This window comes from Streptococcus dentiloxodontae, assembly GCF_053206925.1.
In genome coordinates this window covers 57,672-99,342 of record NZ_JBRUHR010000006.1, presented here as the reverse complement: position 1 = coordinate 99,342, position 41,671 = coordinate 57,672, and the positions used below count along the sequence as shown (strand labels likewise).

General features: G+C 39.7%; 35 protein-coding genes, 1 pseudogene and 1 riboswitch (1 of these 37 running past the window's edge). All 36 genes and pseudogenes read right to left on the bottom strand.

Annotation, left to right across the window (positions count from 1 at the left end):
* Positions 1–203: 203 nt before the first annotated feature.
* A riboswitch (FMN riboswitch) is annotated at positions 204–343 on the bottom strand.
* A gap of 46 nt (positions 344–389) precedes the next feature.
* Positions 390–1,760 carry a sensor histidine kinase gene (locus ACVRZ8_RS05050; protein WP_447448225.1) on the bottom strand — a complete coding sequence of 457 codons (1,371 nt, stop codon included), beginning with the start codon at positions 1,758–1,760 and terminating at the stop codon, positions 390–392.
* Positions 1,751–2,410 (bottom strand): response regulator transcription factor, encoded by a 660-nt coding sequence (locus ACVRZ8_RS05045; protein ID WP_447448224.1) that lies wholly within the window; start codon positions 2,408–2,410, stop codon positions 1,751–1,753. Before ACVRZ8_RS05045 ends, ACVRZ8_RS05050 begins: the two co-directional genes overlap by 10 nt.
* 38 nt (positions 2,411–2,448) lie before the next feature.
* Positions 2,449–3,288, bottom strand: coding sequence for a TraX family protein (locus ACVRZ8_RS05040; protein ID WP_447448223.1), 840 nt, complete (start codon positions 3,286–3,288; stop codon positions 2,449–2,451).
* 42 nt (positions 3,289–3,330) lie between these two features.
* The gene (locus tag ACVRZ8_RS05035; protein ID WP_447448222.1) at positions 3,331–4,077 is read right to left on the bottom strand and encodes a lantibiotic immunity ABC transporter MutG family permease subunit; all 747 of its coding nucleotides are present in this window, start codon (positions 4,075–4,077) and stop codon (positions 3,331–3,333) included.
* Positions 4,077–4,826: a lantibiotic immunity ABC transporter MutE/EpiE family permease subunit gene (locus ACVRZ8_RS05030; RefSeq protein ID WP_447448221.1), complete on the bottom strand. Its 750-nt coding sequence runs from the start codon at positions 4,824–4,826 to the stop codon at positions 4,077–4,079. The genes ACVRZ8_RS05035 and ACVRZ8_RS05030 overlap by 1 nt, the downstream gene beginning before the upstream one ends.
* A 1-nt stretch (position 4,827) precedes the next feature.
* Complete coding sequence (locus ACVRZ8_RS05025; RefSeq protein WP_447448220.1) at positions 4,828–5,529, bottom strand: lantibiotic protection ABC transporter ATP-binding protein; 702 nt, start codon at positions 5,527–5,529, stop codon at positions 4,828–4,830.
* A 721-nt stretch (positions 5,530–6,250) separates the two neighbouring features.
* Positions 6,251–6,526, bottom strand: a complete 276-nt coding sequence (gene hbs / locus ACVRZ8_RS05020; RefSeq protein ID WP_447448219.1) for a non-specific DNA-binding protein Hbs — start codon at positions 6,524–6,526, stop codon at positions 6,251–6,253.
* Between the two features lie 136 nt (positions 6,527–6,662).
* Positions 6,663–7,244: a YpmS family protein gene (locus ACVRZ8_RS05015; RefSeq protein WP_447448218.1), complete on the bottom strand. Its 582-nt coding sequence runs from the start codon at positions 7,242–7,244 to the stop codon at positions 6,663–6,665.
* Positions 7,241–8,122: an SGNH/GDSL hydrolase family protein gene (locus ACVRZ8_RS05010; protein WP_447448217.1), complete on the bottom strand. Its 882-nt coding sequence runs from the start codon at positions 8,120–8,122 to the stop codon at positions 7,241–7,243. The genes ACVRZ8_RS05015 and ACVRZ8_RS05010 overlap by 4 nt, the downstream gene beginning before the upstream one ends.
* The gene (gene fakB / locus ACVRZ8_RS05005) at positions 8,115–8,951 is read right to left on the bottom strand and encodes a fatty acid kinase binding subunit FakB (RefSeq protein WP_447448216.1); all 837 of its coding nucleotides are present in this window, start codon (positions 8,949–8,951) and stop codon (positions 8,115–8,117) included. The genes ACVRZ8_RS05010 and fakB overlap by 8 nt, the downstream gene beginning before the upstream one ends.
* Positions 8,952–9,058: 107 nt before the next feature.
* Positions 9,059–10,720, bottom strand: coding sequence for a DNA repair protein RecN (recN, locus tag ACVRZ8_RS05000; RefSeq protein WP_447448215.1), 1,662 nt, complete (start codon positions 10,718–10,720; stop codon positions 9,059–9,061).
* Positions 10,721–10,732: 12 nt separating this feature from the next.
* Entirely contained in the window at positions 10,733–11,179 is a 447-nt protein-coding gene (locus ACVRZ8_RS04995; RefSeq protein ID WP_447448214.1) for an arginine repressor, read from the bottom strand.
* Positions 11,166–11,993 (bottom strand): TlyA family RNA methyltransferase, encoded by an 828-nt coding sequence (locus ACVRZ8_RS04990; RefSeq protein ID WP_447448213.1) that lies wholly within the window; start codon positions 11,991–11,993, stop codon positions 11,166–11,168. The genes ACVRZ8_RS04995 and ACVRZ8_RS04990 overlap by 14 nt, the downstream gene beginning before the upstream one ends.
* Positions 11,986–12,852, bottom strand: a complete 867-nt coding sequence (locus tag ACVRZ8_RS04985) for a polyprenyl synthetase family protein (RefSeq protein WP_447448212.1) — start codon at positions 12,850–12,852, stop codon at positions 11,986–11,988. The genes ACVRZ8_RS04990 and ACVRZ8_RS04985 overlap by 8 nt, the downstream gene beginning before the upstream one ends.
* Positions 12,852–13,070, bottom strand: coding sequence for an exodeoxyribonuclease VII small subunit (locus tag ACVRZ8_RS04980; RefSeq protein ID WP_447448211.1), 219 nt, complete (start codon positions 13,068–13,070; stop codon positions 12,852–12,854). Before ACVRZ8_RS04980 ends, ACVRZ8_RS04985 begins: the two co-directional genes overlap by 1 nt.
* Positions 13,060–14,388: an exodeoxyribonuclease VII large subunit gene (gene xseA, locus ACVRZ8_RS04975; RefSeq protein ID WP_447448210.1), complete on the bottom strand. Its 1,329-nt coding sequence runs from the start codon at positions 14,386–14,388 to the stop codon at positions 13,060–13,062. Before xseA ends, ACVRZ8_RS04980 begins: the two co-directional genes overlap by 11 nt.
* A gap of 146 nt (positions 14,389–14,534) precedes the next feature.
* A complete protein-coding gene (locus ACVRZ8_RS04970) occupies positions 14,535–15,308 on the bottom strand; it encodes a hypothetical protein (protein ID WP_447448209.1) in 774 nt (257 codons plus the stop codon).
* A 253-nt stretch (positions 15,309–15,561) separates the two neighbouring features.
* Positions 15,562–16,251, bottom strand: a complete 690-nt coding sequence (locus tag ACVRZ8_RS04965; protein ID WP_447448208.1) for a DnaD domain-containing protein — start codon at positions 16,249–16,251, stop codon at positions 15,562–15,564.
* Positions 16,252–16,260: 9 nt separating this feature from the next.
* Positions 16,261–17,205 carry a homoserine O-acetyltransferase MetA gene (metA, locus tag ACVRZ8_RS04960; RefSeq protein WP_447448207.1) on the bottom strand — a complete coding sequence of 315 codons (945 nt, stop codon included), beginning with the start codon at positions 17,203–17,205 and terminating at the stop codon, positions 16,261–16,263.
* A 147-nt stretch (positions 17,206–17,352) separates the two neighbouring features.
* Positions 17,353–17,871, bottom strand: coding sequence for an adenine phosphoribosyltransferase (locus ACVRZ8_RS04955; protein WP_447448206.1), 519 nt, complete (start codon positions 17,869–17,871; stop codon positions 17,353–17,355).
* Positions 17,872–17,964: 93 nt separating this feature from the next.
* Positions 17,965–18,483: a ClbS/DfsB family four-helix bundle protein gene (locus ACVRZ8_RS04950; RefSeq protein ID WP_447448205.1), complete on the bottom strand. Its 519-nt coding sequence runs from the start codon at positions 18,481–18,483 to the stop codon at positions 17,965–17,967.
* Entirely contained in the window at positions 18,480–19,112 is a 633-nt protein-coding gene (locus ACVRZ8_RS04945) for a GyrI-like domain-containing protein (protein ID WP_447448204.1), read from the bottom strand. Before ACVRZ8_RS04945 ends, ACVRZ8_RS04950 begins: the two co-directional genes overlap by 4 nt.
* Positions 19,109–19,519, bottom strand: a complete 411-nt coding sequence (locus tag ACVRZ8_RS04940) for a GyrI-like domain-containing protein (protein ID WP_447448203.1) — start codon at positions 19,517–19,519, stop codon at positions 19,109–19,111. The genes ACVRZ8_RS04945 and ACVRZ8_RS04940 overlap by 4 nt, the downstream gene beginning before the upstream one ends.
* A gap of 64 nt (positions 19,520–19,583) precedes the next feature.
* Positions 19,584–20,486, bottom strand: coding sequence for a helix-turn-helix transcriptional regulator (locus ACVRZ8_RS04935; protein WP_447448202.1), 903 nt, complete (start codon positions 20,484–20,486; stop codon positions 19,584–19,586).
* Positions 20,487–20,638: 152 nt separating this feature from the next.
* On the bottom strand, positions 20,639–22,843 hold the full coding sequence (gene recJ / locus ACVRZ8_RS04930; protein ID WP_447448201.1) for a single-stranded-DNA-specific exonuclease RecJ: 2,205 nt from the start codon (positions 22,841–22,843) through the stop codon (positions 20,639–20,641).
* Positions 22,844–22,855: 12 nt separating this feature from the next.
* A complete protein-coding gene (locus ACVRZ8_RS04925) occupies positions 22,856–23,623 on the bottom strand; it encodes an SDR family NAD(P)-dependent oxidoreductase (protein ID WP_447448200.1) in 768 nt (255 codons plus the stop codon).
* Positions 23,623–24,552 carry a ribonuclease Z gene (rnz, locus tag ACVRZ8_RS04920; RefSeq protein ID WP_447448199.1) on the bottom strand — a complete coding sequence of 310 codons (930 nt, stop codon included), beginning with the start codon at positions 24,550–24,552 and terminating at the stop codon, positions 23,623–23,625. Before rnz ends, ACVRZ8_RS04925 begins: the two co-directional genes overlap by 1 nt.
* Before the next feature lie 14 nt (positions 24,553–24,566).
* Positions 24,567–25,208 (bottom strand): cystathionine beta-lyase, encoded by a 642-nt coding sequence (locus ACVRZ8_RS04915; protein ID WP_447448198.1) that lies wholly within the window; start codon positions 25,206–25,208, stop codon positions 24,567–24,569.
* Positions 25,201–26,439: a GTPase HflX gene (hflX, locus tag ACVRZ8_RS04910; protein ID WP_447448197.1), complete on the bottom strand. Its 1,239-nt coding sequence runs from the start codon at positions 26,437–26,439 to the stop codon at positions 25,201–25,203. The genes ACVRZ8_RS04915 and hflX overlap by 8 nt, the downstream gene beginning before the upstream one ends.
* Before the next feature lie 111 nt (positions 26,440–26,550).
* The gene (locus ACVRZ8_RS04905; protein WP_447448196.1) at positions 26,551–27,783 is read right to left on the bottom strand and encodes an FtsW/RodA/SpoVE family cell cycle protein; all 1,233 of its coding nucleotides are present in this window, start codon (positions 27,781–27,783) and stop codon (positions 26,551–26,553) included.
* A gap of 145 nt (positions 27,784–27,928) precedes the next feature.
* Entirely contained in the window at positions 27,929–30,211 is a 2,283-nt protein-coding gene (locus tag ACVRZ8_RS04900; RefSeq protein ID WP_447448195.1) for a GbpC/Spa domain-containing protein, read from the bottom strand.
* Positions 30,212–30,316: 105 nt separating this feature from the next.
* The gene (locus tag ACVRZ8_RS04895) at positions 30,317–34,831 is read right to left on the bottom strand and encodes a glycoside hydrolase family 70 protein (protein WP_447448194.1); all 4,515 of its coding nucleotides are present in this window, start codon (positions 34,829–34,831) and stop codon (positions 30,317–30,319) included.
* A gap of 288 nt (positions 34,832–35,119) precedes the next feature.
* Positions 35,120–39,583, bottom strand: coding sequence for a glycoside hydrolase family 70 protein (locus ACVRZ8_RS04890; protein ID WP_447448193.1), 4,464 nt, complete (start codon positions 39,581–39,583; stop codon positions 35,120–35,122).
* 340 nt (positions 39,584–39,923) lie between these two features.
* A pseudogene (locus ACVRZ8_RS04885) lies at positions 39,924–40,626 on the bottom strand (PHP domain-containing protein).
* On the bottom strand, positions 40,619–41,257 hold the full coding sequence (locus ACVRZ8_RS04880; RefSeq protein ID WP_447448192.1) for a TIGR01906 family membrane protein: 639 nt from the start codon (positions 41,255–41,257) through the stop codon (positions 40,619–40,621). The pseudogene ACVRZ8_RS04885 and the gene ACVRZ8_RS04880 overlap by 8 nt, the downstream one beginning before the upstream one ends.
* A protein-coding gene (locus ACVRZ8_RS04875; protein WP_447448191.1) for a TIGR01457 family HAD-type hydrolase crosses the window boundary here: on the bottom strand, positions 41,247–41,671 show its 3' portion. The gene runs 349 nt beyond the window's last position; 425 of the gene's 774 nt are visible here — the last part of the coding sequence; its start codon lies beyond the right edge, outside the window; the stop codon is at positions 41,247–41,249. The genes ACVRZ8_RS04880 and ACVRZ8_RS04875 overlap by 11 nt, the downstream gene beginning before the upstream one ends.

Sequence of the window (41,671 nt, the reverse complement as noted above, 5' to 3'; positions counted from 1 at the left end):
CATAGGAATCTTTCTAATGATGGTTTTGTCGCTTTTCATTATAAGTCATATGGGACTTTTTGTGTATACACTCAAAAAGCCCTATAATATCTGAATGAGATTTACCCACTACAGATATTATAGAGCCGAAATTGGGTACACTTAAAAACAAAAATGATAGTTTACAATATACCAAAAAACAAGAACTGCTTTTTAGCACTCTGATTTTTCTTCTCCCATCCAGACTATACTGTCGGTCCCAGAATCTCACTGGGTCAGCCACTTATGCAGCTCACGGACTTCATGATTTCAATGAAAACATATCACCGTCGGTCGGGAATTTCACCCTGCCCCGAAGAATTCTATTTAATTGACTAAAGCATAGCACGTCACCATTATTTTGTCAAATTTTATACCAACTTTATCTTAACAATAACCTGTCCGCCATTAGCTGTATTTGATAGCTCTAAGCTGCCACCGTGAAGTCGAATGATATTATCTGCAATAGTTAGACCAAGACCGCTATGCTGACGATCATGACGGCTTCTATCATCTCGGAAAAATTGCAGCTTCGCTTTTTCTAAGGCCTCTTTTGAAAAGCCCTGACCGCTATCCAGACAAGTAAACTGAAACAGGGCATCTTGCAGATGACAAACTAATTGCAGCTGACTGCCTTTGGGACTATGCTCCATTGCATTGGAAATGATGTTCATCAACGCACGCTCTAACAATCCCTTATCCCAATAAGCAGTGAGTTGATTATCAGACAAATCATTGAAAATCTGAACCTTGATGTTTTTGGTTGCAGCAAGGGCTCGGCTATTCTGGGATAATTCCTCCAGAAAAGCTGCGACCTTTATATTTTCAGGATGGAAGTCTTGTAATTGGCTGTTTTTAGCTAGATAGGACAATTGCTGAAGATAAGTTTCCACCTGTCCAATATTTTTCAAACTGTAACCAACAAAGGCCTTCTGACTCTCTGATAGCTCTGTTTGCTTGAGCAATTCCGTATTCCCTTTAATGACTGTCAATGGCGTTTTGATGTCATGTGTTAGGGCAGCTATTTGGTCCTGCTTCTCCTGCTCTAATTGCCAGCTGCGGAGTAAGGACTCTTTCAAAGCTATGCGCATGCTATCAAGACTTGACAATACTTGATCAAATTCCTTAATGTCAGATGACTGCAGCGTAAAATCCAAATCCTGCTTAGCTATTTTCTGCGTAGTGACAATGATTGGAGATAGCTGGCGCCGCAGTCTGCGGGCAAAGTAAAGGGTGAGCATTATGAAAACCAGCAAATTAAGCACAGCAAATACCAAAATAGCCAAAAACTGGGCGCTAGGCAGGTAGTGATTCATCCAAGCTAAGCGATATCGGCTGACCAGCTGATAATTCACCACTAAGAGACCATCCTGACGTTTAAAGGTCATAAAATAGCCGTAAATACTAGGGTCAGCTTCTTGACCTTTAGCCACGCTCAGAGCTGCCGTTTGCAGTTTTGAAGACATATTGGTCTGCTGAACTTGACCAGACTTATCAAGCAAGATATATTTGCTTTCTTTGGGCAATTGCTGCGCTTTAAAGGTCGCTGATTGCTCTAATTGTTTTTTCTGTTGTAATAGGTTTTGCTCGGTCTGGTTAGCTGGAATAACTAAGCCATTGTTATAGAGCATACCAAATGCCAAAAGTACTAAGGTTACCACAAGCGAGCAAGCTAAAATAATAGATAAAAAGTAGGTAGCAAAAACAAGTTTCAGAGAACGTGCGCGTCTTCTTACTGCCATTTATAACCAATCCCCCAAACTGTTTCAATCGGTGCTTGACCCACCATCTTAAACTTAGCCCGAATATTTTTAATATGTTCTGCTATGGCCGCAGGCGTTCCGCGTTCTTCATAGCTATAAAGGTAATCGTAGAGTTGTTCCTTGGAAAAAACCTGACCGCGACGTTTGGCCAACAGTTCACAGATCTCATACTCAGACTTAGTTAAATCAAGCTTTTTTCCATTAACAGCAACCTCTTTAGCAGAAAGATCAAAACGGATATTCTCCAAGACCAGACTGGCATGGTGCTCACGTCTTTCCCGGCGCAGATGGGCATTGACCCGCGCCAGCAGCTCCTGGATACCAAAAGGCTTAGTGATATAATCATCAGCGCCTGTTGCCAATCCTGTCACCAAATCCGCCTCCTGTGATTTAGCTGTCAGAAAAAGAATGGGGCAGTCCACTAAATTCCGAATTTCTTGACAAAAAGTGAGCCCGTCCACATCAGGCATCATAATGTCCAGTAAAATCAAATCATAGCCTGCTAACTTTGAACGGTCAACCTGTTCAGAACTCGTGAAACCTTCCACCAGATAACCTTGTAGCTGCAAAGCATTTCTTACCAAAGTTACAATATCTGCTTCATCATCAATTACCAAAATACGTGTCATACTTCTACCCTTTCTATTACTTGCATATTTCTATCATATCATTTATAAAGGAGCAATGACAAACCATAAAGCAAGTAAATATGCAGCGGATAAAAAATATAAAAGAGATGTTTACTGCCCTTACCGCGCTGACCATTGTACATGAGCATAAGCGGTGCTGCAAAAATTTCCATCCACTCAAAATAGAGAAATAAGAGACCATGAATGGTCAAGGAAGCCCCTGCCAACAAAACACGGCCTAAATCAACTAGCAGAGAAGCAAGGACAAAGGCCAGAACTTCTTTTTTGAGAGTCTTCCGGCAGAGATACATGGCAATGCCCACAATCAAGGTTGCCGTTCCGCCATCCGCAATAGAAAAATGCAGCGGCAAAACAGTAAAATTGAGTAGGTTAACGATGAACATCCCCAGTTGATTACTAGAACCCATAAAGATGCGATAGAAAGGCATGAAAAGAAAAGGCAGAAGAATCGGGAAAAGTAGGGTAGGAATACCTCGAAGATACTTCTTCTCCTCAATCCATGCGATTCCTTGAAGGGCTACCAGCAAGATGGCAAAGGAAGACAGCATCATGTTCTGTGGAAAGAAGCCGTCTCCCCGTACCAAAGGGTGCAGCACATTATAAAAGCCAAATTGAATCAGTCCCATGGCAACAGCCAAACCGTAAATCTTTAAGAAATATTTTTTACGGTCATGCGTATGGATAAACCCTTCGATAATCGCAAATAAGAACAAGGGAGCTGAAAGTCTCCCCAGCTGAGTGAACCATAGGGGAATCTTTCCCGTATAGTTAAAAAAATAATAAATATGATCTAGCAGCATGAGTACCAGAGCAATGTATTTGAGATGAAAGCCTGTTAGCTTTTTAAAATTTTCCATAAATAAATTAATCTCCTTTTGTCAGAAAATAAATAGGCAATCTTACTCCCCATCATTTCTTCCTTGCCACTTGTCGAACCAAAGAAGACTGAGAAATAAACTAAGCAAGGTTGTTGGAAAGGCCACCTCCAGCCAGAGGAGAAGCTGCTGGGCAAAAATAGGATTTTGCTCTGGGTATTGCAGCATGTTAAACCAGGTGCCCATCAATCGTGCTGGCCAAGCACAAGGCACAAATTGCCAAATGCCATCACCTAAGCCCGTTAGAAGCAAAGCTGAGACTAAAACTTCAAAAATTCCTAGACCAATCGTTGCCCCGCTGCCAAATAAAAAGGCGATGAAGAGATGAAGCAAATATAAGATAGCTGTTGATGCCAATAAAAACAGACCCGCATAGCTATAAAAGGCAAGATAAGGGACGTCTGCATTAGAACGATACAAGAGACCAAAGATAAACAAAGCCAGGAAAACAGCGATAATTTCCATCAGGATAAGACTAACAAGCTTTATAAAATAAAGGATTTTTCGTTGACTATTTTCTAGAACGGTCTGAAAATGACCAGCTTCCGCCTCTAATTCGACAGCTTTGCTGCAAATAATAGCAATAATCAGCGGAAAAGCAATCCCCAGCACTTGTAAATAGCCACTCGTAATATTCTCCCAAGAATAAGCAGGTGTCACGAGACCAAAGACAGCCGCTAACACAGCGATGCCAGTTGGTAAAAGGACATGTATCCAAGGCAAAAAAGTACGCTTATATTTTAAAAACTCTGACCAAATCAATTGAACCATTACTTAACCTCCTGTTTTTCAAACCAAAGAGCCGTCAGCCACGTCAGCCCTGCAAAGAGGATAAGCGCCAGCATTAAACTAGCCATGATGCTCCAATTGCTGGTCGGCAATAGCGGTGCTGCTGCCTCTGAACCAGCTTTCAACCCATTGGGATATATTTTCATGAGAGGTATCATCAATCGCATGCCCCAAGCATAAGGACACAGCAGCCAATATGTGGTCGTCGAAAAAGCAAGTCCCAAGATAAGATTAGCTGTGAAATTGACTAATAAAGTAACAATTAATCCCAATTTCTTTGCCAGCCATAAACAAAACGGGAGCTGCCAAAGGACACTGAGCAATAAAGCTATAGAAGCAAGAAGCATTTGACTAATAGGATAAGTTTCTCCATAATGAGGAAAAATAAGGTATTTCAGCAAAATTAAGAGAAAACAATGCAAAAAACTACTCAGGGTCAAATAATAGACAAGGGCTGCAACTTTACCCAACCAAAATTTTCTTAAGGAAATTGGCAAGGGAAAGACTGCCCGATAACGCAGCTTTTTTTCTTCATAAGTATTTACTAAAGCAGCAAACAAGGTCAGGAGACCTGGTAAAATCATGACATACCACCAATTATAAGCATTCGTACTCAAATACTGAGGCACCATAAAGCCATGTATAATCACTAATATAGGAGCAAAAACCAGTAACTTCTTTGCCATCGTCCGCTTCAGTTTTAATCTTTCTGCCTGAAACATTCCCAGCATCTCACTCACCTCCTCGATACTTCATGACAACCTCATTAAAGAGTTTTTCCAAGTCTTCATCTTGGTGAATCCTATCCTGATAACCCAGTATGCCATTGGCAATAATTCCGATATGATCTGCTGTCATCTGAATCTCAGATAAGATATGACTGGAAATGATAACTGTAATTCCCTGTTCAGGAAAGGAACGAATGAGCTCACGCAGTTCCTGAATGCCAATAGGATCAAGTCCATTGGTCGGCTCATCTAAAATCAAAAGTTTGGGATGGTTAATCAGAGCAATTGCGATTCCCAAACGCTGTTTCATCCCCATAGAAAATTGGCCAGCTCGTTTTTTACCCGTATTGGTTAGATCAACAATCTTTAAGACCTCATCAATGCGACTGTCAGGCAAACCCAACATTAAGGTGCGTACCTTTAAATTTTCACGCGCAGTCAGGTTTTCATAAAGCGGCGGCGATTCAATCAAGGCACCGATATTTTCCAAATCCTTGCGGCTCCATTCATGTCCGTCAATCAAAATCTGACCAGATGTCTTTCTCAGCATTCCTGTAACCATCTTTAAAGTCGTTGACTTGCCAGAACCATTTGGCCCTAACAAACCATAAATCGAATGGCGTTCCACTTTCAGGTTCAGCTGATTAACCGCTGTTTGCTTACCAAACCGTTTGGTTAAAACTTTTGTCTCTAACATATAATCCATTATGCTGTCCTCCTTATATAAGATACAAAGGGACGGTTCGCTTTAGCGAAAATTCCTGACAGAAAAATAGAATATTGGCCGGAAATTCTGATTTCCGAGATAAGCCATCTTTTTTCCGAGGGAATTAGTCCCGGGTTCAATTAGGGAGAACTGCAGAAATGGTTATCCATTTCGTAGTAGTTCCCCCGCAAGGATGATTAGGCAAGACGCTATCGCGTAGGCGATGAGTACTGCCAATCATCTACTGCGCACAATAAGATACAAAGGGCGTTAAAAAGCGAGAAGAAAATAGGAGACTAGCGCCGTGCGCTTGCGCACAAGATAGACTATCTTTTTCTCGACGCTTTTAGTCCATGTTCAATTATCAAGATACAACAGAGGCTTGTTATCTAAGTGCTTTGCACTTGATAACAAACGCCAATCACTATAGTGAATTGGCTGCCTCTCTCACTAACTTCGTTTGGTTAGTAAGATCGACTAACCAAACGTCGTGTCGCAAAAGACGCCCAAGGGTGAAGTCAAAATAAAGAGTACAACGACGAATCACTAAAGATCTAGGAGAACTCTCTATTTTGACACAGTCTACAGCCCGTGTTCCGGTGCCTATATTAGTTATAAGATAAAAATTTAAGGAATTTATAAGGTGATAGCATTTTTTGTAAAAAATAAAAAAACCACAGGAAAATCCTATGGTTTTAAGTGAAATTAGATAGCTAATTTCTTATTTAACTGCATCTTTAAGAGCTTTACCAGCTTTGAATGCTGGAACTTTAGAAGCAGCAATTTTGATTTCAGCACCAGTTTGTGGGTTGCGGCCTTTACGAGCTGCACGCTCACGAACTTCAAAGTTACCAAAACCGATCAATTGAACTTTTTCACCTTTTGCAAGGAAACCTTCAATTGAAGCGAATACAGCATCAACTGCTGCAGCAGAATCTTTCTTAGTAAGCTCAGTTGCTTCTGCAACTTTTGCGATTAAGTCTTGTTTGTTAGCCATTGTAACAATCCTCCAAATTTTTTCTAAGCACAATAATGAAAATCATGCTTGAACACCTATATCTTATCTAAAAAACCCCATAAGGTCAAGCAATTAACGCCTTTTTAACAGGTTTTTGACAAAATTTTAGTCAATTTTATGTTTTTGTCTTATAAATGTTAAATTCGATATGATCATTTACCAAATCTAGGCTAGTAGCCTTAGCTATCACACCTGTTTTATTATTTATTTCTTGAAGGTTAACATTAATAACTTCTTTTTCACTGTCAATGTCAATATAACTTGGCAGATTTTTTACCGATGACTTGAGAAATTTCAACGCATCAGATACAGGCAGACTTAGCGAACCTGCTGAAACATCAGTTACTTGAAGCTGGATACCTCCATTTTCCAAAACCACTGGAGTAAAATAGACGTACAAGGGAACATCATAACCTAAGAGAGTGTAGGTCCCTTCAAAAAGAATGTTTGAAGAAGTCACAGTCACATCAAAAGACATATCATCTGTAGAATAGTCTTTTGCAAAAGCAGATAGAGCATCATTCAGTTCAGATTTTGTCATCGTAAAGCTGCCAATTTGAACTTCGTTAGCATGGTTGACAGTTTTGCTGCTGTTGGCCAAAACTGATGGGCTGGTAATCTTATAAAATACGACACCAACAAAAGCCAGATTTAAAGCCAAGAGACCTAAAAAAAGCCACTTCCATAATTTTGTCATTTTTTCCACTCCTCCTTGGTTTCGCTGATTTTATTAGCAACAGCATCTGACATAATTTGATAACCTGTATTATTTGGATGGAAATGATCGCCTTCAAAAAGAGCATCGTTAATAACCGATGAGGGGCTGCTAGTATTGTCTGTATCAGAGCTTGCATCACTTGAATCAGTGATCCCTTCCTGACCATCAATTCCTTTATAAAGAAGATCATTAATTGGGACAAAGTAAACATTACTGTACTCTTTAATCACAGCTTCTGTCGCCTTATTCCAATTATCTACAACATCTTGCATCTCAGTCATCTCAGGAAAATTTAGATAGAAAGGATTGTAAATTCCTAAAACATAAATTGGAAGATCTTTATTGTCTGCACGCGCTAAATCAATGATTTTTCGCAGACGCTCTTGATAAGCTTGAGCTGGTTTATCAAAAGAGTCAACGGATAAATCACTGAAATTTTTCCTGATGACACTCATAACGTCGTTACCACCAACAGTCAAAGTCATCAAATTTGCAGTTTTGAGGCTGTCTTGAATGTCAGTCTTTTCCTGCATGCGCTTTAAAATTTGATTGCTGGTATTGCCAGAAACCCCATAATTGCTGCTTGTTACATCATAATGATAAGCAGAGCTAAGCTCTTGTGACAATATGGGGATAAAGCCTCCCTGATTTGTCGTATCACCAACTCCCTGCGTCAGCGAATCGCCAATAGCCACATAAGAAAAAGGCGTTTGCTTTGTACTTTGAACAACATCTTTTTGGTCAATACGATTTTTAGAGGTTGGGAGAATAAAGTAAAAAATAGCTGAAAAGAAAAGAAGACTTGCCAAAAAAAAGACAAGCCCTCTGGTGGTATGATTGTTCCATTTCTTAAACATAACGCACCATAACGGCAAAAGCATCCTCACCAGTGTGGGTCTGGATGATGGAACCCGTTTCTAAAACAGAAATCGGTGCTCCCAATACCTGCAGTTTTTCTTTTAGTTCTCTAGCAAAATCGGGCTTACCTGCATAAGAAATGCCAATTTCAGCTACTTGGCTTTCTTTTGCATGCTGAATAAAACCGTCTAACCACTTGGTAAAAGTCTTAGCGCCGCGCCCTTTTGCAATGGTATTTAGCTGGTAATCTTTAAGCTCCATCATAACACGAATGTTCAAAAGAGAAGACAAAAGACCTGTCACACGGCCAATACGTCCGCCTTTCACTAAATTTTCAAGGGTTGACACACCGATAAATAGCTCAGATTTTTTACGAACCTCATCAACATGCGCAGTAATTTCTTCCAAATCAGCACCTGCTTGTGCCAGCTTGGCGGCTTCAACGACCTGAAACTTCATACATTGATCTGTAAAGCCAGAGTCAATGACAGTTACTTTAGTCCCCGAGAGATTAGCACCTTGGCGAGCGGCTTCGCAGGTTCCAGATAGAGTATGCATAATATGGATAGAAACAATCTCCTCTGCGCCCTCTTTGACTAGATTTTCGTAAATCTCCGCAAAAACACCAACTGGCGGCTGACTGGTTTTAGGTAATTCCTTACTATTTTTCATCATTTCCAAGAAACGACCTTCCTCACGAAGATCGCTATCCGAATAAATGACGCCATCCACCATAACCGACATAGGAACGATGGTAATATTATACTTTTCGATCAATTCAGGTTCGATAGTAATTGACGAATCAGTAACAATTCTGATCTTGCTCATAGTCTTACTCACTCAATCTTAAATTTGTTTTTCTATTATAACATGTTTTCTAGGCTTTGCCCATCATAAAACGTTAAAACAAGCTGTTAAGAGGACTGTTCCTCTGTCTACAATCTCAATAGTTCACGCGCCTGAGTACGGGCAGAATCAGTGACACCGTCACCTGCCAGCATCTTGGCAATTTCCTCGACCCGTTCTTCTTCGCTCAAAAGACGCACCTTAGATACTGTCGTTTGTTCATCACTTTCTTTAGAGATAAAGAATTGATAATCAGCGATAGCGATGACTTGAGGCAGATGGCTGATAGCCAATACTTGCCCGTGGCTTCCAATTTTGTAAATTTTCTGGGCAATAGCTTGGGCAACACGTCCTGAAACACCTGTATCTACTTCATCAAAGACAATGCTTGTTTTATCTTCTTTTTTAGAGAAGGCTGATTTGATGGCCAACATGAGCCGTGACAATTCTCCGCCGGAAGCAATTTTAACGAGCGGCTTGAAACTCTCACCAGGATTTGTTGAAATGTAAAATTCAACATGCTCATTGCCATCGCGGCTAAATTTTCCTTCGGTAAATCGAACTTGGAAATCAGCTTTTTCCATATAAAGTTCTGTTAGTTCTGTCTTAATTTCAGTTTCTAAATTTTTAGCAATATCGTGGCGAGCTTCCTGCAAGGCCTGAGCAGCGGTTAAAAGTTCCCTTTCAAGCTGCTTAAGTTCTTTTTCCATATCATCTGAGGACAATGAATTGCCAGTCAAAAGATGGTATTCTTTACTAATATTTGCTAGATAGTCCAGAACATCATCAACAGTACCGCCGTATTTTCGGGTAATTGTATTGACAACATCCAAACGCATCTCAATTTCCTGCAGACGCCCCGCATCAAAATCAAGATTATCAAGAATATCTCCCAGATGCTTGGTAATATCTTCCAAGATATAATAAGCTTCAGAAAGATTAGAGGAAAGTTCCTTATACTCAGAATCAAACTCTTCAATGCTGATAAAATCATTCATAGCAGAACGGACATTAGAGAGACTCGAATAATCTTCGTTATCCAGCATAAGATAGGCATTTGTTAGAGTATCCGCGATATTTTTATGATTGAGAAGCTTGTCTCGTTCTTGGTTGAGCATAAGATCCTCACCAGATTTAAGAGCAGCTGACTCAATTTCAGCTATCTGAAATTCCAGCATCTCAATTCGTGCCTTGTGTTCTTGCTCATTTTTTTGTTTGTCCAAAACTGCTCTGCGCAGACTGCGATAACGGTCAAAAATTGTCTGATAAGCTGTTTTTATTTCCCAAAAGGCTTGGTCACCAAACTCATCCAGCATGGCAATGTGCAAACTCGGTTTCATAAGTTCTTCCTGATCGTGCTGCCCATGAATATCTACCAAATAGTGTCCAATAGTTCTTAGAGCTGTCACATTAACCATTTGACCGTTGATACGGCTTACACTGCGTCCATTCTGAAAAATTTCTCGGCGAATAATGAGTTCATTTTCTTCTGCAGCAATCCCTTTATCTTCCAAGACAGCAAGCAGCTCTGCATTTTCCCCAATAGAAAAGAAACCTTCAATTTCTGCCTTCTGAGCACCGTGACGAATAAGATCCGTACTAGCACGGCTTCCCAGAAGCAAATTCATAGCATCAATAATAATGGACTTCCCTGCACCGGTCTCCCCCGTTAAAACTGTCATGCCATTTTCAAAATCCAGTGAAATTTCTTCAATAATAGCAAAATTTTTGATTGTAATAGTTAGAAGCATAAGTGCCTCCTGTCAGTCAGCAATCCAGCTGGAAATCTGATTATGAATGTCTGCAGCTGCCGCATCTGACACTGCAAGCAGTAAAAGACTGTCATCGTCAGCTATTAAACTGAAAATGAGTGGATTAAATTGATTTAGCAAGGCTTTTTTGATTAACCGGCTATTGCCTGGCTGTACTTCAATATTTAGAAAATTCCCTTGACGAACAGCTTTGATCAGCGTTTTAGGACCTCTGCTGAGCTGGCCGCTACGCCGCGGAGCATTTGAAAGTCCATAGACATAAGCTCCAAAGTCGGTAGGTACCTTAGTAATACCAATCTCGTTAATATCACGTGATACCGTCGCTTGGGTGGCTTTTAGTCCCTGAACTCTAAGCAAGTCCACCAGCTCACTTTGTGTACTAATATCATTTTCCTGAACTATTTTGCGAATTAGTTCTAAACGTTCATTCTTCTTCATTTTTCTTAAATTCCTTATGTGCTTTTTCAATGATTTTCGAAATTTTTTCACTGACAAGATTTTGAGCGTTAGCTGATTTTTGCAAATGTGCTAAAAACTCAATATTGCCATGACCGCCTTGGATCGGTGAAAAATCCAGCCCTTTAACTGTAAATCCGTAATCCACAGCAAAATTGGTAACATTTTTCAAAACTTTTTCATGAACAGAGCTGTCTTTAACAATACCATTTTTACCAATCAGTTCGCGCCCCGCCTCAAATTGCGGCTTGATAAGAGCGACCGTTTGCCCGCCATCTGCTAAGACCTTCGCTAGCGCGGGCAAAATCAGGCTTAAAGAAATAAAACTAACGTCAATACTGGCAAATGCTGGCAGCCCTTCTGTAAAATCTTCCACTTTCGCATAACGAAAATTATACTGCTCCATAGAGCGCACCCGCTCATCCTGACGAAGCTTCCAAACCAGCTGATTGGTTCCCACATCCACTGCATAAACCAAGTCAGCACCTTCTTGCAGCATGACATCTGTAAAGCCGCCAGTTGAAGCCCCAATATCAATAGTAATCAAACCTTTTACAGAAATATCAAACACCTGCAAAGCTTTCTCCAGCTTGAGACCGCCGCGGCTGACATATTTTAGCCTATCTCCTTTTAGTCTGAGCTCAACTGATGCTTCAATTTTCTCGCCCGGTTTATCGTATCGCTGACCATTAATGGCATTGACGACTAGACCCGCCATAACGCCCCTTTTTGCCTGCTCACGCGTTTCAAACAGCCTCTGTTTGTAAGCCAAAACATCTACACGCTCCTTAGCCATGCAGTCGCAACCTTTCTATCAGTTTAGTGATCTTTTGGGAATTAAACCCTTGTTTCTCTTGCATTTTTTGGAAAATAGCTTGCGCTTGGTTAAGCGATTCATTTAAAATATCATGGGATTTTTGTAAACCAAGCAAACTTGGATAAGTGGATTTATCAGCAGCCAAATCTTTCTGCGGTGTCTTGCCGATTTCCTCAAAGGTTGCCGTTATGTCTAAAATATCATCACGCACTTGAAAAGCAAGCCCCACCAACTGACCCGCCATCCGCAAATCAGCAACCACAGCAGCTTCCTGCTTCGCTATTATCCCTGCAGCCACAAAAGGAAAAGTCAAAAGCTTACCCGTTTTATTGGCATGAATAAGCTGAAGTTCCTCCAAACTGAGCTCTTTTGTTTCTCCTGCCATATCAAGCATTTGACCGCCCACCATACCATAACTGCCAGAAGCATAAGACAGTTCCTGAATAAGTGCTAGTTTAACATCAGCTGACAAACCACTGCCTGCCATTAAGCCAAAAGGATCTAAGAACAAACTGTCTCCAGCCAAAATCGCGATAGCTTCACCAAATTTTTTATGATTAGTTAGACGGCCGCGACGATAATCATCATCATCCATAGCCGGCAAATCATCATGAATAAGACTACCCGTGTGAATCATCTCTACTGCAGCAGCCACATCAAAATGAGAATCATTCAACTCAAGACCAAAACCTTCCAGTAAATCCAGCAAAATGAGCGGCCTAATCCGTTTGCCGCCTGCATTTACAGAATACAAAACAGCTTCAATCAGTTCTGCTGAAACAGCCTTTTGACTGTAATAATGACGAATAGCACTGTCAATTCCTGCTAGTTTATCCATTAAGCATCCATCTCTTTTTCGCTGCCATCAGCCTGCATAACTTTGACCAAAGTCTTCTCAGCCTCCTGCAAGGTCTTTTGAAGATCTTTGGACAGAGCCATCCCTTTTTGAAACTCAGTAATAGCATCTTCCAAAGCTACATCTCCATTTTCAAGCTTCGCTACAATAGCTTCCAAATCCTGTAAATTTTCCTCAAATGTCTTTTTCTTACTTGGCATCTTGTACCTCCACTTCTAAATTACCGTCCTTCATTTGAACAGTGAGCAAATCACCCGCCACAGCATCTTTACTGCTGGTGATAATACTGTCGTTTTTGTGAATAATAGCATAGCCCCGTGCGACGATACGCTTGGTATCAAGCGACAAAAGCGCATCCTGAGCTTTTTCAAAACGTGCCAGCTTACTGTCGTACTGACTAGTCATCGTGCTAACAAGAAGGCGTTTTTGACTTTCCAATCGCTCCCGATAACGGTCAAGACGGCCCTCCAAATTAATAGCCTGCAAACGCTGGCTAAGCAACCCTTCTTCTCTCAAACTTTCGGCATAGCGCTGCCGCATATTGGCAGTTAGGCTGCTGGTCAGTCTATCCAATTTCTGCAGGTGACCATCATAAAGTCGTTCTGGTTGCCGGAAAATGACAGACTGACTAAGTTTATTCAGCCTCTCCTGCTGCTGCTTGATTAGGCGTAAAACCGCTTGATAAGAACGATTTTCTCGCTCAGCAATCCAAGCCAAAATATCAGCCTTAGCTATAGGCGTTGCTAATTCTGCCGCTGCCGTCGGAGTAGCTGCCCTGCGATCTGCCGCAAAATCCGCTAAAGTCGTATCCGTTTCATGCCCTACACTGGAAATAATCGGCAAATGTGACTCAAAAATAGCCTGCACCACAATCTCTTCATTAAAAGCCCAGAGATCCTCAATAGAACCTCCCCCACGGCCAACAATGAGCAAATCAAGATCGTCACGCTCATTAGCAGCAACAATATTAGCGGCCACTTCCTGAGCGCTTCCTTCGCCCTGTACCTTAGTTGGAAAAAGCAAAATATTAACACCTGGAAAACGACGACTGACCGTCGTGATAATGTCACGAATAACCGCTCCGCTTGGACTGGTAATAACACCAATCTTCCTGACAAATTGAGGAAGTGACTGTTTGTGACGCTCATCAAAGTAACCTTCTGCAGTTAATTTCTTTTTAAGCTGCTCAAACTGAATGGCTAGCGCTCCAATGCCATCTGGCTCTGCTTTTTCAATGATAATAGAATACGAACCGTTAGGCTCATAAATCTGAACTCGGCCCACCACATTGATCTTCATCCCTTCTTCGAGCTCAAAGCCGAGCCTTTTAAAAATACCTGACCACATGGTTGCCTGAATAACAGCCTTATCATCTTTTAGTGAAAAATATTGATGATTAGGGCGCCTGCGGAAATTAGACACTTGACCCGTCAGATAGACACGCTCCAAATAAGGATCACGATCAAACTTCATCTTAAGGTATTTAGTCAATGTTGATACCGATAAATAATCTGACATGCAAGACTCCTTTCACAAGCTAATGATTTATAAATAATCAGTTAATCTCAATTATTATACCAAAAAAGACTGTTAAATAACAGTCTTAGCACTTCTCTTTCAAAGTCTAATTAGAAACAAATTATTGAAAAACTATACCATAAAAGTTAATCCTCTGAATACGTTCTTGAAGCAGTCTGCCAGCCGCTGACACCGCTGGCAATACCGCCATCAGATTCCAAAACGCCATCTGTTGTTACCCGAAAAAGAAAGACACTTTCATCATCGTCATTATAAAGCTGCGCATAAGCCAATCCGTCTGACCCAATCCATGATTTCACATACCAATCTTCATAATGGGATGGCGTTGAATGCATGGCTGATGCATAAGTTGAAATAACCCATTTTTCCAGCTGCTCTTCTGTTAACTGGCTTGTGTCAACAGAAGATGCTGTACTTTCTTCTGAAATACTTTCTGAAGTGCTTGATGTCTCAGAAACTGATGATGAAGACGAACTAGCGCTGGAAATGTTGCCATCTTTCCACGGATTTGTTTCTGATTCATTTTGATTATTGCTGTACCAAAGGAGGAACCCAAGCAAAACAGCTGCTATAGCAGCTAAAACAGAAAAAGTAATAATACGGTTGCGCTTGTGACGTTTTTCGTCATAAGCCTCTGCTCGTTCACGTTCTGCAGCTGCATGTTTAAGCGAGTTCAGCGCCTTATCCTGCTTATCTTTCAAATAACGTGCTTTTTTGTTTTCTTCTTGCTCCAATAAGGTCTGCAATTCTTGACGATTAAGAGGATCAGTAGTTTGTGCCAAGGCAAACTTCAGCTGAAAAATACGGTCATCTAAGTCTTTTTCAAATTCTCTACCAGCCGTTTTATCGCCATTTTTAGCCAAAGCTTGAAGGTATTCTTCTCTATTGAAATCCGTCATGCTCATCCCTCTTTTCCATTTGTAAGAGTTTTCCTGTCTCTATTTTCCTAGACTGACAGCTTTTTGTCAAGTAAGGAAAATATGATGGCCTATTTCTTTAATTAATGCTGGTTAGCTTCTAAATAGCAATCTTTTTCTGATTTAACGACATAAAAAGGAACCTGATTCTTTCAGATTCCTAAAATACTGCAATCACTCCGATAATGTTTATATCGTTTATTTAGCAGAGCAATACACTGCATCTCTTATTTTCTTAGTTTCCCCAAAGCTGACTGGCAGTATCCATCATGGATTTAAAGTCATCAGAAACTTCTGTATGTCTTGGGTTTGTACTTTGTTCACGCTCAGAGCGGCGTTCTTCCACTTGTTTAAGAGTCGTAATGCCATTACGCCTCCAATCTCTCAATACTGCCTTAATGTAATTCCAAGAGACTTTACGATTAAATACTGCTTCCTTGAGCGCCTCACGAATGATATCTGGATCGGTGTGGTCTTCTTTGATCAGCTTATTCAGATCCTCTAAAATCATAGGATTGAGAAGTCCCATAGCCTGTTCCAATTCCTGCGTCAGTTGTACCAGTTGCTGATTTTGACTGGGACGTCCCAGAACTGGCTCATTTGCAGTGTCATGCGCCAGCAATTTATCCAAGGCTGCTAAAGCTGGAGAAGCATCAACTGAAAGAACCCCAGTATCAGTCGTTTCAACATCTAAAAGTCCCTGCTGGGCCAAATTAGAAATATGAGCATTGACTTCAGCAGGCGATTTCCCCAAAGCTTCAGCAATAACACTTGAAGGAATTTCATCCATCTTAGTCGTATTTTGCAAAAAAATGAACTGCCAAAGTAGGAAATCATCGGCTGATTTGAAAATATCTTTGTAGTGAAAAAGTAAGGCAGCTGGAAGAACCAGATTGCCTGATTTATAGTGCTCTAAAAAACTCATAATATCCTCTTATAAATAGCCATAAAATGAAATATCACACTCCAAATCTTCTAAACGATAAGGAGTTTCTTGATAAACGGCATAATTAATCCAATTACTAAAGAATGCTGACGCAGCTAAATTCCATTTCATAAGCGGTTCCTTAGTGGCATCATCATGGGGATAATAATTGGCAGGAAGACTGGGATTGACTCCTGCTGCAACATCACGGTCATATTCACGGCCAAGGGTATCCCGATCATATTCCAAATGCCCAAAACTATAAACTTCGCGAAGATCCTTGCTGGCAAGAATGGATAAGCCTACTTCCTCGCCTTTGGCCAGTATTTGCAAGTCTGTCCGTGTCAAAACCGCTTCTTCTGGAACATCTGTATAACGCGAATGCGGTGAGACAAAACTGTCATCAAAGCCACGCATCATCAAATTATCCGGAGCTTCAACAGTCTGCTTATAAATTCCTGACAGTTTATGCTTCAAGCTGACTTTATCAACGCCATACTTGTAATAAAGACCTGCCTGTGCTCCCCAGCAAAGATGCAGTGTCGAATAAACATGACGTTTTGACCAGTCAAAGACTTTTGTTAGCTCCTGCCAATAATCAACGTCCTCAAAAGCTAATTTTTCAACAGGTGCGCCCGTGATAATCAATCCATCATAAAACTTGTCTTTAATTTCATCAAATGTCTTATAAAAATTTTCCATATGAGCCGCATGGGTATTTTTAGACTCATGACTGGTCATATAAAGAAAATCAACATTAATCTGAAGCGGAGTATTGGCCAATAAGCGCAGCAGCTGAGTTTCAGTCACTTCTTTTGTTGGCATGAGATTCAAAATAAGCACTTCCATAGGACGAATATCCTGTGTGCTAGCCCTGTTCTCATCCATGATGAAGACATTCTCAGAACGTAAAATATCCAAAGCAGGCAGCTGATTATCAAGTTTAATTGGCATGACAATATCTCCATCTTTCTAGTCTAGTATTTTACTATTATAAGTCAGCGAGGTATTGTTTTCAAATATATATTTTCTCTAGTTAGCTATAGTTATAAACTATACCGGATTCTTACCAAAACCAAGTTCCCGTCCTTTTTAGTTCATCTAGCCAGGGAAATTCATTAAAATCTTTGTATCATACCCCTCCAGCGCTTTACGCCCGTTAAGACCATCGAGTTCAATCAAAAAGGCACAGCCTGCTACAATACCGCCTAGTTTTTCGACAAGTTCGATGGTTGCTTTGATTGTTCCGCCAGTTGCCAAAAGGTCATCAACAATAAGAACGCGCTGCCCTGGTTTAATGGCATCTGCATGCATGGTAAGCGTGTCTATTCCATACTCTTTTTCATAGTCTGATGAAATAACCTCACGCGGCAATTTCCCAGGCTTACGCACAGGTGCAAAACCAATTCCTAGCTCAACTGCCACTGGACAGCCAATAATAAAGCCGCGCGCTTCAGGCCCAACAACCATATTGACATCAAGATCGCAGGCATACTGAGCAATATCACGAACCGCATAACTGTATGCTTTGCCATCGGCCATTAAAGGAGAAATATCACGAAAAGTGATACCTTCTTTAGGGTAATTGTCAATTGAAGCAATGTACTGTGTTAAATCCATTTATTCATCTTTCTATAGTGCTTTCGCAAATTTGTTTACGGTTTATTATACCATAAAATTCCGCTAGCTCTCCAATTGATTCCATCTTTTACATTACAAAACCAGCTGCTTCCATTTTCTGATTTTTGTCCTAAATGTCCCAAAAGGGGCAACCGTATTGACATGGATAAAGCGATAGACTTCCCAAACGGCCGTTTTGGTCGCTGCATCCGCCCAATTTCTTTGGTGGGGCTGGAAGAGCTCGGTTTCAGACATAGTCTCAATCATCTGATAAATGCTCGCCACATTAGCGTCTAACTGACTCTTCAATGCTGACAGAGACTGGTGGCTGTAGGTCTCGTTGAACCATTGATAGAGCTGCCCCAACTGGTTCCATTTGAATTGCTCTGATGGTGTTTGGACATCCAAGCCTGCCGCTTCGTCTGCCTCCCATTTGAGGAGAAGAGTTGTCCAGCCTACTTGATAAGCTAAGTTTTCAGCAGGTGTACGGTCGACTCCTTCCGCTCGGCTGTCTTTGAGTGCTTCTGGAATATCTGCAAACTCTGCTATGTATTTGCCATAGGCTGTTTGGATAGCTGTGATGAGTTCTGCTTTTGATTGGTATTGTTTCATATTTCCTCCACTTGATAGCGCAGAATGGTCTTGAGTTTGTCCTCAGCAGTTCTCTGAGCATTGCTGAGGTAAATCTCTCTGTGAATTTGCGAGGAGCGCTGCAGGCTGTGCTTCTTTGCAAAGGCATCTAATTTTGCAAAAGATTCGGGTTCATCATCATAGGAACCAATATGAAGAACTTGGATGCTCTTGCCGTCTGTCATCTCTTCAAAATCAATCTTATCATAAAATGGATTTGGCTTCTTTATTTTAACCTTTTCCAAGGCTTCTAAAAACAATTCTTGGCTGATAAAATCAGGCTGCTGGATCATTATTTTATAAGATAGTCTGTCTTTAACCAGCTTATCCTGCTTAGGATTCTCTTCCTGCTGCCAAAGTCCTTCTAAAGGATAGACCGTAAAATCCGTAATAGCCTGACTGTCCATCTCATTCTTCTTGGCTTTTTTATAGGCCATTTTAATCCCGTAAGCGAGAGAATAGAGAGATGAGACTTGATTTGAAAATTCTGTATCATTAGGATTTCCCTGTCCTTTGATAGTGATGAACTGCTGCCTTTTGACCTCTAAAACAGTCGGCTGTGTTTTGACCCCGTAGAGCTCTTTTTCTGCTTTGCGCCATTCGTATTTCATTTGTCTTCCCCCTCTTTAATGCCGATGTAAATTTCTGTTTTGCCGTCTGGATAATATTTTTCATAGTCCAGCTGATAAGTACGGTTGAGCTCCCCAGATTCTTCCAAAGTCCAGATGTCCTGCCAAGTTTTGGCCACATCTTCTTTGCTTGTTGAAAAAATTTGGTAGGCTTGCACTGGCTCTATCAGAAACCGACCGTCTTCTTTTGTACCTTCCAAGGCAGTGCTAACGCTGTAATCTCCCTTATAGTCCGACTGGTAATCATGATAGATTCCATAGACTGGCTGTTCTAAGGTCAATAGCTCTGCCGATGCTTCCCAAAGGCAGGTGAATTTTGCGAGGCTATCAGGATCTGAGAAATTGTTGGTTCTCATCTCATGAAAAATAACAAATGTTTTTGCTTTCATGGTTTTCTCCTCCTTATATTTTATTGACAGGGTCAGTATAGCAGAAGAAACCAGACAAGGTTTGTCAATTTTTATAATGTTTCAGCATGTTTTCCAATTTTTCTTGTAAGCGCTGGCGGATAGCAGGAGGATCTAGGACTTCTACGCCATCTCCGAAGGACAGAAGGTAGCTGTCCAAAACGCCGTTATCCGGAATATCTGCCTGCGCATACAGATAGCCAGCTGTATCAGTACTGACATCCGCTAGCTCATCATAGACGCGATAGGCTAGGTGCGGGGCGAACTTTAAGGATAGATGGATGGTAGCTGAAGCCTTCATGCTTTTTTCAATCACTAGCTTGGAGTAATCCTCTGTAAAAGTCCGCGGTAGCAGATTCAGATTTTTCAAGCGTGACAGTTTGAAAAAGCGAAAGTCTTTGCGCAGGTCGCAATAAGCGTACAGATACCAATCCTGTCCTTTGAAGATTAAACGGACAGGCTTGATTTGGCGCTGGGATTGTTCACCCTGACCATTGAAATAATCAAAAGAAAGCCATTGTCGCTGGAGAATAGCTTCTTTTAACTGCTGAAAAACGTCCTGCTGGCTAGCCGCATTTTTCTGCCAAGGACTAAATTCTACTTCGAGCCAGTTGGGATTTTGTATTTTAAAAAGGGCTGATAACTTGGTGATGAGCTGTTTATCATTCAGCGTTTCATTGAGGGCTCCCAAACCCTGAAGACCTTGTAAAATTTCCTGTTTTTCTTTCTGCGACAGCAAAGATTTGGACAGGACAAAATCCTTGTCCAGCTGAATGCCACCGTTTTTTCCTTGGATGGTATAGATGGGAATGCCTGCGCTGCTGAGGGCATCTACATCGCGGTAAATGGTTCTGACAGAAACCTCAAATTTATCGGCCAAATCAAGAGCTCTGCTTTTTCCATGTTCCAAAAGATGATAAACTAATTTAAACAATCGACTTTCCTGCATAGTGTCTCCTTTTTTAGCATTATAGCACAATAAGATGGCATTGGTTGGCAGGTTTAAGCTAAAAAAGAGCGAGAGGCAGCTGTGATTTCGCACCAACCGTATCTCCGCTCTCTAGCTTTTTGATATTTGAACATTCAATTGTTTTTGGGGTTTTAATTTTTCTTGGTCAAAAAATCATACATCTCCTGCGGTGTTCCCAATGCCATCAATTCTTGAAACTTAACCATCTCTTTTAGTTCTTGGTAAACCTGACTTTCAGAAATGTCACGCTTTGGGGCACCCTTGTTGACTGTCATAATACCATCTGCAATCGTGACAAAGCCCAATTCTTCAAAGATTTGAATCATCTTGATAAGCAGAATCTGGTCAATTTTGAGAAATTGGCTGAGCTCTTTCAATTTGTAACGCACGTCAAACTCTGGAAATTGGTAAATAGTCTTATAGAGTCTGGCAAATTGCTCACGTGTTCCATAACCAGTCAGATAATAAGCTTTCTCAATTCTATTTTTAAAATAGACAGCTTCAAAAGGTCTATCGGCAACAAGTTTTTTCAGTTCTTCTGCTGTCTCTGGAATCTGATCAATCACAACAGACAAACTCTCAGTGTCTTCAGATAAAAGCGGAATATCTGTTGGCAATACAGCATTTTTAGCGCGAATATCAAAGAGCTGAATCCCACTGACACGCGCATCTACCAACATGAGCTGCAAGCTGGTATTACCATTCCATTGATTGACAGACAAGGTCACAGCTAATTCTAATCCTTGTGCCTGCTGGAATTCCTGAACAAGGGCTCCTTGATTGAAGGCTACAACATCATATTGGCTATCAGTCTGTTTCACTTTGAACTTGAGATGAGCGCCATTTTGTCCCATAGTACGAGCTTGTAAAACTTGAAAATCCCTCAGCCAAAAAACGGGCTTTTTATTATCCATGCCAAAAGGTGCCAGCTTATTGAGGCCCTTTAACATGTCAAAGCTTAATTCTGATAAATGCAGTTCTTCATCAAGAAGCAAACTATTTTTCTGTTTGGTATCAATCGCATGCTCATAAAGGTAGGCAGACAAAGTTTTCGAGAGTGCAGTCAAATTCTCTTCTGGTAATGTCATGCCAGCAGCTCCGCTATGTCCTCCGAAAGCCACAAAAAGCTCACGGTGGGACGATAAGGCATCAAAAATATCTATGCTCTCCAGACTGCGGGCAGAGCCTTTTGCCAAACCGTCCTCAATAGTTAAAACGACAACTGTCTGACTTATCTGCTCCATAATTCGGCCAGCAACTATTCCCAAAACTCCAGGATGCCAGCCTTCTTTAGCCAGAACCTGAACGGGTTTATCAGGGTCAACCATAGCCATAGCTTCATCAAAAATAACTTGCACAAGCTCCTTGCGTTCATCATTTTTACCATTAATCATTTGGGCAATGGCTAGCGCTTCTTCCTCATCAAAGCCAGTCAAAAGTTCAATAGCAGGGTTCGGGTCGTCCAGACGGCCAAGAGCATTTAGCTGAGGGGCCAATTTGAAACCGATTGTTTCTTCTGAAACAGTCGCAGAATCCACTTCAGACACTCGCAAAAGCTCCTGAAGACCGATCCGTTCTGTTTGTTTTAGCATCTCAAGCCCCATTTTTACCATGATGCGGTTTTCATCAGTCAGACTAACCATATCAGCAATTGTTCCGATAGCTACTAAATCTAACATTTCTGTTGGAATAGATTCGAGCAGTGCCGTTGCTAATTTAAAGGCAACACCACAGCCTGCTAAGTCTTTAAAAGGATAATCAGCATCTGGATGATTGGGATGAATGATAGCAAATGCTTCTGGCAGCTCTGCTGGCATGCTGTGATGGTCTGTCACAATAACATCAACCTGCTGCTCTTGCGCAGAAGCGATAGCCTCATGTCCAGCTACGCCATTATCCACCGTTATAATCAATGAAACAGCCTGCTGAGCGATAAAATAGTTATAAACAGATTCATTAGGGCCATAACCATCTGTAAAACGGTTAGGCAAATAAACCTGAACTTCTGCTCCCAGCATCTCTAAAGCTTCCTTGACAATAGAAGCGGAAGTCATCCCGTCAGCATCGTAATCGCCATAAACCAGAATCTGTTCGCCCTTTTCAATAGCCCGAAAAATACGTTCTACTGCTTTGTCCATATCATTGAGTAAATAAGGATCGTGAAGCTGAGACAAATCGGCACCTAAAAAAGCCTGCAAAGCCTCTTGGGTTTCAATTCCTCGTTCATAAGCAATAGCGGCAGCTGATTCTGTCAAACCAGCTTCCATAGCCTGTTTAAAAAAGCCAGCATCTGGCTCCTTTTTTGTTATCTTCCAATTATACTTGGATCTAATCATTGTTTTCTTTCTTTATTTGTAGTTAAATACAGTTCGTGCCAGATAATCTGCCAATCTTGGAAAAAGGGTATAAAACTTGTGCGCTGCTGCAAGGCTAAAAGGCATATTAAGCTCACGCTTATTTTTACCAAGACAATTAACCACCCGTTTTGCTACAAGATCTGGCTGTAAAATAAATCGCTCAATGCTCTTAAGATAAGCGCCAGACGGATCTGCCCGTTCAAAGAATTTGGTGGCAACAGGGCCAGGATTGACAGTTGTCACATAGACTTCCTGAACTCTTAATTCTAAGCGTAAAGCATTAGAAAAGCCAATCACTGCAAATTTTGTTGCTGAATAGACGGTTGATTTGGCTGAGGCAATCAAACCTGCCATACTGGCAATATTAACAATATGGCCTCGCCTTTGCTCTGCCATTTTTTGACCAATCAGACGGGAAAAATTGATAGTTGCCAGAGTATTGACATCAAACATCTCCCGAATATGCTGAGCGTCATAACAGTCATAAGCCTTGAACTCACCAAAACCCGCATTGTTAATCAAAACATCAATTCGGCCAAACTGCTGGTAGAGGTCTGTAACCAGCTCTTCTATCGCCTTATCATCAGTAATATCTAAAGCAATACAGTTCTTATTAGGAACATGGGCATAGATCTCTTCTAGCCTTTCCTTGCTGCGCCCCAGCAAAATTAATTCATCATTATTTGATAAGTGTTTAACGATTTCCTGAGCCAAGCCTCCGCTTGCACCCGTAATCATAATGATACGCTGTGCTGTCATTAGATTTTCACCTCTTCAAAGTCACGTACAATATGAGTGTTTTTAAAAACATCTTGAGCATCTGCAGCCATTTGGCTAATGTCACGTCCAAGAAAGCGAGCAGACACATGATTTAACAACAGACACTTAGCAGAAGCCTCCTTTGCTACCTGAGCCGCCTGTATATTAGTCGAATGCCCATGACTGCGAGCTAATTTTTCATCGCCCTTCCCATAGGTAGATTCGTGGATAAGGACATCAGCACCCAGCCCCAGACGAACACTGGCATTGGTCTTTCGTGTATCTCCTAAAACTGTGACAACCTTTCCTTTTTTAGGCTCCGATATATAATCAGCAGCCTTAATAAGAGTCCCATCTTCTAAAGTTACGTCATGTCCCGCTTTAACCTGTCCAAACAAAGGGCCAAATGGAAGACCTGCTGCTTTTAAGCCCTCAGCATCTAAGGTTCCTTCCAAATCTTTTTGAATAATACGATAACCTAAACAAAAAATAGTATGATCCAGCTTGTCTGCATAAACCATAAATTTATCTGTCTCTGCAATCTTACCTAAATTCTTATCATTAAGTTCAACAAAATGAATATGATAAGGCAAGCGAGACCCTGTCACACGTAAGCTAGTCATAACAAATTGCTTGATTCCTGATGGGCCATAAATGGTAACGTCTGTTTGCTCCTCATTGGCCTGAAAAGCACGAGAAGCCAAAAAGCCAGGCAACCCCAACACATGATCGCCATGCAGATGAGTAATAAAAATCTTTTTAATCTTACGCGGCCTAATAGTGGTCTCTAAAATTTGGCGCTGTGTGCCTTCTCCGCAATCAAACATCCAAATTTCATTGATTTCATCCAAGAGTTTAAGAACCAGACTTGATACGTTGCGCTGCTTGGCCGGCTGTCCAGCGCCCGTTCCTAGAAATTGTACTTCCATTTATCTCATACTTTCTAATCGTTATTTAATTTGACATAGGCTAGATATTCACGCTGCTCAAAACCGTAGTAAATCTGACCGGAATAGTTCGGCAAAAGCTCTGCCAATTCATCCTTATTAAAACTCTTAATTTTGATCATATCTCCTTTTAGCTTAGCAACATGGCTGAGCAGAGCATTTTGAGGCGTTAGATCTTGCAGCTCTTCTTCATCAAAAGCAATATCCAGCATACGAATAGCTCCACTTTCTGCCGTAATTTTATAGTGCGGAAAGACCTGTGCTAATTCACATAATAGACTTGCATGAATTGGCTCTGCCTTTTCTGGAAAAACCAAGGCTCTTTCATCCAAAGCAAAACAAAATCCATAGGATTTCCCCGATAAATTCAAACGAATAAAAGGCTTTGTTTCCTCAAAAGAGGGATGATTTTGAAAAAGCATCAGCTCCTTTGACAAGTCAAAAAAGTAATCCGTAGCCGCTTTAGGACTTTGTTTTTGATAAAGCTCAGCAAAATAAGCATTGATAACGCTTGGCGGTGGTGTGATAAAAATCAGTTTTTGATCATCCGACAACTGCGCCAGCACATTTTCCAAATAAACCTTATCTAAGCTGGTGAAACCGCCGTATTTAAGTGCAAGTGATACATAATCAGTCATAAAAACGTTCTAACTTCCATTGATTGCTAGGCGAAATATAGCCTGTGATTTCCTCAGTTTCTGATGCAAAACTGTAGCTGTCCAAAAGGGCAATCTTATTTAACTCATAAAGTTTGTAAAGGTCTTTTTGATGCAGCTTAAGACTAAAAGGCTGATAAAGCCCTCGAATTTCATCAATAATAATCTGACGAAGATGTTCTTGAGCCCCTTTCTGATGAGCTGAAATTCTAACATTGGGAAAAGCAGTCGCGGTTAAATGATCAGCTATATCAATCTTATTGTAAATAGCCAGACGCGGAATATCAGCCATGTCCAATTCTTCAAGAATGTCCAAAACAACCCTTTCCTGCTCAGCATGATTGGCATCAGAAGCATCTATAATATGCAAAAGTAAGTCCACATGTCTGCTTTCTTCAAGTGTTGATTTGAAAGCAGCAACCAATTCAGTTGGCAAATCCTGAATAAAACCAACCGTATCCGTCAAGGTTGCCTGAAATTGATCCTTCAAATAAATCTTTTTGGTTGTTGCATCCAACGTAGCAAAAAGCTCATCTGCTTCATACTGAGTATTATTCGTCAGGATATTCATAATCGTAGACTTACCCGCATTGGTATAGCCAATTAAGCCAATTTTAAAAGTATCTGAGTCTACTCGCTTATCTCGAGCCGTCTGACGGTTCCTCTCAACCTGCTTAAGCTGACGCTCAATATCTATGATTTGATTACGAATCGAACGACGATTAAGTTCCAGCTGACTCTCACCAGGGCCTCTGCTGCCAATACCCCCAGCTTGACGACTAAGCATAACACCTTGTCCTGCTAAACGCGGCAGCATATACTTCAGCTGTGCCAAATGCACCTGAAGTTTTCCTTCATGACTGCGTGCCCGCATTGCAAAAATATCCAAAATTAATTGCATGCGATCAATAACCTTAACGCCTAAAACAGCTTCAAGATTAGTGTTTTGACGCGGTGTCAGACGATTATTGACAATGACGGTATCAATAGCATCTGCATCTGCCAAAGATTTAATTTCATCTAACTTACCAGATCCAATTAAGGTTTTACCATCATACTGCTTTCGCTTTTGATGATAAAATGAGACAACATCCGCACCAGCTGTTTTTGCCAGACTGGCCAATTCTTTCATTGACATCTCAAAATGTTCCGTCTCTTGCAGCTCAACCCCCAGTAATATCACTCGTTCTTGTTTTTCTTGTGTCGCAATCACTAGGGGCTCCTTTCACCTTCTAAGACATATCTTTTTAATATTATACCATAGCCTAGAAAAAAATCGGCTGACAACCAGCCGATTCCTTTCACTTTTTTCTTGATTTTCTTTCTAGTGGCCGTATTTCCAGCTTTCCCTTTTTTTACGGCGGGAAAGTGACAATAACAAGCGATGTTCTTCTTCAAGATTAGTTTGATAAGCCATGGACAAGACCAAGCCCACTCCTATCAAATTAGAAATCAATGATGATCCTCCTTGAGAAATAAAGGGAAGAGGAATCCCCGTTAAAGGCAACAGACCAAGCGTTGCTCCAACATTTTCAAAAATATGAAAAACAATCATCATGATAAAACCAGTTGAAATAAAGGTATAAAAACGATTATTAGATCTGAAAGTTACCCTAAGCATACGGTAAATCAAAAAAAGATAAGTCAGAAGCACTAGGCCAGAACCTATTAAACCAAAATCCTCAGCAATGACGGTAAAAATCATATCACTCTCACGAACGGGAACATTCAAATCCATCACGTTAAACCCTTTGCCTGTCACTCCGCCAGAACCAATAGCAATCATTCCCTGCGTCTGCTGATAAGCAATTCCATTAGCATAGGTAAAAGGATCCAGCCAAGCTAAAATACGATTGATTTTATAGGTTTCAAACCCAAGACCGTAAAGCCAAGCCTTTCCCCATTCTGACATAAAAATAACAAGAAAGATTAGAAAGGCTGCTGTTGCAACTCCCACTATTGGTAAAATGATTTTCCATGAGATTCCTGCGACTAAAACCAAACCTGCCAAAATTGCCATAAAAACCATGGCTGTTCCTAAATCTTTTTGCAAAGCTAAAAGAAGCAAAACAGGAATAGTAACAAGAATGTATTTTCCCAACAGTATGCCATCATCTCTAAGTTCAGTCGCTACTCGTCCATGTTTTGAAGTTACCGTAATGCGGGACAGCATAAGAATATAGGAAATTTTCATAAATTCTGATGGTTGAAAAAGGGTTACCGAGCCGATACTAACCCAGTTCTTGGCTCCTGTTGATTCGACCAATTCCGGCGAAAAAAAGATCAAGGGTAAGATCATCAAACCTAAACCAAAACCATATAGCCAAGGAGTGATCTTCCATAGAAATTCTGTATTAAAAAACATGACAACAAAAGCTATCCCAGCTCCCAGAAGAATCCAAAGAACTTGCTGAATCATGAGTTTTATCACATTATCAGGATAATCAAAGGATGTCGCTATATAAACCGCTACTAAACCTACTAATAAAAGGATTAGCACTGGCAAAATAATTGAGTATTCTATTCGATTTTCTATCTTATTTTTTGATTTAAACATCTGAACTCCCTAAAAGGTATTAGCAAAAAACATTATACCACGTTTTTCTAAAAGCATTCTCATTCAGCCGTAAAAAATTCTAAAAAAATCACACCCAAAAAGAACTGGAAAAACCAGTTCCTTTTAAAATTAAGGCTTCTCGGGATTAACAATGTTTAAAATGAATTGAACGTCCTCCGCGACCAAAATTTGCACTTGCAAATCTATAAGTTGTTCCTCGGAACGATGAACGGTAGTAAAATACGCTGCGATAAGAAGGAATTTGATAGTAAAATTTTACTGGTGCACAATAGCAGAATCCATGATGGTAGCCACCATAATTGATTTCTTTAAATTGGTAGCTATATCCAAAATCAATACGTCTATGACCGCCTTTGTGTTTATGACCGCCAAAGTCATAATCTCTGCGTCCTTTATGATTATCAAAGTCAATATCCTTTTGACCGTGTCTCTTATGACCACCATGATTTGGCCAGCAATCATCATGTTGAATAGGTTTTTGAGGTTTGTCTTTTTTAGGTGTCTCTTCGGTTACTTTAACATAAGCATCATTAACAGTTACAGTTGGGCTGACTGGTGCTGTTGGTTCTACTGGTTTTTCACCTGGTGCTGTTGGAACAGCAACTTTTGAGTTAATAGCAAACCAATAAACAGTATTTGTTCCAACTTCGTTACCAGTCACAGTGAAACTCAAGTTACCATCTTTTAGAACAACCGCAGCCGAACCATAATAGTAAGTAGGTGAAGATTGGCTATCCCAGCCTCCTGCACCCGCTGCAGCGTTAAAGGTTGAACCGTGAGCCATATATTCGTTGTCATTGACAGCGTAAACTACACCATTTTGGTTGGTTACTGATGAACCTGGAACTTGAATGTAGGTGTTATTACCGATTGTTACAGACTCAATATGATTTGATTTATCATATTTTACCGTAGGCGTGTAAGTTACCAGACCAGTTGCTGGGTCAATGGTATAAGTACCAAAAGTATTTCCATCAGCATCTTTTGTGTTGCCGTTTTGATCTTTAGCAGCAACTGATGTTGCTGAAATAGCTGAGCCATCAACCACAAAACGTGCTGGATTGCTATTTGACAATACAACATCATCACCAAAAGCTGCGGCAAGAGATTTTGCTACAGCAGTACCATTGTTAAGAGATGGTACACTGCCATCAGCATAAACGTCAACTGCAACGGTTACAAGCTTGCCTTTCACATCGTAAGCGGCCACTTCCACAGCTTGTGGTTTTTCATTGGTGACATAAGCCATACCATTCCAGTGATTAAGAGATGACAGGCTCACAATAACTGATGAGGCTGACAAATCAATTTCTTGATCAGCTTTATCAAAAAATTGAATTTTAACATTCACTGTCAATTTTGCATCTGATGACGCTGTGTTAGAACCAATTGTAATCGTACGTGTTGGATCATGATGAAGAGTAACAATTGCTGTTTCACGTGAATTAGTTGAAGAAACTAAGGTATAAGTATAAACGATCTTAGCAATAGCTTTTCCATCAACAGATGAATTTTCAAGATTAGTATAAGTTGCTGAGAAACTATCGCCCGTTGAGACAAGAGCCCAAATATCTTCATTTGAGGTAAATTCATTATCAGGTGTCACTTTATCCCAAGTTAATGATGATACATCATAAGAATCAAGGATATTTTTTGAAGCCAGAGCTTCTGCAGATTCTTTAGTAATATAGACATTAATACCGTTAGCAGCTAAAAGTGCATTAGGCTCTTTTTCAAGAATCAAATCTTGAGCTGTTGCTACAATTCCAGCACCTTTACCAGTCGCAACTTCAGCTTGATATTGGTCATAAGCTGCCTTTTGTGATTCATATTGCGCCAAGGCAGTTTCGTAAGCTGAACGTTCTGTTTCATATTGAGCTACTGCCTCTTTATAAGTTTCAGTTGCTAATTTAACAACTTTTGCCTGTGCTTGGTTTGCAGCTACTGCTTCTTCGACAGTATTATAATATTTTGCTTCTCCTTGTTCTACCTTCACTCCTGCAGTTGCAGCATCTGTTGCGGCATCTGTCAGTTCTTGAGTATCAACATCATAAGTTGTTACAGTATTTGTTCCTTTAGTTTCTTCGCTGACAACAGTCAAAGTTGATGAGGTATCTGTTAAAACATCCCCTGTTGTCCCTGTAGTTGCTGCAGGAGCTGTCTCAGTGGTAACATTCTCATTGACAGCAGTAACTGCTACTTCTCCAGCAGTGTCTTCTAATGCACTTGCATCTGACACAATATTTGTCTCAACATTCTCATTCACTGATACTTCATCTGCTGATGCAGTGTCGGCTAAGCCTGCAACCGCTAAAGTTGCGGCAATTGCTAGTGAAACAACACCGATAGATTTTTTACGGATTGAGAATTTTTCCTGACTTTGTTTATAATTTTTGAAGCTTTTCATAATAATTTTCTCCTTTTTGTAAAATTTAATTCTAATCTGGCAAAAATAAAACTAGCCACAAATGTGGCTAGTTTCAAATTGTCAAAGTTCCAAAATAACTTAATTTTAAATATCAAGAACAGCTTTACCGCTTGTATTGAAGTAAATACGTCGACCAGTTGACAAGGTTACCCATTTATTGAATACCTTATCACCTGAATCAGGATCATAATAAGATACTGAGTTATCCGAGTTACGTACCAAAGTTCCTTTGGCTTGTACCCCATTCTCATCAAAGTAAAGAGTTTGTCCTTTGATAACTTGTGCACCAGTCACAATCTTGCCATTAGCATCGGCATAATACCAAACGTTATCTCCAGTTGTGAAGAAATCTGAAGTGAGTTTTTCACCTGAATCAGCGTCATAGTAAGATTTTGAACCATCAGCAGCTGTTACCAATCCACCTTTGACCTGTTTCCCTGTTTCTTCATCAAAATAGAGAGACTGACCATTAATTGTTTGTGCTCCGGTTACAATCACACCATTTTGATTAGCATAATACCAAGCATTGTCACCAGTAGTAAAGAAGGATGATTTTACTTGTGAACCATCAGCATTGAAATAGTAACGTTTACCTTGGATAGTCTGGAAGCCAGTTACGACATAACCGTCACTGTCAGCATAATACCAAGTGTCATTTACTGAGAAGAATTTTGAAATCTTCTTCTTACCTGAGTCAGCATCATAATAAGAACGTTTACCGGTATCATCAGTGATAAATTCACCTTTAACTTGTAAACCATCTTCCTTGAAGAAATAAGTGCTTTCATTAATTGTTTGTTCACCAGTCAAAAGATAACCGCTTGAACCTGCATAATACCACTGACCACCTACAGTGACAAATTTAGAATAGACTTTCTGACCAGAGTCAGCATCAAAGTAAATAATTCCTTTATCAGTCTTAAGGAAGTTACCCTTGACTTGAACACCACTATCTAAGAAATAATAAGTCGCGCCATCAATTTCAGAAATACCTTGAGCCATAACACCGCCTTCATAGAAATAGCGGTAAACTTTGCTTTTTACTTCTTTTCCTTCGGAATCAGTAGTTGTTACTTCGTAGTCTTTCCAACCAGAAGATGTCTTACGTTTACCAGATTTACCATAATAGTAGGTTGTACCATTAGTATTTGTCACATAAGCATCTTTAAGCATGATACCATTTGGCAAGAAGTAATAGCCATAATCACCAATTTCTTGTGCTCCCACAACCATATGACCATCCTTATCAAAGTAATATTTATTACCTTCATAAGTTACAAATTGTGATTTAGCTTGTGTTCCTGAACTTGTACGGTAGGTCATGCCAGTTCCATCATGGAAGAAGCCAGTTGTAGCTGTTTGATCACCAGTCAACTGAGCAGGAAGGAATGCTCCATCTTTAGTAACGGTGAAGTAAGTTCCGCCATCGCTAAGAACATAATCTGAACCACGGTCAAGAACATTTGTACCATTCAAATATTCAGCTTTCCATTGTTTAATTTTCACGGAAGCATCAATCGTTTGGCCAGTTGAAATCATTACTTCTGTGAAAAGTTCTGGATAGGTCTTTTGAAGGTACTCAAGGTACTCACCGCCGTATTGCGCTTGATAATCACTTCCTGAAGATTTTGTATTAGCCACATAAAGTTTCTTAACAAGCTCTGCATCTTCATTGACATTACCAAAATTATCTGTACGTGTTGCAGTGACAACTTCCTCACCAGTCAATGTATAGATTTGGTCTGGAACCCAGTCTGCAATGGCCTGAATACCCGCTGCATGAAGAGCTTTAAGAGCATTACGAAGATCTTCTGAAGAACCATATTTATTGTTCTTACTCATAGCTAAGTCGTAACGGTCATCGAAAGCATAGCCATTTTCAATGATAGAATCTAAGAAAGTACCATCAGTTGTTGAAACATACTGTGGTGCAAGTTCAAATGAAGTAATTCCCCATGATTTGAAAAGATCCGTATTTTCAGCAATCTTCTTATTAGTATATTGATTATCCGTTTTTACAAAATCTTGGAAATTAGAGAAACCTTCATAAATCACTTGAGCTTCCAAAGCAGCTGATGGTTTATAAACCTGTTCACCTTCTGTCTTAGTTTCCGTAGAAGCTGTAGCAAGAACATTTTGATCCTCAGAAGCTCCTACCGGTACCCAAACAGAAACATAGCCGCTCATATCAACAGTTGAGAAACCTTTAATTTCATCTGCTGTGAAAGTAAGGTAGCCAGATGCATCCGTATACTTAACAACATCAGTATCAGCATCTGTCAATGATGATACAATACCATTTTCCGTACCGCGAATCAACGGACGGTAAGCTTGATTAGCATGGGCTGCACCCATATTCACTTTAAGAACAGCATCTTTCTTCAATTCCAACTGAGGATTGTTAGAAACCAGCGTTAACATACCTGAAGTACGGCTGTTTTCAGTTCCTTCTGTGTCAGTTGCTGACATTAAATCTTGTCCGTAGCGAACTGATACATAGATGCCATTATTGTAGCTTGCATCTGAACCATCAGCAAATGTTCGTGTTGCATCAAGATCAGCAATGTATGATGTCTGACCACCCGCTACATATTTAGAACGTGCTTGCAATAGGGTTGTAATTTGATCATAATATGGTGACTTAGTTTCCATATACTGACCATTATCTGTGTACAAATCACCATAGTATACACGTGTAACTTGTCCCATATTTTGAAGCATCAAAGCATAAGCTGCAGGAATATTGTAGTGAGTATATTTTTTCTCTACCTTATTCATGTCTTCATTGTAGGTTTTGAATGCTTCTTCTAGCTCTTTAAGAGTGAACGTGAAACCATCTGTATCAGGATTCTTTTCAGCAATAATCTTAGCAATAACAGTTTGGACTTCTGAGTCATGTGCTCGAACAAAAACATATGAAGCTTTTCCAAGTTCATCATATGATGTTACATCAGAACGATCTGCCAGACCATAATAACCACCATTGACCAAATCTTTCAGATTAGCTGTACGCGTTTCACCGCCAGTTTCAGAAGTAATTGGACGTGTTAAAGCATACAGAAGTGACAAACGCAAACCATTATCCATGGCAAGAGCTGCACCATTAGTATCGTAATTATAGTATGGATCGTTATGCGACCAAGCTTCGAGAATTGAGATATGAGCAAGTGCATTTGCTTCTGTTTCACTTACTTTATAAGCTGATTTGAAAAGACGCGTATACAGTTGGAGCATATCAGCATTGACATTATCCACCGCATCTACACGAACGCCGTCAAAATTAGCATCGCTGTCGCCAAAAACAATACTTCCCCAATTCATAAGGTAATATAATTGGTTAAGCTGTTCTGCTTGAACGGTTGGATTGGAATTATCAACGTCATTTGACAGCAAGAATTCATAACCGCCAACACCGCCGTTATCATTTCCTTTTGTATATTTTATCTCACCAGTTTGGTTGGTAGGCGTGCGATTAAGCAAACGATAACTTGAATTAGCCCATGGCGTTAAATCTGAATTTGTATAAAGAAGGGCACCACCTTGCAAGTGATCTGCTTTATTGTAGTTTTCTGAATCTTTATTCCATTTTGATTGCGTAGATACAAAGGTTTTAATAGCCGTACGTAACCACTCTGTAGATTGTTCTGCGGTAATACGTTGTTCAATCTTAGTTTGAATAATCTGTGCGGCAACATTTAAAGCCGTTTGTGATGTTTCAAGCGTAAATGTACCCTCTTCACCATCCATTGCCTTTGTCATATAATTCAAATAATCAACTTGAGTATCTTTATCAGGCCACCAAGACATTAAAATTGGCCGCAAATCTGATTCCTTTGACTCTACCCAAGTCTTGCCATTTTCATAAATATAGGCAGGACGATACCAACTATTAGCTGTTAAATAACCATCAACAAGCTCAAAACTTGCTGTCGTTGAATCTTTTGCAGCATTATGAAGCGTAAAAGTATCAACCTGATTAGTTAAACCTTCAGTAAATGAATAGGTTGATGTGCTTGTCAAAGCGCCATTACCATCAAAATACAGCAGCTGACCATTTACCGTAATAGCAAAATTTTTCTTGTAACTACCATCATCATTAACATAGCGATAACTGCCATCAATCAATTTGATCTTATCCAATGACAATGCAGCTTCTACTTCTGTACTTGACAGACCGCTAGTTGCTTCTGTAACCACTTCTGCAGATGAAACCGGAGCCTTGTCTGCCTCCACTGTTTCAGAAGCAGCTTCTGAAGTTGTTGAAACTTCTGAAGTTGATGTTGATGTACTTTCAGAAGTTGTTGTTTCTGTTGTTACTTCTGAAGTTGCTGAAACTTCTGTTTCTACTGAGGTCGAAGAAACCGTACTGTCGGACACAACTGCTTCTGACGAAGTTGTTTCTGAAGTCACAGTCGTACTACTATCAGCATTATCTTCAATAGCAGCAGTTACTTGATCTCCTGTTGTTTCATCTGCTGAAACAAGGTTAGATGTTAGGACTGTTCCTCCCAAAACAGAGGCGAGTGTGGCCACTGACACGGCAATAGTAACCCACTGCTTCTTGACTTTATGAAGCTTGTAGCGTACTTTGTTTTCCATATTCAATTCCCCATTTCTATTTTGTTCGAAATCTACTTTTCAAACAGAACTATTATACCATGTTTTTTTAGCTTATTTTTAGTTTTAATCGTTTTTTTATATCATTACTTTACAATTACAATAATATTAATGTAACAGTAATGAAAATTACTAATTAAAGTTTTACATCTTAATTCCACTACAATTTTCTATCATCTACCTCTGCACAGGAACACTTCCAATATTTGAAAGAATGTAAAAAGCAACGGTGTAATACCGCTACTTTTTACATACATATTATTATTTTGACTAAATAATAGCATTTCCGCGTCCATCAAAGTAGACACGTGTGCCATCTCGGAAAGTTACCCAAGCATTAATTGCTTTTTCTCCCGTGTCAGCATCATAATAATTGATTCGACCTTTTCCTGTCAAAACAGTTTTCCCTTTGGCTTGTTTACCATCTTTACCAAAGTACAATCGTTGACCGTTGATCACCTGAGCTCCGGTTACTGTTTTACCATTAGAGCCAATATAATACCAAACATTGTTTCCAGTTGTGAAGAAAGTATTTCTTACTAACTCACCTGTATCGGCATCATAACTACTCATTGTACCATCTGAATTTTTAACAGTTCCACCTTTAACTTGTTTACCATCTTTATCAAAGTAGAGGTGTTTACCATTAATGACTTGAGCACCAGTGACTGTCTTACCGTTGGAACCGATATAGTACCAAACATTATCTCCAGTTGTAAAGAAGGTATTACTCCATCTTTCACCTGTATCGGCATCATAGAAGCTAAGGCTGCCATCTGAATTTGTAACAGTCGCACCTTTGACTTGCTTGCCATCAGTTCCGAAGTATAGATTTTGGCCGTTAATCTTCTGAGCTCCAGTGACTGCTGCACCTTTAGCACCAAAGTAATACCAGCTTCCATCAATTTCTTTCCAATCACTCGTCACAGCGTTACCTGAACCAGCTTGAAGATAGTAAACTGAACCATCTGCAAGTGTTACAAGTTTATCTTTAACTTGAATACCATCTTCATCAAAGTATTGGATAAATCCATCAACTGTTTGGATACCTACCGCCATGACGCCATCTTTATCAAAGTAACGCCATACTTTGCTTGTAGAAGTTTTACCATCTGCGTCAGTTGTTTTAACATCAAACGAATAATAACCATCTACAAACATGTCACCTTTAACACCAAAGTAGTAAACATTACCATCTGCATCTTCAAAGTTGGCGTTACGTAATTGAATACCATTTGGCAAGAAGTAATAAGTAGAGTCACCAATTTGAGTTCTGCCCGTTACCATGTGACCATCTTCATCAAAGTAATAATAATTACCATTGAATTTTACAAATGATGAAACAGCTTTATAACCGCTTGTACCATAGTAAGATAGTCCCTTACCATCATAATAGAAACCAGTTACTGCCTTTTGATTTCCTGTCAATTGAAGCGGAATGAAGGTGCCGTCTTCATTAACAGTAAAGTAAGTTCCTGTTGAAGCATCGCTAAGAACGTATTCTGAACCACGATTAAGAACGTTAGTTCCATTGAAGTATTCAGCTTTCCATTGTTTAAGTTTTACAGATGGATCAATTGTTTCACCTGTTGAAAGCATCTTAGCTGTGAAGAGCTCTGGATATTTCTCTTTGAGTTCATCAAGATACTCACCACCATATTTTGCCTGATAATCTTCACCTGAAGACTTAGTATTAGCAACATAAAGTGTATTTTCAATGTATGGATCTTGAATTGTTTTACCATAATTATCTGTACGTGTTGCAGTAACAACTTCCTTACCTGGTAATTGATAAATTTGATCTGGAACCCAGTCTGCAATAGCTTGAATACCAGCTGAGTGGAGAGCTTTTAGAGCATCACGGAGATCTTCTTTTGAGCCGTATTTATTATTCTTACTCATAGCAAGATCATAACGGTCAGTGAAAGCATATCCATTTTGGATGACAGAGTCAAGGAAGCTTCCATCAGTTGCCGATACATATTGCGGAGCCATTTCAAATGATGTAATTCCCCATGATTTGAAAAGTTCGGCATTTTCGGCAATCAATTTATTAGTATATTGGCTGTCATTTTCAACAAAATCTTGGAAGTTTGAGAAGCCTTCATAGATAACTTGTGAATCAAGAGCTTCTGTCGCTTGGTAGGTTGAATCACCATCTTTGTAAGCTTCTGTTGAAGCTGCTACACGAAGATCTTGGTCTTCTGCCGCACCAACCGGTACCCATACTGCCAAATAACCTGACATATCAACGGTTGCATAACCCTTGATGTCATTAGCACCAAATGTCAAAACTCCATTTTCATCAGTATACTTGATAAGACCAGCTGCTTCTGCTTCCGCATCAGTTGCATATGTGACAATACCGTCTTTAGTACCAAGAAGTAAAGGACGATAGGCTTGGTTTTTATGGATTTTACCCATTTCAACTTCTAAGCTTGCTGATTCATAAAGCGATAATTTAGGATTATTAGATACGATAGTTACCATACCTGATGTACGGCTTTCATCTGTTCCTTCTGTATCATCAGCAGACATGATATCCTTACCATAACGAACAGAAGTTACTACTTCTGATGAAGCATATAAACTATCTTTATCATATTGCGCCATACTGCCATCGCCAGTCAGCCATTGACTCTTCATAGTTTGGCCGCCTGATACGTATTTATAACGGTTACTCAAAAGGGTAGTGATAGCATCGTAATATGGGGACTTAGTTGCCATATACTGACCATTATCAGTATAGAGGTCACCATAATAAACACGTGTTACGACTTCCATATTTGACAACATCAAAGCATACGCAGCAGGAATGTTGCTGAGCGTATACTTCTTGTCAGCACTATTCATATCGGCATTGTAAATTTCAAATGCTTTTTTCAATTCTTCAGGAGTCATTGTGAATCCGTCAGATTCTGAATTAATCTTGTCTTTAATGATTTGGGCAATGATATCCTGAACCTGATTATCATGTGCACGAATAAAGACATAAGATGCATCTGTATCACCATAAGCAGAGTTATTGACACCAACCTTATAATCATCTGTTTCACTCTTAGCTACTTTTGTATAGCTAGTATTAAACGTATTATTATAAAGTGGGCTCAACGCTACAGTACGTTCAGAGATTGGTTTTGCTAATGAATAAAGAAGCGCCAAACGTTGTTTGTTCTCCATTGCCAATGCTGCGCCATTTGTCGCTTTATTATAATGGTTATCATTATAATTCCAAGCTTCAAGGATAGAAATATGAGCAAGGGCATTTGCTTCTGATTTATCAACACCATAAGCTGCTTCAAAAAGATTTGTATAAATTTGAAGGAGGTCAGCATTGACATTATCCACTGCATCTACACGAACACCATCAAAGTTGGCATCCTTATCACCAAAAACAATACTTCCCCAGTTCATAAGGTAGTACAGTTGGTTAAGCTGTTCTGCTTGAACAACTGGATTTGAGTTATCAACGTCATTAGCAAGCAAGAAATCATAACCGCCAATATTGTTTTCATCTGAAGTTTCATCAAGAATCTTTTTATTGATTTTGCCAGTTTGATTTGTTGGTGTGCGGTTAAGCAAACGAGAATCTGAGTTAGCCCATTCTGTTAAATCTGAATTGACATAAAGAAGCGCTCCTCCTTGAAGGTGATCATCTCCACCACCTTTAGAATAGTTTTCTGTGTCTTTATTCCACTGTGATTGAGTAGCTACAAAAGATTCAACAGTTTTACGAAGCCAATCAGTTGATTTTTTAGCTGTAATCGTTTGTTCGATTTTAACTTGAATAGCTTTTGCTGCTGTATTCAAAGCATCCTGACCTTGTTCAGCTTTATAAGTTGTTTTCAGTCCAAAATACTCTGACATATAGTTTAAGTAATTAACCTGTGTGTCAATATCTGGCCACCATGCCATCAAAAGCGGACGAAAGTCTTCTTCAGTAGATTTCACCCATGTTGTTCCGTTTTCAAGAATATTAGCAGGACGGTACCAGCTATCTGCTGTTAAATAACCGTCAACCAATTCAAAGCTGGCTGCTGTAGAATCGTAGGCTTTATTATTAGAAGTAAAAGCATCAGTCAGCTTAGTTGTTCCCGTTGAGAATGAGTAAGTTGATGTGCTTGTCAAGGCACCCGTTTCACCAAAGTAAAGCAATTGGCCGTTAACAGTAATTGCAAAGTTTTTCTTGTATGAACCATCTTCATTAACATAATAGTAAGAGCCGTCAATTAATTTAACATTTTCCAATGAAAGTGCTGCTGAAACTTCTGATTTGGATAATTCAGTTTCTTGTTCAACAACTTTTTCGCTGGCAGCTGTCGAAGAAGCCGGCGCTTCTGAAACAGTTGTCTGAGTTGTTACTTCTTCTGATACAGCAACTGTTGTAGATGTTTCTTCTGAGCTAGCTGTTGTTTTTTCAGTTGTAGAATCAGTAACAGCTACATCTTCGAAACTTGTCACTGATTCTGAAGCATTGGTCTCAGAATCTGAATCTGAAGCAACTGCAGAAGTTGATGTTGAATTTACAATTTCTGCTGTTTCTGAAGTCTGAGTACTTGTTGAAGTCCCGCTCTCAGTAGTTGCTGCAGTCGTTGCAGATACTTCATCTGCAGATACAGATGAGGCAGTTGCGCTTGTAGCACCAACAACACCTGTAAGTGCTGCTGAAGCCACAGCAATAGTAACCCACTGCTTCTTAACTTTGTGAAGCTTGTAGCGTACTTTGTTTTCCATGTTACATGTCCCCATTTCTTTCTTTGTTGAAAATCAGTTTTTTTACATTTACCTATTTTCAAACAATTTTATTATATCATAGATTACACACTTTTCAGCAATTTAATGTATTTTTTATCTTATTACCAAATCATTATAATTCCTTTAATATTTTATTTTGAGGCAGCTTTTATCAACGGTTTTCAGTTGTTCACTTTTTTACAAATAGATTACTATAGCTTTTTGGACTCTATATTATTTAAGTTTTTTATAAGTATATTTCTTACTTTACAGGCTATTTTTAATGAAAGATATGTCCTGTTCGTCTTATATAAATAAAAAGCCCTTTATTACAAGGCTTCTAAATAATCTGATCTTCTGTGATGCCAAATTCTTTCAGCATAGCAAGAAATTTGATCGAAGTTTAAGCGAAAATGTTCCAGTTTATGGCCATCTGAGCCGATGGAATACTTTTGACACCCCAACTTAGTAGTCAAACCGAGTGCATAACGGTAAAGATGTTCATGCTGATAAAGATACATGCTTTTGGCGTTTACTTCAAAGGCAAGATGGTTGTCTATCATTTTTTGAAAGATACGCCACAGCTGATTTTCGTAAACCTTTAACTTATCAACTGTTACATTAAACAGGCAAAAGCCATAGGCAAAATGCGCCAATACATCAGCCTCCACACGACTAATAGCATACTCTAGTTTATCTAAATACTCTTGAATAACGACAGCTTTATCCATATCTGCAACTTCGTCATCAAGATAATCATTAATGCCATTGTGGTGAACAGAGAGGAGTTTCAGATCATAGATTTTATCAGCTTCACGAGTCTGGTAATAACCAATCTCAATACCGCGTTTAATACGGTTATTATATTGCTGATTAAGCTCTGCTATTTCTTTAGAATAAGACTCATAATCAGGAATATCGTCTTGTTTAGTATAGGGATTAGATAAATCAAATGCTCAGTTGTTACAATCTCACCATCGTAATGGTCAAAGTAGTCAGTGAAATTAACATCAGAATCTTAAATGCAAATGATTATCATGCATAAGAATCTCTCTTGAGGTTATGTTTGCAATAAAGAGCCAGACCTCCGAAAATCAGCTCATAGAAAATGAAAAAGAGGATAAAACAGTGCAAAAAATAATCTTCTGGCAGCACTTCAATAATAGGATCTGTATAGGGATTAAAAAGCCAAGAGCTGTCGCCTGGAAAAAGCACTTGATGAAAAAGGGTAAAAAACGCATCAAACCCTATCAGAAGTCCCATTACTCCAATAACGATGGGGAGCAGCGCTAAAACGGTATAAGTTCTATGATAGAGAACTATTGTCTTGTTCTTTATATTCTGCCGCAAAAAACGGCCTGCTGGATAAGCTAATAAAACAACTAACACCTGAACCAAATGAAAGAGGTGCTTGACATCTTGAAAATGTCCCAAACCACTGTCTGAGGAAGGAAAGTCAGGCATATTAAGAGTAGAGACAAAAGGATTGGTCAGATAGGACATGAGCTCATTGAAATTGTTCCAAAGCTCCGCTTTACCGATAATGACCTGATCCATCAGTTTTAACCAATCAATCTCGAACCAATAAAGTCCCCAAGCAAGATAAATAGTGATTAAAATCGTCACAGACAAGAGCCAAATGGGGGTTATGAAACTTTTAATTTTAGTTTTCATCGAAACTCCATTCCGACAATGTTGAAAGAATATAATCAGGTTTAATCGGCAGATTGGGAACTTCTTCTTTTCTGGTAAAGCCTGTTGTTACCAGCAAAGTTGGAAAATCATTTTTGATACCTGCTGTAATATCTGTTAGGTAATTATCTCCTACAACAAGCGTTTCACTGCGCTTGGTTCCTAAGATGTCCAGCGCTTTATTCATAATGATGGCCTCGGGTTTTCCAATAATAACCGGTTTAACACGTGTCGCAGTTTCCAACAAGGCAAGAATCGATCCAGCTCCGGGAAGAAGACCTTGTTCTGTCGGAATATTTAGATCTGGATTGGTTCCAATAAAGACCGCACCTTTTTGAATTGCTAAAGTAGCTTTTACCAGCATATCATAAGTTAAATTGCGATCCAAACCGACAA

What these genes read in the sequence shown, in the direction of transcription:
- ACVRZ8_RS05050 (WP_447448225.1), bottom strand. Translation starts at nt 1,760, where the DNA reads ATGGCAGTAAGAAGACGCGCACGTTCTCTGAAACTTGTTTTTGCTACC.
- ACVRZ8_RS05045 (WP_447448224.1), bottom strand. Translation starts at nt 2,410, where the DNA reads ATGACACGTATTTTGGTAATTGATGATGAAGCAGATATTGTAACTTTG.
- ACVRZ8_RS05040 (WP_447448223.1), bottom strand. Translation starts at nt 3,288, where the DNA reads ATGGAAAATTTTAAAAAGCTAACAGGCTTTCATCTCAAATACATTGCT.
- ACVRZ8_RS05035 (WP_447448222.1), bottom strand. Translation starts at nt 4,077, where the DNA reads ATGGTTCAATTGATTTGGTCAGAGTTTTTAAAATATAAGCGTACTTTT.
- ACVRZ8_RS05030 (WP_447448221.1), bottom strand. Translation starts at nt 4,826, where the DNA reads ATGCTGGGAATGTTTCAGGCAGAAAGATTAAAACTGAAGCGGACGATG.
- ACVRZ8_RS05025 (WP_447448220.1), bottom strand. Translation starts at nt 5,529, where the DNA reads ATGGATTATATGTTAGAGACAAAAGTTTTAACCAAACGGTTTGGTAAG.
- hbs (WP_447448219.1), bottom strand. Translation starts at nt 6,526, where the DNA reads ATGGCTAACAAACAAGACTTAATCGCAAAAGTTGCAGAAGCAACTGAG.
- ACVRZ8_RS05015 (WP_447448218.1), bottom strand. Translation starts at nt 7,244, where the DNA reads ATGACAAAATTATGGAAGTGGCTTTTTTTAGGTCTCTTGGCTTTAAAT.
- ACVRZ8_RS05010 (WP_447448217.1), bottom strand. Translation starts at nt 8,122, where the DNA reads ATGTTTAAGAAATGGAACAATCATACCACCAGAGGGCTTGTCTTTTTT.
- fakB (WP_447448216.1), bottom strand. Translation starts at nt 8,951, where the DNA reads ATGAGCAAGATCAGAATTGTTACTGATTCGTCAATTACTATCGAACCT.
- recN (WP_447448215.1), bottom strand. Translation starts at nt 10,720, where the DNA reads ATGCTTCTAACTATTACAATCAAAAATTTTGCTATTATTGAAGAAATT.
- ACVRZ8_RS04995 (WP_447448214.1), bottom strand. Translation starts at nt 11,179, where the DNA reads ATGAAGAAGAATGAACGTTTAGAACTAATTCGCAAAATAGTTCAGGAA.
- ACVRZ8_RS04990 (WP_447448213.1), bottom strand. Translation starts at nt 11,993, where the DNA reads ATGGCTAAGGAGCGTGTAGATGTTTTGGCTTACAAACAGAGGCTGTTT.
- ACVRZ8_RS04985 (WP_447448212.1), bottom strand. Translation starts at nt 12,852, where the DNA reads ATGGATAAACTAGCAGGAATTGACAGTGCTATTCGTCATTATTACAGT.
- ACVRZ8_RS04980 (WP_447448211.1), bottom strand. Translation starts at nt 13,070, where the DNA reads ATGCCAAGTAAGAAAAAGACATTTGAGGAAAATTTACAGGATTTGGAA.
- xseA (WP_447448210.1), bottom strand. Translation starts at nt 14,388, where the DNA reads ATGTCAGATTATTTATCGGTATCAACATTGACTAAATACCTTAAGATG.
- ACVRZ8_RS04970 (WP_447448209.1), bottom strand. Translation starts at nt 15,308, where the DNA reads ATGACGGATTTCAATAGAGAAGAATACCTTCAAGCTTTGGCTAAAAAT.
- ACVRZ8_RS04965 (WP_447448208.1), bottom strand. Translation starts at nt 16,251, where the DNA reads ATGAGTTTTTTAGAGCACTATAAATCAGGCAATCTGGTTCTTCCAGCT.
- metA (WP_447448207.1), bottom strand. Translation starts at nt 17,205, where the DNA reads ATGCCAATTAAACTTGATAATCAGCTGCCTGCTTTGGATATTTTACGT.
- ACVRZ8_RS04955 (WP_447448206.1), bottom strand. Translation starts at nt 17,871, where the DNA reads ATGGATTTAACACAGTACATTGCTTCAATTGACAATTACCCTAAAGAA.
- ACVRZ8_RS04950 (WP_447448205.1), bottom strand. Translation starts at nt 18,483, where the DNA reads ATGAAACAATACCAATCAAAAGCAGAACTCATCACAGCTATCCAAACA.
- ACVRZ8_RS04945 (WP_447448204.1), bottom strand. Translation starts at nt 19,112, where the DNA reads ATGAAATACGAATGGCGCAAAGCAGAAAAAGAGCTCTACGGGGTCAAA.
- ACVRZ8_RS04940 (WP_447448203.1), bottom strand. Translation starts at nt 19,519, where the DNA reads ATGAAAGCAAAAACATTTGTTATTTTTCATGAGATGAGAACCAACAAT.
- ACVRZ8_RS04935 (WP_447448202.1), bottom strand. Translation starts at nt 20,486, where the DNA reads ATGCAGGAAAGTCGATTGTTTAAATTAGTTTATCATCTTTTGGAACAT.
- recJ (WP_447448201.1), bottom strand. Translation starts at nt 22,843, where the DNA reads ATGATTAGATCCAAGTATAATTGGAAGATAACAAAAAAGGAGCCAGAT.
- ACVRZ8_RS04925 (WP_447448200.1), bottom strand. Translation starts at nt 23,623, where the DNA reads ATGACAGCACAGCGTATCATTATGATTACGGGTGCAAGCGGAGGCTTG.
- rnz (WP_447448199.1), bottom strand. Translation starts at nt 24,552, where the DNA reads ATGGAAGTACAATTTCTAGGAACGGGCGCTGGACAGCCGGCCAAGCAG.
- ACVRZ8_RS04915 (WP_447448198.1), bottom strand. Translation starts at nt 25,208, where the DNA reads ATGACTGATTATGTATCACTTGCACTTAAATACGGCGGTTTCACCAGC.
- ACVRZ8_RS04905 (WP_447448196.1), bottom strand. Translation starts at nt 27,783, where the DNA reads ATGTTTAAATCAAAAAATAAGATAGAAAATCGAATAGAATACTCAATT.
- ACVRZ8_RS04900 (WP_447448195.1), bottom strand. Translation starts at nt 30,211, where the DNA reads ATGAAAAGCTTCAAAAATTATAAACAAAGTCAGGAAAAATTCTCAATC.
- ACVRZ8_RS04895 (WP_447448194.1), bottom strand. Translation starts at nt 34,831, where the DNA reads ATGGAAAACAAAGTACGCTACAAGCTTCATAAAGTCAAGAAGCAGTGG.
- ACVRZ8_RS04890 (WP_447448193.1), bottom strand. Translation starts at nt 39,583, where the DNA reads ATGGAAAACAAAGTACGCTACAAGCTTCACAAAGTTAAGAAGCAGTGG.
- ACVRZ8_RS04880 (WP_447448192.1), bottom strand. Translation starts at nt 41,257, where the DNA reads ATGAAAACTAAAATTAAAAGTTTCATAACCCCCATTTGGCTCTTGTCT.